Source organism: Euryhalocaulis sp. (genome assembly GCF_013911995.1).
GTDB classification, from domain to species: Bacteria; Pseudomonadota; Alphaproteobacteria; order Caulobacterales; family Maricaulaceae; genus Euryhalocaulis; species Euryhalocaulis caribicus.
Genome location: NZ_JACESD010000021.1, coordinates 1 through 47187, shown reverse-complemented (window position 1 = coordinate 47187; position 47187 = coordinate 1). Strand labels below are relative to the sequence as shown.

Annotated in this window: 45 protein-coding genes and 1 pseudogene; 24 read left to right on the top strand and 22 right to left on the bottom strand. The window is 62.4% G+C overall.

The genetic code is table 11. The features are described from left to right. Both H2040_RS07545 and H2040_RS07540 read left to right on the top strand, forming a co-directional pair. Positions 1–709, top strand: a 709-nt coding sequence (locus tag H2040_RS07545) for an acyltransferase (RefSeq protein WP_287156469.1), incomplete at its 5' end; no start/stop codon positions are given. An 18-nt stretch (positions 710–727) separates the two neighbouring features. After that, positions 728–1150 carry a PaaI family thioesterase gene (locus tag H2040_RS07540; RefSeq protein WP_287156468.1) on the top strand — a complete coding sequence of 141 codons (423 nt, stop codon included), beginning with the start codon at positions 728–730 and terminating at the stop codon, positions 1148–1150. On the opposite strand, the gene H2040_RS07535 is transcribed toward H2040_RS07540, so the two are convergent. From H2040_RS07535 to H2040_RS07525, 3 genes are all read right to left on the bottom strand, one after another. Beyond that, entirely contained in the window at positions 1147–1758 is a 612-nt protein-coding gene (locus tag H2040_RS07535; RefSeq protein WP_287156467.1) for a glutathione S-transferase family protein, read from the bottom strand. The genes H2040_RS07540 and H2040_RS07535 overlap by 4 nt on opposite strands. Then, complete coding sequence (locus H2040_RS07530; protein ID WP_022696579.1) at positions 1755–2213, bottom strand: helix-hairpin-helix domain-containing protein; 459 nt, start codon at positions 2211–2213, stop codon at positions 1755–1757. The genes H2040_RS07535 and H2040_RS07530 overlap by 4 nt, the downstream gene beginning before the upstream one ends. Positions 2214–2285: 72 nt before the next feature. After that, positions 2286–3722, bottom strand: coding sequence for a helix-turn-helix domain-containing protein (locus H2040_RS07525; RefSeq protein ID WP_022696578.1), 1437 nt, complete (start codon positions 3720–3722; stop codon positions 2286–2288). Between the two features lie 161 nt (positions 3723–3883). On the opposite strand from H2040_RS07525, the gene aceA reads away from it, so the two are divergent. Together aceA and aceB are read left to right on the top strand one after the other, a co-directional pair. Beyond that, complete coding sequence (gene aceA / locus H2040_RS07520) at positions 3884–5185, top strand: isocitrate lyase (RefSeq protein ID WP_287156466.1); 1302 nt, start codon at positions 3884–3886, stop codon at positions 5183–5185. An 84-nt stretch (positions 5186–5269) separates the two neighbouring features. Next, positions 5270–6883, top strand: coding sequence for a malate synthase A (gene aceB / locus H2040_RS07515; RefSeq protein WP_287156465.1), 1614 nt, complete (start codon positions 5270–5272; stop codon positions 6881–6883). Between the two features lie 69 nt (positions 6884–6952). Here aceB and H2040_RS07510 read toward each other — a convergent pair whose 3' ends face one another. Both H2040_RS07510 and H2040_RS07505 read right to left on the bottom strand, forming a co-directional pair. Beyond that, on the bottom strand, positions 6953–7243 hold the full coding sequence (locus H2040_RS07510; RefSeq protein ID WP_022696575.1) for a YMGG-like glycine zipper-containing protein: 291 nt from the start codon (positions 7241–7243) through the stop codon (positions 6953–6955). 174 nt (positions 7244–7417) lie between these two features. Then, the gene (locus H2040_RS07505; protein WP_287156462.1) at positions 7418–9985 is read right to left on the bottom strand and encodes a TonB-dependent receptor; all 2568 of its coding nucleotides are present in this window, start codon (positions 9983–9985) and stop codon (positions 7418–7420) included. Between the two features lie 281 nt (positions 9986–10266). On the opposite strand from H2040_RS07505, the gene H2040_RS07500 reads away from it, so the two are divergent. The 3 genes from H2040_RS07500 to H2040_RS07490 all read left to right on the top strand — a co-directional run bounded on the left by H2040_RS07500 (position 10267) and on the right by H2040_RS07490 (position 14118). Beyond that, positions 10267–11484, top strand: a complete 1218-nt coding sequence (locus H2040_RS07500; protein ID WP_287156461.1) for a hypothetical protein — start codon at positions 10267–10269, stop codon at positions 11482–11484. 57 nt (positions 11485–11541) lie between these two features. Then, complete coding sequence (locus H2040_RS07495) at positions 11542–13482, top strand: PAS domain-containing hybrid sensor histidine kinase/response regulator (RefSeq protein ID WP_287156460.1); 1941 nt, start codon at positions 11542–11544, stop codon at positions 13480–13482. A 99-nt stretch (positions 13483–13581) separates the two neighbouring features. Next, complete coding sequence (locus tag H2040_RS07490) at positions 13582–14118, top strand: DJ-1/PfpI family protein (RefSeq protein WP_022696571.1); 537 nt, start codon at positions 13582–13584, stop codon at positions 14116–14118. Positions 14119–14408: 290 nt separating this feature from the next. Here the strand turns inward: H2040_RS07490 and H2040_RS07485 are convergent, their stop codons facing one another. Beyond that, positions 14409–15830 (bottom strand): M20/M25/M40 family metallo-hydrolase, encoded by a 1422-nt coding sequence (locus H2040_RS07485; protein WP_287156457.1) that lies wholly within the window; start codon positions 15828–15830, stop codon positions 14409–14411. Between the two features lie 127 nt (positions 15831–15957). Here H2040_RS07485 and H2040_RS07480 point away from each other — a divergent pair, with 127 nt between their 5' ends. After that, a complete protein-coding gene (locus H2040_RS07480; RefSeq protein WP_022696569.1) occupies positions 15958–17100 on the top strand; it encodes a sensor histidine kinase in 1143 nt (380 codons plus the stop codon). A gap of 8 nt (positions 17101–17108) precedes the next feature. Then, positions 17109–18287: a vWA domain-containing protein gene (locus H2040_RS07475; protein ID WP_353844817.1), complete on the top strand. Its 1179-nt coding sequence runs from the start codon at positions 17109–17111 to the stop codon at positions 18285–18287. Here H2040_RS07475 and H2040_RS07470 read toward each other — a convergent pair. Both H2040_RS07470 and H2040_RS07465 read right to left on the bottom strand, forming a co-directional pair. Beyond that, complete coding sequence (locus tag H2040_RS07470; protein ID WP_287156451.1) at positions 18284–18748, bottom strand: NUDIX domain-containing protein; 465 nt, start codon at positions 18746–18748, stop codon at positions 18284–18286. The two genes, H2040_RS07475 and H2040_RS07470, sit on opposite strands and share 4 nt — an antisense overlap. Beyond that, positions 18745–19677, bottom strand: a complete 933-nt coding sequence (locus tag H2040_RS07465) for a sulfotransferase domain-containing protein (RefSeq protein WP_287156449.1) — start codon at positions 19675–19677, stop codon at positions 18745–18747. Before H2040_RS07465 ends, H2040_RS07470 begins: the two co-directional genes overlap by 4 nt. Positions 19678–19873: 196 nt before the next feature. Here H2040_RS07465 and H2040_RS07460 point away from each other — a divergent pair, with 196 nt between their 5' ends. Further along, positions 19874–20218 carry a chorismate mutase gene (locus tag H2040_RS07460; protein ID WP_287156448.1) on the top strand — a complete coding sequence of 115 codons (345 nt, stop codon included), beginning with the start codon at positions 19874–19876 and terminating at the stop codon, positions 20216–20218. On the opposite strand, the gene H2040_RS07455 is transcribed toward H2040_RS07460, so the two are convergent. Continuing rightward, entirely contained in the window at positions 20179–20544 is a 366-nt protein-coding gene (locus H2040_RS07455) for an Hpt domain-containing protein (RefSeq protein ID WP_287156447.1), read from the bottom strand. The genes H2040_RS07460 and H2040_RS07455 overlap by 40 nt on opposite strands. 141 nt (positions 20545–20685) lie before the next feature. On the opposite strand from H2040_RS07455, the gene H2040_RS07450 reads away from it, so the two are divergent. Then, positions 20686–21153 carry a hypothetical protein gene (locus tag H2040_RS07450; RefSeq protein WP_287156444.1) on the top strand — a complete coding sequence of 156 codons (468 nt, stop codon included), beginning with the start codon at positions 20686–20688 and terminating at the stop codon, positions 21151–21153. Positions 21154–21319: 166 nt separating this feature from the next. Further along, positions 21320–22384 (top strand): hypothetical protein, encoded by a 1065-nt coding sequence (locus H2040_RS07445; RefSeq protein ID WP_287156443.1) that lies wholly within the window; start codon positions 21320–21322, stop codon positions 22382–22384. Between the two features lie 105 nt (positions 22385–22489). On the opposite strand, the gene H2040_RS07440 is transcribed toward H2040_RS07445, so the two are convergent. The 4 genes from H2040_RS07440 to H2040_RS07425 all read right to left on the bottom strand — a co-directional run bounded on the left by H2040_RS07440 (position 22490) and on the right by H2040_RS07425 (position 27552). Further along, on the bottom strand, positions 22490–24505 hold the full coding sequence (locus H2040_RS07440) for a TonB-dependent receptor (RefSeq protein WP_287156442.1): 2016 nt from the start codon (positions 24503–24505) through the stop codon (positions 22490–22492). Between the two features lie 23 nt (positions 24506–24528). Next, positions 24529–25686 (bottom strand): cystathionine gamma-synthase, encoded by a 1158-nt coding sequence (locus H2040_RS07435; RefSeq protein WP_287156441.1) that lies wholly within the window; start codon positions 25684–25686, stop codon positions 24529–24531. A 38-nt stretch (positions 25687–25724) separates the two neighbouring features. After that, a complete protein-coding gene (locus tag H2040_RS07430; protein ID WP_287156439.1) occupies positions 25725–27098 on the bottom strand; it encodes a pyridoxal-phosphate dependent enzyme in 1374 nt (457 codons plus the stop codon). A gap of 133 nt (positions 27099–27231) precedes the next feature. Continuing rightward, entirely contained in the window at positions 27232–27552 is a 321-nt protein-coding gene (locus tag H2040_RS07425) for a hypothetical protein (protein ID WP_287156437.1), read from the bottom strand. A 160-nt stretch (positions 27553–27712) separates the two neighbouring features. Here H2040_RS07425 and rfbB point away from each other — a divergent pair, with 160 nt between their 5' ends. The 6 genes and pseudogenes from rfbB (at position 27713) to H2040_RS07395 (ending at position 33874) form a co-directional block, all read left to right on the top strand. Beyond that, positions 27713–28768, top strand: coding sequence for a dTDP-glucose 4,6-dehydratase (gene rfbB / locus H2040_RS07420; protein ID WP_287156435.1), 1056 nt, complete (start codon positions 27713–27715; stop codon positions 28766–28768). Positions 28769–28871: 103 nt separating this feature from the next. Further along, positions 28872–30062 carry an acyl-CoA dehydrogenase family protein gene (locus H2040_RS07415; RefSeq protein ID WP_287156434.1) on the top strand — a complete coding sequence of 397 codons (1191 nt, stop codon included), beginning with the start codon at positions 28872–28874 and terminating at the stop codon, positions 30060–30062. A gap of 3 nt (positions 30063–30065) precedes the next feature. After that, positions 30066–31205: an acyl-CoA dehydrogenase family protein gene (locus H2040_RS07410; protein ID WP_287156432.1), complete on the top strand. Its 1140-nt coding sequence runs from the start codon at positions 30066–30068 to the stop codon at positions 31203–31205. Between the two features lie 11 nt (positions 31206–31216). After that, positions 31217–31675: pseudogene (locus tag H2040_RS14300) on the top strand (MaoC family dehydratase). A 3-nt stretch (positions 31676–31678) separates the two neighbouring features. Next, the gene (locus H2040_RS07400; RefSeq protein WP_287156430.1) at positions 31679–32608 is read left to right on the top strand and encodes an SDR family NAD(P)-dependent oxidoreductase; all 930 of its coding nucleotides are present in this window, start codon (positions 31679–31681) and stop codon (positions 32606–32608) included. 69 nt (positions 32609–32677) lie between these two features. Continuing rightward, a complete protein-coding gene (locus H2040_RS07395) occupies positions 32678–33874 on the top strand; it encodes an acetyl-CoA C-acyltransferase (RefSeq protein WP_287156424.1) in 1197 nt (398 codons plus the stop codon). Here the strand turns inward: H2040_RS07395 and H2040_RS07390 are convergent. The 3 genes from H2040_RS07390 to hppD all read right to left on the bottom strand — a co-directional run bounded on the left by H2040_RS07390 (position 33871) and on the right by hppD (position 35824). Then, entirely contained in the window at positions 33871–34059 is a 189-nt protein-coding gene (locus tag H2040_RS07390; protein WP_022696551.1) for a hypothetical protein, read from the bottom strand. The genes H2040_RS07395 and H2040_RS07390 overlap by 4 nt on opposite strands. A 122-nt stretch (positions 34060–34181) precedes the next feature. Continuing rightward, positions 34182–34613 (bottom strand): OsmC family protein, encoded by a 432-nt coding sequence (locus tag H2040_RS07385; protein ID WP_287156417.1) that lies wholly within the window; start codon positions 34611–34613, stop codon positions 34182–34184. A gap of 143 nt (positions 34614–34756) precedes the next feature. Continuing rightward, positions 34757–35824, bottom strand: coding sequence for a 4-hydroxyphenylpyruvate dioxygenase (gene hppD / locus H2040_RS07380; protein WP_022696549.1), 1068 nt, complete (start codon positions 35822–35824; stop codon positions 34757–34759). A 90-nt stretch (positions 35825–35914) separates the two neighbouring features. On the opposite strand from hppD, the gene H2040_RS07375 reads away from it, so the two are divergent. Then, positions 35915–36379: a MarR family winged helix-turn-helix transcriptional regulator gene (locus H2040_RS07375; protein ID WP_022696548.1), complete on the top strand. Its 465-nt coding sequence runs from the start codon at positions 35915–35917 to the stop codon at positions 36377–36379. On the opposite strand, the gene H2040_RS07370 is transcribed toward H2040_RS07375, so the two are convergent. After that, positions 36376–36963, bottom strand: a complete 588-nt coding sequence (locus tag H2040_RS07370) for a carboxymuconolactone decarboxylase family protein (RefSeq protein WP_287156411.1) — start codon at positions 36961–36963, stop codon at positions 36376–36378. The genes H2040_RS07375 and H2040_RS07370 overlap by 4 nt on opposite strands. 97 nt (positions 36964–37060) lie before the next feature. Here H2040_RS07370 and maiA point away from each other — a divergent pair, with 97 nt between their 5' ends. Further along, positions 37061–37702, top strand: coding sequence for a maleylacetoacetate isomerase (maiA, locus tag H2040_RS07365; protein WP_353844815.1), 642 nt, complete (start codon positions 37061–37063; stop codon positions 37700–37702). Here the strand turns inward: maiA and H2040_RS07360 are convergent. Further along, positions 37699–38910: a DUF418 domain-containing protein gene (locus H2040_RS07360; RefSeq protein WP_287156409.1), complete on the bottom strand. Its 1212-nt coding sequence runs from the start codon at positions 38908–38910 to the stop codon at positions 37699–37701. The genes maiA and H2040_RS07360 overlap by 4 nt on opposite strands. Before the next feature lie 136 nt (positions 38911–39046). On the opposite strand from H2040_RS07360, the gene H2040_RS07355 reads away from it, so the two are divergent. Both H2040_RS07355 and H2040_RS07350 read left to right on the top strand, forming a co-directional pair. Then, complete coding sequence (locus H2040_RS07355; protein WP_287156407.1) at positions 39047–39316, top strand: hypothetical protein; 270 nt, start codon at positions 39047–39049, stop codon at positions 39314–39316. Positions 39317–39411: 95 nt separating this feature from the next. After that, the gene (locus tag H2040_RS07350; RefSeq protein WP_287156405.1) at positions 39412–41550 is read left to right on the top strand and encodes a coiled-coil domain-containing protein; all 2139 of its coding nucleotides are present in this window, start codon (positions 39412–39414) and stop codon (positions 41548–41550) included. On the opposite strand, the gene H2040_RS07345 is transcribed toward H2040_RS07350, so the two are convergent. From H2040_RS07345 to H2040_RS07330, 4 genes are read right to left on the bottom strand one after another with little or no spacing between them, the layout of a single operon-like run. Beyond that, the gene (locus H2040_RS07345; RefSeq protein WP_287156404.1) at positions 41514–42161 is read right to left on the bottom strand and encodes an ABC-type transport auxiliary lipoprotein family protein; all 648 of its coding nucleotides are present in this window, start codon (positions 42159–42161) and stop codon (positions 41514–41516) included. The two genes, H2040_RS07350 and H2040_RS07345, sit on opposite strands and share 37 nt — an antisense overlap. Beyond that, on the bottom strand, positions 42158–43096 hold the full coding sequence (locus H2040_RS07340) for an MlaD family protein (RefSeq protein WP_022696541.1): 939 nt from the start codon (positions 43094–43096) through the stop codon (positions 42158–42160). The genes H2040_RS07345 and H2040_RS07340 overlap by 4 nt, the downstream gene beginning before the upstream one ends. A 57-nt stretch (positions 43097–43153) precedes the next feature. Next, on the bottom strand, positions 43154–43915 hold the full coding sequence (locus H2040_RS07335; protein ID WP_287156401.1) for an ABC transporter ATP-binding protein: 762 nt from the start codon (positions 43913–43915) through the stop codon (positions 43154–43156). Beyond that, positions 43912–45033: an MlaE family ABC transporter permease gene (locus tag H2040_RS07330; RefSeq protein WP_287156400.1), complete on the bottom strand. Its 1122-nt coding sequence runs from the start codon at positions 45031–45033 to the stop codon at positions 43912–43914. Before H2040_RS07330 ends, H2040_RS07335 begins: the two co-directional genes overlap by 4 nt. A gap of 72 nt (positions 45034–45105) precedes the next feature. Between H2040_RS07330 and dgcA the strand changes: the two genes are divergently transcribed. Continuing rightward, positions 45106–46110, top strand: a complete 1005-nt coding sequence (gene dgcA, locus H2040_RS07325; protein WP_287156399.1) for an N-acetyl-D-Glu racemase DgcA — start codon at positions 45106–45108, stop codon at positions 46108–46110. A gap of 97 nt (positions 46111–46207) precedes the next feature. Beyond that, on the top strand, positions 46208–47187 hold a 980-nt coding region (locus H2040_RS07320; protein WP_287156398.1), incomplete at its 3' end, for a glycosyltransferase family 4 protein.

Genomic DNA, 47187 nt, shown 5'->3' with positions numbered 1-47187 from the left:
CCCCCGCCCTTACTGGATGTTCCGCCTCCGCAAGGCTTATGACCGCTGGTGGACCCGCCGCTTCCTGGCCCCGCATTTCGATGCGCTGGGCGATTTCGCGCGTATCGAGAATCCGTGGCGCGTGGAAGTCACGGGCCGCAATATTCGCGCGGGCCGGGCCCTGCATGTTCTGGCGGACCGCGCCGCGCCGGTGCGGCTGACCACATGGCCAGCGCCGGACAGTGAAGCGGCGATCACGCTGGGCGACGCCGTGCTTCTGATCGCCGGCACGCGCCTGATGGCGGCGGAGCGGATCACGATAGGCGCGGGCGTCATGCTGGCCGCCAATACGACGATCACCGATTCCGACTGGCATGGCCTGTATGACCGCGTCGGCCCGCCCAGCGCCGCGCCGGTCGCCATCGGCGATAATGTCTGGATTGGCGACGGCGCGTTTGTCGGAAAGGGCGTGACCATTGGCGAGAATGCGGTGATCGGCGCGCGCGCCGTGGTGGTGAACGATATTCCGGAAGGCGCGGTTGCGGTCGGCAATCCGGCGCGCGTCGTGAAAACGCTGGATCCGGACGCGCCGCGCCGCACGCGGGTAGATTTGCTCGCCGACCCTCTGGCGCTGGACCGCTATTTCACTAGTCTTCAGAAAGACCGCCTCTCCGGCAATACGCTTCTTTCCTGGCTTCGCGTCAGGCTCGCCCCCAATCAGAACGACTGACCACAGACAAGGACGATTATGACGCCCGACAAGGAAGCCGAAGGCGAATTCGCCGGCTGGAAAACGTGGAAGAACATGGACCCGTATGAAGGCGCCGCCGGCCCCTTCTATTACAAGCGCGGCGATGACGGAGAGCCGATCGCGGCCTTCCGCGCCGAGAAACGCCATATGAATGGGTTCGGCGCGCTGCACGGCGGATGTCTGGCCAGCTTTGCCGATTTCGCGGCTTTCTGCATCGCCGGGCCGACGGTTGAAACCGGCGCGGTCACCGCCTCATTGAACATCGATTTTCTGGACGCCGCCCGCGAGGGCGACCTGGTGACCTGTACAGGCGACACCCCGCGGGCCGGAAAGTCGCTGGTCTTCACGCGCGGCATTATCCGCGCCGGCGACAAGACGGTAGGCAGCTTTTCAGCCGTACTGAAACGGGTCGGCGGCTAGGCCGCGCAGGGCCGTTCCATCACCCGGTCCCGCCAGGCGCGCAGATTCGGCAGGTCCTCGCCCGGTTTCCATTTCATCACGCGCGCAAAGCCCAGTGTCGCGAACGCTGTGATGTCGGCGATGGTGAATCGTTCGCCCGCGATCCAGTCGCGCCCGGCCAGTTCGCCATCCAGCCATTTGGCCGTCTTGAGAAAACCCTTCTCGCCACGCGCGGAGAGGTCTGGAATCTGGCTCTCGATGGCGGTGAAGGCCGGATGGCCGTGCCGCGCCCACCAGGCCATGGGCAACAACCACATCATCTCCACCCGGCGGTCCCACATCTCGATAAAGGCCGCCTCTTCGTCATCCGCGCCCATCAAGTTCGGATCAGGATACAGGCCTTCAAGATAGCGGCAGATGGCGCGGCTTTCAGTGAGGCAACGGCCGTCATCCAGCTTCAACGCGGGAAGTTGCGAGAGCGGGCTGACTTCACGGAAAGCGTCCGTCTTGTGTTCGTTCTCGATGATATTCAGCTCTTCCATTTCGAGCTGGTCGGCCTTGCCCTTCTCTTTCAGGAACATCAGCACGCGTTCCGGATTGGGCGCAAAGCGGGCGTGATAGAGTTTCATGACGGGTCCCTTTCCAGAGCGCGCGCCTGACCGACCCAGTCATCGCGCCGGATGCGGCCGCGGCCCTTGATTTGCGCGTCGGCCCAGTCGGCTTCGCTGTCAGACCAGCCGGCGATTTGATCGAAATAATAAACGCCCAGCGCGTGGAGTTGAGCCTCCAGCTTCGGCCCCACGCCTTTAAGCTTCTTGAGGTCGTCAGGCGGCCCTTCCATTGGAGACTCGTACAGCATGGGCCGGTCGCCTTCATTTTCGGCGACCTCTTCGTTTCCGGCGCCAGCTTCGTCCGGTTCAACGGCATCGCCCAGCGTCGGCGAGGTTTTGAGCGGATAGTCGCCGCGATTAGGCTTGTATTCGAACGTATCGCCCTGGCGCGCGAACAGCCACCAGCCCACCAGAACCGTCACGATGGCGAGCAGAAAGACCACCCCGCCAAAATACGCTCCGAACTCACCCATTGATCACCTGTCCTGAAACGGTCTCACCGGAATTTGAAAGACGCGTCTTGGTGAGGGCTCGAAGCGCGCCCGTCAATCCTCGCGGAAGCTGAAGGGCGATGCGCCGCGATAGTGCTCGTCCACGAATAGCTGGCGCTGAACCGGCGGGAAGGCGCGCTGGTTGCAATCAGCCCGTTCGCAAAGCCGGCAATTGACCCCGATGGGGGTGAACGCCTCCGCCTGCTCCAGATCCAGCCCGTCGCCATAGACCAGCCGCTGCGCCTGGGACGCTTCGCAGCCCAGACCGATCGCCAGCATCTGGCCCGGATTGCGCCAGCCGCCGCCCGGGCGCTCCACTGTTCGCGACATGGTGAAATAACGCGCGCCGTCCGGCAGTTCGACCGGCTGGGCCAGAACGCGCCCCGGTTGCCGGAACGCCTCATAAAGCCGCCAGCGCGGGCAAGCGCCGCCGCTTCGCGCAAAATGGAAGACCCGCCCGCCAAAGCGTTTCGAGACATTCCCGGCGTGGTCCACGCGGATCATGAAAAACGGCACGCCGCGATGGCCGGGCCGGTTCAGCGTGGTCAGGCGATGACAAACCTGCTCGAACCCCGCCCCGAAGCGCCGGCCGAGAATTTCCAGGTCATAGCGGTTTTCCTCCGCCGCTTTCAGGAACGGCGCGTAGGGCATCATCACCGCGCCAGCGATATAGTTCGCCAGACTGATGCGGTACAGCTTGCGCGCCTCCTTCGACGAGAGCTGCGCCTCTTCCTCCACAGTGTCGAGCACGCCGGAAAGCTCCAGCAGGGCCAGTTGATAGGCAAGCTGGAAAACACGTGTGGAAGGCGTCAGCGCCTCGTTGAGGAACAGGCGCCGCGAGTGACGGTCGAACCGCGCCAGCGCGCCGCGCATGACCTCCAGCGGCAATATCTTGGTCGCGACCTTGTGCTGTCTGGACAGGCGTTCCCGCAGCGGCCCCTCAAGCTCCCGCGAGTCGGCTTTAAGGGATTTCACCAACGCATCGGCTGCGTCTTCCAGGGCCGGAAAATGATTATTCCGCTTGTGGAGCGTCTCGCGCACTTCCTCCATGGGGGATGCGGCGATCGCGGTCTCGATTGCGCCGCCGCGTTCAGTGATCTGTTCGGCCAGGTCCGCGGCGTGCCGGACCGAATCCCGGTAGGCCCCGTGCATCCGGATCAATGCCTCGGCGGCGCGCGGATGTCCTTCCAGCAATTCGTTCAGATCCTGCCGGTCCAGCGCCAGCGTATCCAGCAGGGGATCGCCCGCCGCCTCCCGCAGATTGACGACCAGGCGCCCGTCCGGCTCCTGCCCCAGCTCCTTGAGGTCCACGTCATAGGTTTCGGCAAGCTTGAGGAGAACCTGTGCCGTGATCGGCCGCTGGTTGCGTTCCATAAGGTTCAGATAGCTGGCCGAAATGCCCAGCTCCTCCGCCATGCGCGCCTGCGGCAGCGACATGGATTTCCGGAGACGTCTCAGCTTGGGGCCGGCGAACAGTTTTCGGTCACTCATGATTTACAATCATTACAAACTGACAAATATTTCACAACACACACATACGTCAAAACCCTTTTTAATGTCTAGGTTTCGTGACTTTTACGCTGAGCCTGTCAACTCTGTCTGCAATAACAGCCGGTGGTTATCGGCGCACATTGCCTTGAAGGGGAATTTTTATGGCTCAGGATATCAACAGCCTCGTGGATGGCGGCGGAAACGGCCGCTTTGACGGCATCGAGCGGCCCTATGGCGTCGAGGACGTGAAGCGGCTTCGCGGTTCGCTTCAAGTTCGCCATACGCTGGCCGAGGAAGGCGCCAAGAAGCTCTGGAAGCTTCTCAAGGAAGAACCCTACATCAATGCGCTCGGCGCGATGAGCGGCAACCAGGCCATGCAACAGGTGCGCGCCGGCCTGAAAGCCATCTACCTGTCCGGCTGGCAGGTGGCGGCGGACGCCAATATCGCCGGGGCCATGTACCCGGATCAGTCGCTCTATCCGGCCAATTCCGGGCCGGAGCTGTGTAAGAAGATCAATCGCGCCCTGCAGCGCGCCGATCAGGTCGAGGCCGCAGAAGGCAATGTCCAGCATGACTGGATCGCCCCCATCGTGGCCGACGCCGAAGCCGGCTTTGGCGGCCCGCTGAACTGCTTCGAGATCATGAAGGCCTATATCGAGGCCGGCGCCTCCGGCGTGCATTTCGAGGACCAGCTGGCCTCTGAAAAGAAATGCGGCCATCTGGGCGGCAAGGTGCTGATCCCGACCTCCGCGCATGAGCGTAACCTGAACTCGGCGCGTCTGGCGGCCGATGTTTGCGGAACCTCCACGGTACTGGTGGCGCGCACGGACGCGGAGAGCGCAAGGCTCATCACTTCGGACGCTGACCCGCGCGACCATGAATTCATTGACTATGATGCCGGCCGTACGCCGGAAGGCTTCTATCGCCTGAAAGACGGCGTCGGCGTTGACCACTGCATCGCGCGCGGTCTCGCCTATGCCAAGCACGCCGATCTGCTGTGGTGGGAGACCTCCAAGCCGAATCTGGACGAGGCGCGCCGCTTCGCCGAGGCGATCCAGAAAGCCTATCCGGGCAAGATGATGGCCTATAATTGCTCGCCCAGCTTCAACTGGGAGGCCAATCTGGATCAGGAAACCATCGCGAAGTACCAGAAAGAGCTGGGCGCGATGGGCTACAAGTTCCAGTTCGTCACGCTGGCCGGCTTCCATGCCCTGAATTACGGCATGTTCGAGCTCGCGCGCGGCTACCGCGACCGCGGCATGGCGGCCTATTCGGAGCTTCAGCAAGCCGAATTCGGCGCCGAGAAGAACGGCTACACCGCCACGCGTCACCAGCGTGAAGTCGGCACGGGCTATTTCGACATGGTCAGCCAGGCCGTGACGGGGGGCCTGTCCTCCACCACGGCGATGTCGGAATCCACCGAGACCGCGCAATTCCAGGCTGCCGCGAACGCGGCTGAATAGGCGCACCCTCGCGCTCGACTGGGGCCGCGTCGCTGAAACACGCGCGCGGCCCATTTTTCTTTTTCGCAATTCAACAGGCCCGACATGAACCAGCACGCCCCGATAACTGATGATCTGAAATCAAAGGGAATTGAGGTCCACGGTGACTTCGCGCCCGGCTATGAGACCATCCTGACCGGCGAGGCGCTGGAATTTGTCGCGGATCTGCATCGCCGTTTTGACGGCGCGCGTCAGCGCCTCCTGGCCGCCCGCCAGACCCGCCAGGCGTCCCTGGACGGCGGAGAGGACCTGGATTTCCGCACAGATACCGCAGAAATCCGCAAGGCTGACTGGAAGGTGCGCCCGGCGCCGCAGGACCTTCAGGACAGGCGGGTGGAGATTACCGGTCCCGTGGACCGCAAGATGGTCATCAACGCGCTGAACAGCGGCGCGCGCTGCTTCATGGCCGATTTCGAGGACGCCTCCTCCCCGACATGGGCGAACATGGTGGAGGGGCAGATCAATCTGCGCGACGCCAATGCCCGCCAGATTGATTTTACGGATGAGACGAACGGCAAGTCCTATTCGCTCAACGACAGGATCGCGACGCTGATCGTGCGGCCGCGCGGCTGGCACCTACCCGAAGCGCACCTGAAAGTGAATGGCGCGCCGGTGTCCGGCGGCCTGTTCGATTTCGGTCTTTATCTGTTCCACAACCATCAGACCCTCAAGGCGAATGACACGGGCCCTTACTACTATCTGCCCAAGCTGGAGAGCATGGAGGAGGCGCGGCTCTGGGCGCTGGTCATCGGGCACGCGGAGAAGGCGCTGGGCCTTGAAACCGGCACGGTGCGCGTCACGGTCCTGATCGAAACCATCACCGCCGCGTTTGAACTGGACGAAATCCTGTATGTTCTGCGGGACTGGATTGTCGGCCTGAACTGCGGCCGCTGGGACTACATCTTCAGCTATATCAAGCGGTTCAAGGCGCGCGCCGACAAAGTGCTGCCCGACCGCGCCATGGTCACGATGACCGCGCCCTTCATGCGCGCCTACTCCTTGCGCGTGATCGAGGTCTGTCACCGCCGCGGCGCGCACGCCATGGGCGGTATGAGCGCCTTCATCCCGGTCAAGAATGACGAAGCCGCCAATGCCCGCGCATTCGAGCAGGTGAAAGCGGACAAGGAGCGCGAGGCCGAGGACGGACATGACGGCACCTGGGTCGCACACCCGGCGCTGGTCGCCGCCGCGGAAGAGGCATTCGACGCCCGGATGCCCGGCCCCAACCAGCTGGACAGGCTCAACGGATACGAGACGAGCGCCGCAGAGCTGACGCGGCCCGCCCCCGGCGCGGTTACAGAGGACGGCGCACGCGGAAATATCGACGTCGCGATCCGCTATCTCAGCGCTTGGCTGTCTGGCCGCGGCGCCGCGCCGATCCACAACTTGATGGAGGACGCCGCAACGGCCGAGATCTCCCGCGCGCAGCTATGGCAATGGCGCGTTCACAAGGTGCGGCTCGAGGACGGCCGGGTCATCGACACGCCGCTTCTGGAGGACTGGTTCGCCAGCGTCCTTTCAGAGCTGCGCGAAGAACTGGGCGAAGAGACATACGCCTCCGCGCGCATTGAGGAAGCGGCCGCGATTTTCAAGGATCTGGTCTTCAGCGATACGTTCGAGGAATTCCTCACCCTGCCCGCCTATCCACGCCTGAATTGAGCCGTCCGGACATGAAAAGGGCCGGAGCATCCGCTCCGGCCCTTCACTTTCAGGCGTTGTGATCAGGGATCAATCGTCCTTCTCGCCCCGGTCATCGGGGTCATAGCGATCATCATTGTCGCCCACGTCGTAATATTCGCCTTCGGCCGCGCCAGCCGCCGCGCCAACGCCGGCGCCGACAGCCGCGCCTGTGGCGGCGTCTTCGCCCGCGGCCGCAGCCCCAGCCGCGCCGACCGCGGCGCCAACGCCCGCGCCAACGGCGGTGTCTTCAACGTCTTCCTGGCTCAAACGCCCGTTCTGACAGGCGGCGAGTGCGAACGCCGCGACGCCTGCCGCAGTTATAAAGGCCAGTTTCTTCATGGCTCTTGCCTCCAGATTGCTCAACGCGAGCCAACGGGAGCGCCTTGCGGGAAGTTCCACGGCGAAATTTGACAATAAAGCGGCGCCGGAATCGGCTTGGAGACACCCCAAAAGACGTGAGGCCGGGCGTTGCCGCCCGGCCTCTCTGTCCGCCCCCTGCGCCCCCCGGCGTTTCTAGAAGCGGCTACGCAGCGTCACGCCATAGGTGCGCGGCGCGCCAAGGAAGGCGTTGTGCGAGCCCGGCTGAAGCGGAGCGTCAAAGCCGACCTGGTAATATTCCTCGTCCGCCAGGTTCTGCACCCAGCCTTCGAGAGACCAGCGCTCGTCCGCCGTCTGCACGCCGACGCGCGCGTTGAACAGGAAGAAGCCCTCCTGCTGCTTCGGCCGATCGAGGTCAGAGCCGGTATTGTACTCGGACACCCAGCGGCCATCGAGATGGAACAGCGCCATCAGGTTCGCGCTGACCGGCGTCTCGTAGTCGATGGACGAGTTGACGTACCAGTTCGGCGCCAGCGAAAGCTGCTTGCCGCTCAGCGCGTCCACGTCGGCCGTTCCGGTCGGCGCAAAGTCGCCATAGCGGGCGTCGTTATAGGCAACGGAGCCTTGCAGCGTCAGGCCTTCGATATCCGGCGGCAGGAACAGGGCCTCAAGTTCGAAACCCTTGGACGTCACTTCGTCGACCGAGGTCACGAAGAAGGCCAGACCGTTGAAGGTGTTCAGCTGGAAGTCGCTGAAATCCTGATAGAAGAGCGACAGGTTCAGGCGAAGGGCGTTGTCGAACCATTCGGACTTCACGCCCGCCTCATAGGCGTCGACCACCTCTTCCTCGAACTGCGCGGGATATTCAGCATTGCCGTCCAGGATCGCCTGGAAATCGACCGCGTTCGCGCCGGCCTGGTTAAAGCGGTCAAGATTGAAGCCGCCCGCCTTGTAACCGCGAGAGTAGCTGGCATAGCCCATCAGGTCGTCGCTGAAGCGATAGTTCGCGGCGACAACGCCGGTCACTTCATCTTCCTCACGATCCTGATCAAAGCCGATCTCGTTGAACACCGAGCGTTGCGCGCCCAGGCACATCACACTGAACGCGGTGATTGCGTCTGTCGGCGTCACGCCAAGCGCGCCGGCCAGCGGCACGATGCGGCTAATATTCTGTGGCGCGGTATAGGCCAGCGCCGATCCGAACTGCTGCTCCAGCACGCTACAGGCCGGCGAAACCGGCGTGACGAAATCGGCTTCCGCGGACTTGTCTTCCATGGTGAAGCGCAGGCCGCCCGTAAGGTCCAGGCGATCGGTCACGCTCCACACATTATGCGTGAAAACCGCGAAGCTTTCCGAGTTCTGCTCGTAAACATCGCCCGCGGCATTGGCGCCGCCGGCCGGCAGGGCCTGCCCCGGAGCGACCGGCGTGAAGCCGGGGAGCGCCGGGAAACCGAACGGCGCGAAAGCCCCCGTTCCGAACCCGTTGGTCAGATTGGCGACGAACAGCGGATCCGTTCCGCCCGAAAGCAGCAGGCTGATATAGGTCTCATACGCGGCGCCATTGATCAGCTGGTCGCGGCGCTGCAAATCCTCGTTGGCGTAGAAACCGCCGATCAGCCAGTCCACAGCGCCGGCTTGGCCAGCCAGCCTGAATTCCTGGGTGAACGTTTCGAACGTGTAGCCGGCATCCGTGGTCCGATAGAAAATATCGGCTCCGGTGAAATCGGTATCCTGAGCCGTTTGCGCGTCCCAGTCCCGCCATGACGTGATCGAGGTCAGGGTCCCGAAACCGAGATCCCAGTTCGCTTCCGCAGAAACGCCCCACTCTTCGACCAGCTGTTCGGTGCCGCGGTTGGCGTTGTCGTCAAAGGAGAACGGATCCTCATTTCCGTTGGTCGGGATGCTGGCGCCAAGCGCGTTGACGATTCCCGCCGTGCTCTGGCTGTTGATGGTCACGCCAAGGCAGCAATTCTCATCCCGGTCGGTGTAATCGCCGACAAGGCGCACGCTGAACGTTTCGCTCGGCTCGAACAGGAGCTGTCCGCGGACCGTGGTGTAGTCGCGGTCATAGTCGGAGCCCGCCGTGCGCGGCCCCGCGCCGGTATCGACATCATAGAAGCCGTCGCGTTCGCGGTGCGCCACATAGAGACGTCCAGCAACGTTTTCACCCAGCGGGCCGGTTACGCTGCCCGCCACGCCGATATTGTCGTAATTGCCGTATTCGACCTCGCCATAGCCGGAGAACTCAAATTCCGGCTTCTTGGTCACGACATTGATAAGGCCGGCGGAGGTATTCTTGCCGAACAGCGTGCCTTGCGGGCCGCGCAGCACTTCAATCCGCTCGATTTCGCCCAGATCGCCAAAGCCGACGCCGTTACGGTTACGGATGACGCCGTCGATCACGATGCCGACCGAGGATTCCAGACCCGGATTGTCCCCCACCGTGCCGACGCCGCGGATACGGGCTGTCGTAACGGTCTCGTTGGACGTGGAGGTCACGTTCAGGCTCGGCGACAGGATGATCAGGTCCTTGATGTCGCGAACGCTGGCTTTCTCAAGCAGGTCCTCGTCATAGGCGGCGACGGCCAGCGGCACGTCCTGAAGGCTCTGTTCGCGCTTTTGTGCGGTAACGGTAATCTCATCAACGCCGCGCCGCGTCTGGACCGGGGCGTCGTCGGCCTGTCCCTGCGCGTATGCGGCTGAAGAGATAACAATAGTCGAAGCGGCGGCGAGCAGGCTCGCGCGATAGAAGCGATTGGTCATTAATTCCTCCCAAAGATCGGCCAAGGCCGGGACCATGCGCGCGCCGACTCTTTTCACGGTCGAATCTCGCGCATAGCAGCTATGCTCAAAATGCAGCATGCCGCGCTGCAACCAAAGAACTCCCGGCCGATTTCCGCGTTTTGATGACGTATTTGTTGCGGTGTGTGGCGCACAGGCCACGATTGGCGTCACATACGGCGGTAACCGATCCTTAGCGCCGCGCATGGGAATTGGGAGCAAGAGGCACGGCCACAATGGCCGCGTCGCAGGAAAGACACGTCATGTGGGCTGATGACAATGGCGAGACCATCCCGGAGCTTCAGGAGCTGTTCAACCGGACAGGCGGTCTGGATATCGGCCAGCTTCAATTCATCAATCTGGGTGCGGTCAAACGCCGGACAGGCGAGCGATGGGAGAGCTTTCAGGAGAAGATTTTCCAGACCGGGCAGTTCTTTATAGAAAAACGGACCAATCCTGAGGACCTGATTATCCGTTGCCGGGACGGATTTATAATCGTGTTCGCGGAACTGACCGCCAGCGCCGCGAAGAAAAAATGCGCCAGCATCAGCAAGGAAATGAACACGTTCTTTCTGGGACGCGAAGAGCTGCGCGAAGTCCAGATCACAATTTCCCACGACACGATCGACGCCAGTCAGTTGCGCAAGCTGGCCGAGGCCAGCGGCGTTCAGTCCATTGCGGAACGAAGCAACGACGATGAACACGCAGCCCCGTCCGGGGATGCGTCCCCGACGCCGTGGGAGCGTATTGTCTATCGCCCGGTGTGGGATGCACGGTCCGAAGCGCTTGTCAGCAACAAGTGCTGCGCGCAATCCGCGCCCGGGAATGATGGCGAGCGGCAGGAAGGCGTCCTGCTGCTTCCGGAGGACAGCCGCAAATCGCTAAGCGTACGGCTTAATAACGATCTCACCGGAGACGGCCTCGCGCCCTTTCGCACCTACGCGTTCAAATCAGGACCCTTTTCACTGACGCTTCCGTTGCAATTCCTCAGCCTTGAGGATCCCTGGCATCGCTCCCAGATCGTCTCGCGCATCAGCGAAATTCCTTCCGAGCTCCGACAGTATCTTCTGATCATGTTTGAGGGGCTGAAGGCGGGCGTTCCGGTTTCTCACCTTTACGAGACCGTCCACGTCTTTCGTCCCTACGTGAAAATGATCACGCTCAGCGCCAGCGGACCGGGTTTTCCGTGGGAGCGATATGGCGAATGCGAAGCTGATGGTTTTTGCGTCGATGTCAGAACCCTGCCCGCCTCCGGCTCGGCGCGTAAACGCGACTTTGAGCACCTCCTCACGGCGGCGCGCCGGGGCAAGGCGCATGCACTCGCTACCGGGGTAGAGCGGGCGGACGATTTTTTTCTGCTGGCTCAATCCGGCTATCGCTATCTCTCGGGCGAGGCCATTGCCCCTGTCAGCGATCTTCCCGCGGCGCCGTCCCATCTGACGGCAGAGTCCATCCACGCCCGGCTGCGAGGTTCCGGGTAGCCGCGAAACCTTTTGTAAGCGAAGGGCGAATAGGGTGTGGGCGAGAAAGCTTGAGCCATGTCATCTGAACGCCAAACCCTGGAACGCATTTTTGAACAATCCGACGTCGGACTTTTTGAAACGTCCGACGCGGGCGAAGTGCGCCGCGCGAATCCGGCTCTGGCCCGCATACTGGGTTATGAGAGCGTAGAGGACCTGCAGGATGGTTTGACCGATGCCCGTGACGTCTATTTCGACCCGGGCGATCGCGAACGCCTGAGCCAGATTCTGGAGCGGGACGGCGAAATAAAACAGTTCGTCCACATGCTGCGGCGCAGAAACGGCGAAGCCGTCTGGGTCTCGGAAACCTGCCGCCGCATCAGTGAGTCTGACGGGACAATTCTTTACGTCGGCTCGATGGCCGATGTGACTGAACTGGTCGAGGCCAAAGAAAAAGCGCGGCTGGCCGAAACGCATTATCGGGACATCTACGAAAATGCGACGATCGGCATTTACCGGACCCGCCCTGACGGCGAGCCGGTCAGCGCAAACACGGCTTTGCTCAAGCTGCTCGGCTATCAGGATGAAGCGGACCTGAAGCGGTCATTCCACGCCACCCGGCTCTATGTTGATCCGCGCCAACGGGACGCCTTCGTCCGCAAACTTCTGGATACGGGTGAGGTCACCGGTTTCGAATCCAGAATTTTTTGCAATAGCGAGGATGGGCTGGGCACGCGGTGGATATCCGAAAGCGGCCGCGTGATCAGGGATGAAACAGGCGAGGTCGCCTATTTCGAAGGCACGATAGAGGACATTACGGCGCGGCGCGAAGCCGACTCGCTCCGCCGCAAGGCTCACGAGGCCGACGAAGCCAACCGCCTGAAATCCGATTTTCTGGCCGCGATGAGTCATGAGCTGCGCACTCCGTTGAACGGCGTCATCGGGGCCGCGCACGCCCTGAACCGCGCCGCCCAGCGCGACAAGGAGCGCGAACTCTCCAGCTTGATCGTGAAATCGGGAGAAGGCTTGCTGGCCATTCTCAACGACATTCTCGACCTAGCCAAAGTCGAGGCCGGACGGCTGGAGCTGGAAATCGAACCTTTCGAGCCGCAGCGCCTTGTCGAAGAGGCCCTGGTTCATTGGCGGCCGATGGTCAGCGATAGCGCGGTCGATCTGAACATAGAGCTGGGCGAGAATTTGCCCCCTCTCCTGCGCGGCGACGGACGGCGGATTCGTCAGATTTTGTGGAACTATCTGTCCAACGCCCTGAAGTTCACCGATCAGGGCTCGATCACGCTCCGTTTAAAGGCGCGCCCGGACGGCGGCTGCGAGCGTCTCCGGTTCGAGGTCGCCGATACCGGCGCGGGAATGCCCGAAACACAATGCCATCAGGTATTCGACAAGTTTCATCAGGTTCGCGATTCCAGCCGTCAGGCCAGCGGAACCGGGCTCGGATTGGCGATCTGTCAGGAATTTGCCCAGCTTATGGGCGGTTCGGTCGGCTGCAGCTCGGAACCCGGCAAGGGATCGGTCTTCTGGTTCGAGGCGCCGTTCCAGTATTGCCGGGACCGCCGTCAGGACGACCGCGAGGAACGCGAGCCCCAGTCCGCCGACCTGAGCGGCCTGCGGATTCTGGCCGCGGAGGATAACCCCATCAATCAGCGCGTGCTGGGGGCGATCCTGGAAAATTATGGCTGCGCCCCGGATTTTGCGTCCAATGGCGCAGAGGCCCTGCAGATGATCAAGAACACGCCCTATGACGTGGTTCTGATGGACATCCAGATGCCCGAAATGGACGGCGTCGAGGCGGTCAAACATTTACGGCGTCAGACGGGCCGCGCCAGCCGCCTTCCCGTCATTGCCCTGACCGCCAACGCGATGCGCGGCGACCGGGAAGCCTATCTGGATGCCGGCATGGATGATTTCGTCGCCAAGCCCATCGAACCGGACAGCTTGCTGGCCGCAATCGCCCGCGCGAAAGCACGCAATACCGACGGCGAAAACATACGCGTGGCCTGAAACGCCGGAACCTTTGGCGGTTAACACGTATTGAAACAGTGTTGATCGCCCCCTAGGTCAGGGGCGAACCCGAACATTTTAAATTCATAAGGAGGCCACGTGACGCCCAGACAATCGCGAGTTGACGTAAATCAGGTCGGAGACGCCGGCAGCATACTGGCAATCGTTGCGCCGGGTTTTAAAGCCGGCGACCTGCATTCCGCCACCGGGCGGGTGCAGAAGAACGGATTTGCCGTGAAAATAGCCAGCACGGTCGAAAGCCTGGTCGAAGGCGAAGGCGATAAGGGCGACACCCTCTCTTTCGTGGTCGATAGCGGCCTAGCGGACATTGATCCTGCGAATTATTTCGGCTTGGTCATTCCCGGCGGACAACGCCATCTGAGCACGCTGGACGACAATGAAAACGTGGAAAAAGCCGTCCGCAGCTTCATCGACGCCAAGAAGCCTGTACTGGCCTGGGCCGATGCGGCGCGTTTTCTGGCCGCCTTTTCCCGCACGCCGGACGCCATCCGCGATGCGCGCGCAGCCGTCGCCGTGAATGGCGAAGTCTATCCGGCGGAAACCGACGAGGCGCGCGACGACGCCGCCGAGGTCTTCATGAAGGCGCTTTCGCTCACTGACGGCAAAGCCGCCTGAGACCCTCAGCCTGATTAAACCGCAAAAAACGCCGCAGGGTATTGGACCTGCGGCGTTTTTTTGGCCTGCGCATGAGCGGCGCGGCATTGATGGATGTTAACGACAGGCCGACAGCTTCCTCCTAGCAAGCTGAACAGACGCGCCGACGGAGACGAGTTTCCGCCCGGCGCGCCACAGCTTGCCGGCATTGCGTCCGGTAAGAGCGGCGGCGGACCTGTTCCTGGCGGCGCGGTTCGTCGCCGCATCCTTATCCGATTTAGCTGAAACCGAACCGCGCCTGGCCTGTTTCCTTATGGCGTGGCGGGGCTTTCTTCCGCGGGTTCCGCACGGAACGTCTCGCCGATATTCGCTGCAATCCACGCAAACGATGCATAAACCGCCACGTTTTGCGCCATGGCGTCCGGATCGATCTTGTCGAACGTATCATCGGGCGTGTGATGCAGATCGAAATAGTCGCTGCCGTCCTGATTCAGAGACACGACCGGCACGCCATCGCGCCGGATATAGCTGAGATCCGGTCCGCCGCTGCCGTTATTGGGGCCCGGCCCGACGCCAAAGACGACCAGTTCCTTCGCGATTGCGTCCGTTATGGGCAGTTTTTCTTCCGCGATTCCGGGCGAAATGCGCCAGATCCGGCCTGCGCCGAAATCAGATTCGGCGGCAATGACGTGGTTTTCCAGCGTATTCTGATGCTGTTCGGAATAAGCTTTCGCGCCAAACAGGCCCACTTCCTCAGACCCGAACAGCACGACGCGGATCGTTCTTTCCGGCGCGCCGTAAAGATCCATGAGATGTTTGGCCGCAGCGGTGACGATGCCGACGCCCGCGCCGTCATCCACCGCGCCGGTTCCAAGGTCCCAGGAATCCAGATGAGCGCCAAGAAGCACGATCTCTTCAGGGCGTTCAGAGCCGACAATCTCCCCGATCACATTGCCGGATTCCGATTTTCCGCGATCTTCCGGCGTCATTTTCAGCCGCACCGTGATCGCTTCGCCCCCCTCCATCAGCCGCCTTAACTGGTCGGCATCGGGCGAAGACAGGGCCGCGCCGGGGATTTTCGGGATGTTTTCCTCATAGGCCATGCCGCCCGCGTGCGGGAAACGGTGCGAATCTGTCCCGACCGAACGGATAAGCACCGCGCTGGCGCCGCGTTTCCCGGCCTCGATCGCGCCGGCATAGCGCATTTGCACGGCCGCGCCGTAGCCCGATCCGTCCTGTGTCCGCGTCATTTCCTGGTCGATAAAGACGATCTTGCCGTCCAGTCCGCCTTCGGGGGCGCGGCGAAGCGCGGTCACGCTTTCAAAATAAGCGATCTCTCCGGTCACGCCTTCGCCTTCCGTGGCGACAGAACCGCCCAGCGCCGTTGCGATCAACGGCTGGGGATAGGGCGAGACCACATCGACTTCGATATCACCGCGGGTCCAGTAATCGATTTCAAAAGGCTCAATGCGGACATTCTCGAAGCCCAGAGCCTGCATTTTTTCCACCGCCCATTCGCGCGCCCGCGCTTCCGCGGGCGATCCGCCAAGCCGCGGCCCGACTTCCGTTGTCAGGGAGCGGGTGATCTCATAGGCAAGATCACTGTCCAGCGCGGAATCCGCCGCGGCGCGCGCCTGATCGCGAATCGGAGCATCAATGTCGTAAGTATCGCCCTCCTGAGCGACCGCCGGCGCGGCCAGTCCCAGAACGACTGCAATTAAAACCCGGTGCATGGAGAACCCTTTGAGACCTTTTGTGTTTCATCAAGGCTAGCTCGCCAAGATTTTCGGCGAAAGACGGTTGTCGCCGCAGGGGACGCAGAAATACGCTATGGTTGTCATTGTTTAGAAGAATTATTCCATGAGGCTTCCTGTTACCCGCCTGACGCTGGAGTCCGGCGCAGACATCATGCGTCTGCGCCACAGCGCACGCGTGATCGCGGAAACCGTCAATCTCAGCGCGCCCGACCAGACGCGTCTGGTAACCGCGGTCAGCGAGGTGGCTCGTAACTACGTCCAGGCGGGCGGCGGCGCGCTGACCGACTTCCACATTCGGGAAAACGGCGACGGCTATTCTCTGCTGGCCACCCTTCGCACAGATGGGCAGGGCGAAATCCACGGCGACGAAATCCTCGGCAATCTGGAACGCTCCACCGCTCGGCGGCTGGTGCATGACTTCGAGATGGAGGGCGACCCGAACGAACTGGTCATCCGCCTGAGCATGAACCTGCCGGCGCTGGAAGACGGCGAGACCATGGAAACGCTCGCCAGCCGGGCGATGGACGCCGTCACCCAGACCGTGGCGGACGATCCGCACGAGGAAATGGTGAACCAGAACCTCGCCCTGATGGAGAGCCTCAGCGAACAGGATTTTCTGATCCGCGAGATCCACCATCGGGTGAAGAATAATTTCCAGCTGATCTCCAGCCTCGCCCGGCTGCAGGCCGGGCGCGCGCACGGGCAGGAAGCGAAAGTTCTGCTGGAATCGCTGGCCATGCGTATTCGCGCGCTGGGCCTTGCGCATGAGCAGCTCTACCGGTTCGAGGATATTACCCGGGTGAGCTTCCGGGAATTCCTGTCGTCGCTTTGCGGATCGCTGGAGGCGGCTTTCGTCTCCCCCGGCCAATCGATCAAGATCGATTGTGCGGTCACGGGCGACACCACGCTGGGGCAGGACATGGCATTGAATATCGGCCTTGTCGTGAACGAGCTGGTGACCAACGCGATCAAGCACGCCTTCCCCGGCGGCGAGAGCGGCAAGATCACGCTCGGCGGCACGGTGGATGGCGAACGCGCCTGTATCAGCGTCTCGGATGACGGGGTCGGTAATCAGGAATTTGCCGACAACATGTCCAGCCACGATTCACTGGGCATGCGGTTGCTGCAAAGCTCCGTGCGGCGCATACATGGGGAAATGACCGCGAAGGAAGCCGAAGGTGGCGGCCTGACGGTCATGGTCGACTTTCCCATACGAGGCTACGAGCAGGCAGAACCGCAAGCGTGACCGCGCCGATCTTCCACCGCTTCTTCACCGAATTGAGACAGGCCCGCATTCCGGCCTCTATCCGCGAATATCTGACCCTTCTGGAAGGGCTGGAGAAAGGCGCGGCGGAGCGGAATATCGAGGATTTCTATTACCTGTCCCGCGCCACTCTGGTGAAGGACGAGCGCAATCTCGACAAATTCGACCGGGTCTTCTCACACGTTTTCAAGGGCGTTGAAGACGCTTTTGGCGATCTGGACCTGACCGACATCCCGGAGGACTGGCTGAAAGCCTTTGCCGAAAAGAATCTTTCGCCAGAAGAGATGGCGGAGATCGAGTCTCTCGGCGGCTGGGACAAGCTGATGGAAACCCTCGCCGAGCGCCTGAAGGAACAGGAAAAACGCCACGAGGGCGGCAACAAGATGATCGGCACAGGCGGCACCAGCCCGTTCGGAAATTCCGGCTACAACCCCGAAGGCGTCCGGATTGGCGGCCAGTCGCGGCACAAAAGGGCTGTGAAGGTCTGGGAAAAGCGCCAGTACAAAAATCTCGACGGCGAGCGCGAACTGGGCACGCGCAACATGAAGGTTGCGCTGCGCCGCCTGCGGAAATTCGCCCGCGAAGGCGCGCGGGACGAACTAGATCTTGACGGCACGATCCGCGGCACCGCCAAACAGGGCTATCTGGATCTGCAAATGCGCCCCGAACGGCGCAACGCGGTGAAGGTTCTGACCTTGTTCGATGTCGGCGGATCGATGGATCCGCATATTTCACAGGTCGAGGCGCTGTTTTCCGCTGCGCGGGCCGAGTTCAAGCACCTGGAATATTATTACTTCCACAACTGCCCCTATGAGGGTCTGTGGCAGAACAATCTGAGGCGGCGAACCGAAAGCGTCGACACATGGGACGTGCTGCGCCGGTTCCCGTCCGACTACAAGCTGGTGCTGGTCGGCGACGCCTCCATGAGCCCTTACGAGATCGCGATGCCGGGCGGGTCGGTCGAGCATTATAATGAAGAGGCCGGCGCCATCTGGCTCAAACGGATGGCCGAAACCTGGCCTTCGCTGGTCTGGCTCAATCCCGTGCCGGAGCGATACTGGGACTACACGGCATCCATCGGCATGGTGCAGGAAATTATCGGTGAAGACCGCATGTTCCCGCTGACCCTGCCCGGTCTCGACGAGGCCATGAAGACGCTGACCCGCTAGACGTCTTTCCGGGCCATTGCCCAGTTGTGGATCGCCCAGACGTGCGCCCCGTGGCGCATTTTCTTTTCCGCTTCCCCGGGCGTCATCCAGACCAGTTCATGATCGGGCTCCTCCGGGCGCCCCGCCTCCCCGGTCCATTCAGCACGGTAGAAGTGGCAGATATTATTCGTCGGCCCCAGCGAGCGCTTGCGCCAGTACTGCCCGGCAACGCCCAGCTTCATTCCGGCGCGCACTTCAAGACCCGTCTCTTCCCTCACCTCTCGCACCATGGCTTCGGCTTCGCTTTCATCGCCGTCCAACGCGCCGCCGGGCAGGTCGTAGTCATGGCCGAGCGGTCCCTTTTTTATGCGGGCAACGGCAATCTTTCCGTCAGAACAAACAAGGCCATAGGCGCACTGGCGCGGCTTGTAGCGCAACCCTTCGCGGGGCGTCCCGAACTGGCGTTCCGGAGCGTCGCTCAACTTGCCGTCCCATAACCAAACTCGGCCAGGACGGGCGCGAAGCGGCGATTGAGCAGATCTATCGTCTCTGGCTTGAGCTTCCGGACATGGTCCCCCGGCGCCACCTGCCGGACATGGTTTGAGGCGTCTTCCGCCTCCGGCTGCCGGTCATGCGCGTCGGCAATCGCATCCAGCCGGTCCTCTGGGCACCTGATATCCAGATCGGCGGCAAGATCCCGAATCCATTGCCGCTTTTCGAAAATCACGTCCTCATAGCGATAGCTCCGGAAATCCGGCATCCGGGTGAGCGCCAGAAGGTGGCAGTAATTGCGGAAGACGCGCAGCGAGACAGGCCCGGCGACATAGTCGTCAATCGACTGCGCGCGCGCCTGGGTCCGCTGTTCGTCAAACGTGTCGGCAAGCCGCCCGGTCTCCGGCGCAACGTGGCTATAGGCGTGGGAGAAATACAGCGAGGTGAGGATATCGCGCGGATCGCGGACCATCACGATCTTGCGGCGCTCATGCAGGGCGAGATTATCCATCCAGGGATGCAGCCAGCGAAACCCGCCGAACACCGATCCGTCCCGGCTGCGCAGCCAGTCCGGGTCCAGAACGGCCCGCGCAGGCTCCACCCCCTGATCGAACAGCGCGGCCGGCACGTCGATATAGGTCCGCCCGGCCGCCTCGCAGAGCGACCGGACCAGCTCATGCATCAGCGTGCTGCCGCCCTTGGCCAGACCAATCACATAATAGGACGGGTCGCCGATGCGCGCGGCGTCCCAGTTAAGCGAATAGGGCCGCAGATCGACCGGAACGCGCGTATTATTATCCAGAATGAAGCGCACTTCAGGCGAGGCGTGGCGCTTTTCACGCCTGCGCGCCTGACGCTTTTCGCGCTGTTCCGGCGTTAGATCGCGTTTTCTTGCTTTCCGGTCTCTGGAATCGGGCAAGTAACCGCCTCCTGAAGATCAAGGCCTGGTCCGGGCGAATCCTGCCCGGGGTGGACTCTGACCAGCTTATGAAAAGCGCGTATTCCGCGCCATTGCGCAAACTGCGGCGCGGCTGCGCGCCACGGGTCTTGTTTCGATGCGCGGGGCATATAAGGGTGCGCCCGAAACGCATCTTCCATCAAAGCTCCGCCATATCGTGACCGAATACAAATCCGACCCGCGCCAGAACACCGCCAATGAATGCCAGTCCATGCCGGAGGTCCGCCACGAGGTCGACCGTCTGGACCGCCTGCTGGTCCGGCTGATCGCCGAACGGCAGACCTATATGGAGGCCGCGGCGCGCATCAAGCCTGACCGCAACGTGGTGCGGGACGAGGCGCGTATCCGGGATGTTCTGGAGAAAGTTCTGGCCGAAGCCGCAAAACACGGTCTGTCGGCGGACATCGCCGAGCCTGTCTGGCGCGCCATGATGGAAGCGTGCATCGCGCACGAGTTCGAGGCTTATGACGCGCTGCGCAAGTCCGACACGGTGCGCCGGTAATCCTGCCGCGCAATCTCGTCATTGACGGTATTGACCGCGTCCAGAATGCGGTTGCGGGCAACCTCGCGGGCCGCCGGGTCGCCGGCCTCTCCCACCAGTTTTTCGGCGCGCGCGCAGACCTCGGCGAGCTGATTGGCGCCTACGCCCTTCGCCGATCCCTTCAGTGAATGCGATGCAGCGGCCCAGTCCTCGTCCGCCGAGTCAGGTTCCAGAACGCGAAGCCAGCTTTCGATTTGATTCTGGAAAAGTGAGAAAATCTCGGCCTCCAGCGCGGCGTCTCCGCCGGTATATTGCGCCAGATGTTCATAATCGATGGCCGTTTCCATGCGTAAATCCTAGAAGCGCGGCGCTTTCCAGCCGGTTAATCACTGAACACACGGTTCATTCTGGCTTCAGCCAACGCTCCCTAATGTCCGTCATGCGAGGGCGGACAGAAAATTACGGGAGAGCTAACAATGCGCTCGATCATGAAAACGGCCGCCGTCGTGACAGGTATCGCCCTGGCTACCGCCATTGCCGTGCCTGCACAGGCCGCCGCACTGGATCACCGGTACGACAATTCCGGCGTTTCCTTCAGCATTTCGTTTGGCGCCAGCGATTATGACAGCCGGTATCACAACCGGTATCGCCATAACGGGCATTACTATAACAGCCCGCGCCAGGATTATTGGGGACGCTATCCGTCATACGGATACGGCTACAAGACATTCCCGGGCTATGAGCACGTCCGGCGCAACTACAACTATCACGGCAACGCCTGTTACTGGCGCGTCAGCCAGGAAAACTACCACCGCCGCAACGCGCTGGTGAAATCCCTGGTGTGTTATGACCGCTATGGCCGCAGCTACACCGTGCGCGGATCGCAGCAGGTCGTGCGCTACACCGGATATGACCGCGGCCGCCAATATGGCTATGATGCCGGCTATCGCCACTAAGTCAGGCGGTTGAAACAACGGTTACAGGCGGGCCTTCCGGGAACCATCCGGGGGTCCGCCGGTTCCGTTTGTGAACGCCCGGTTCATCCTGCCTTCAGGAAGGATAAACCACGTTCATTGCAACGCCAGCGAGGGCAAACACGATCAACTCCGTCAGGAGGAACACATGAAAACCGCCCGTCCGTTCATTCTCGCGGCCGCGGCGAGCGTCCTGTTCGCCGGAAGCAGCCTGCCCGCCCTTGCCGCCGTAATGGACGACCAGCCGCGCCGCGGCGACCGTCAGATTCAAGACCGCCCCAATGTACGCGGCGGCATGAACCGCGAATCCCGCGCCGGCGCGCGTACGCGCTCCAATCCCGCCATTCAGCGCTCCGCGCCCAGCCCGCGCTCTAACCCGGCTCCGCGCTCGCGCCCCTCCCCGCCGCAGCGCGATTTCAGCAGCCGTCCCTCCACGCCGCAGCGCGATTTCAATCCGCGTCCGCCGCAAAACAACAACCGTGTTTCCGCGCCGCGCAATACGCCGGAGCGCCGTCTGGTCGGGGATAACCGGCCGGGAACGTCCAGCCGTCCCGCCGTGCTGAACCGCTATCAGGCGGGTGATCGCGACATGCGAGAGCGGGCGAATGACTTCCGGAACCGGACCGGGTCCGACAACCGGCTGGCCGGGCGGCCCGATCCGCGGGACCGCGCCTGGGACGGCGATCGCCGCTGGGACAATAATCGCGGTAATGACGGTCGATATGATCGCGACCGGGATGATCGCCGCGATCGCGACTGGGATGACCGGCGCGATCACGACCGCGACTGGAACGGCCGCCACGACCATGACCGTGACTGGGACGACCGCAACCGCCGGCATCGCTACAGCTACAACAACAGCCACAAGCGCTACGCATACGGCTATCCCTATTACGGACACCGCAACACCTATAGCAGCTTCTCGCTGAACATCGCGTGGCCGCGGGCGAACTATTATAATTCCAGCTACGGCTATTTCTGGCCGGTGCGCTACTGGTGCCCGCTGCACGGCTTCTATCACGAGGGCTATTATTCCTCGTACAGCTACCAGCCGAACTACGGCTACACGCACTACAGCTATAACGATTATTATGGCGACGGTTACTGGAACTACGCCAATAATTGCCGCTATCGCTATGTGCGAACCCAGTACCGGTGGGAACGCGAGCAGGTCTGTTTCGACCGCTACGGACGCCTCTATGTGAGGTACTGACACTCCGCCGCGCGGGCAGGCTCGCGCGGCCGGGGCTTGGGGGGCGCTATGGCCGGCGGCATAACCGCCGGCCATATTTGTTTGCGCGTTCGCGAATTCAGCCCGCTAGGATCTGATCCGCACGCCGGCGAAGACGCTGCGCGGCTCGCCCGGGAAATAGCGGTAGGAGCCGAAGGCGAAGTCCGCGCGCTCGGCGTAGCGTTCGTCCGTGAGATTGCGCAGGCCGCCGAAGACCTGCCACCCTGATCCCAGCTCATAGCTGGCGCGCAGGTTCAGGAGGTCATGGCCGTCATAGGCGGCGGTATTGGCCGCGTCCGCGAAATATTTCCCGACATGGAGCCATTCCGTTTCAATCACGGCTTTGTCGACCGGGCGCCAGACCAGCCGGGCATTCCACAGCCATTCCGGGGCGGTATCGACCTGCGCGCCGTCGCGGATGGTCTCCGATGACGACTGAACCGCGCGGTCGAACGCATATTCATGATCGGCCCATGTTCCCGACACCGCCAGAGACAGGCGGTTCGTCACGTCAAATGCGCCGTCCAGCTCAATGCCCGCGTGGCGGGTCTCGCCATCGGTGACATTGAAGCTGTCGGCATCGCGAAAGAACACGTTCTGCTTGCGCATCGCAAAGGCGGTGATTTCGGCCTGACCGCGCCCCCACAAATCCAGCCGCGCTCCGCCTTCCAGGCTGTCGAGTTCCTCGGGCGAGATGCCAGCAATCTGTTGCCCCGGCTGGAGGCGATATAGCTCCGCCGTCTGCGGGGCGCGCACGCCCCGGGCGGCGCGGGTGAACAACTGCACGCCCGGCGAAACGCGCCAGGTCAAGCCGGCGCTGGGGGCGAATGTCGTAAACTCGTCCGTGCGGTCGTCCGGCCGCAGGAAGCGCCCCTCCTGCCCCGCCGGAATATTGGTGGCGTAGTCGTAGCGCGTGTTTTCGACGCGCGCGCCCGCCTCCAGGCTCAGCGCATCCGTCAGGAAATAGCGCCCTTGCGCGAAAACCGCGCCGACCAGCGCGTCGACCTCGTAGTCGTAATGCAGACCTTGCGGGAAATCGCCAAACCCCGGAAGGGTCTGGTTCTCGGTGAGATAGCCATGGCTCCATTCCGCGTCGGCGCCCAGCATCAGGCGATTTCCTTCGCCCCATTCGCGCACCAACGCGCTCTGTCCGCCGATGCTGTCATGCCCGGTTCGCTCAAGCGCCTCCGAGGGAAGGAAGTGGAGGCGGAAGGTCATGTCGTTGGAGCGGCCATAGACCGCGCCCTGCACGCGCCACAGATCGTTCAGGCGGCGGTCCAGGTGCAGCGCCGCGCGCAGGGCCGTGGCGTCGCGGAACGCTTCCGGATCCGGGTTGGAGCGCGCGACAGCCTTGTCCTCAAAAGCCCGGAATCCGCGGATATAGGTCGCCGTCTCCTGATTGAGGTCCACCGCCGCGCCGCGCAGGCTCCAGTTCATCGCGCCAAGACTGCCGTCCAGCCGCGCCTGAAGCGCAACACGGTCAAGACCCGCGTCGTCGCGCCAGCCATCCTCATGCCGCGTGCTCAGCCCGATGAATCCTGCGCCGGTGTCCAACGGTCCCTGTGCAAACGCCCGCGCCCGCGCACGGCCAAAGGAGCCGTATTCCAGCTCGGCCAGCGCTTCAGGCGTCTCAGGATCGCGGCTTATGAAATTGATCAGGCCATGCAGCGCATTGGAGCCATAGGCCGCGCCGCCCGGCCCGCGCACCACTTCCACCCGTGCCGCAAGGTCATCGATCGCCTCGAACAATCCGTTGACATTGGCAAAGCCCGGCGCGCGCAGCGGGATGCCGTCTTCCAGATAAAGGAATGACCCGGCCCCCGCCCCGCCGGTCAGAACCGGCGAACGGATGGCGGTCAGATGCTCCGCCCCGTTTCCGCGATTGATGAATACGCCAGGGGCGCGGTTGAGCGTCTCCGCCACGTGATGCGCGCCGATCCGCGCCAGCTCGCCCGCGTCCAGCACGGCGACGGGGGTCGCGCCCAGCGCCTGCGGCTCTGCAATGCGGGAGGCGGTAATGACCACCTCGTCCTGCGCCAGTGCGGCGGGGGCGAGACCGGTCAGGCAGGCCGCAAGCATCCAGACGATATTTCGCGGACGCATGTGGCCTCCCCTTCTGTCTGAGATCAGATCCGGCCCAGCGCCTGATCCAGATCGCCGATCAGATCGTCGACGTCCTCGATCCCGACGGACAGGCGGATCAGCCCGTCGGTAATGCCCAGCGCCTCGCGCGCATCCTTGTCGACCGAGGAATGGGTCATGATCGCTGGGTGCTCGATCAGCGACTCCACGCCGCCGAGCGACTCGGCCAGCGAGATCACTTCCAGCGACTCCAGGAATTTGCGGGACTGCTCGATGCCGCCTTTCAGGTGGGCGGTGATCATGCCGCCGAAATCGCTCATCTGTTTGGCGGCCACCGCGTGTTGCGGATGATCCTCACTTCCCGGATAGAAGACCCGCTCGACCTTGCCGTTATCGGCCAGCCAGTCGGCGATTTTCCGGGCGTTCTGGCAATGGCGCTCGACCCGCACATGCAGCGTCTTGGTGGAGCGCAGCAGCAGGAAGCAATCCATCGGCGCCGGCACCGCGCCAACCGAGTTCTGGATATAGCGCAGGCGCTGGCCCAGCTCATCATCGCTGACAATCAGCGCGCCGCCGACGACGTCCGAATGGCCGCCGATATATTTGGTGCAGGAATGGCTGACGATATCAGCACCCAGCTTGAGCGGCGATTGCAGCAGCGGCGTGGCGAAGGTGTTATCGACCGCGACCAGCGCGCCCTTTTCCTTGCCCAGAGCGGCCACGGCCTCGATGTCGATAACCTTCAACATCGGGTTGGTCGGCGTTTCCATCCAGACCAGCTTTGTCTTGTTCGTGAAAGCGTCGCGCGTGGCGTCCAGATCCGTCATGTCGACGCGCGTGAAGTCGATGCCGAACTGGCGGAAAATCGTGTTCAACTGACGATAGGTGCCGCCATAAACGTCATCGCACAGCACCACATGGTCGCCGGAGGACAGCAGATGCATCACCGCGTCCAGCGCCGCCAGACCGGAAGAGAAAGTGATCCCGTGCTTGCCGCCTTCCAGCGAGGCCAGGTTGGCCTCCAGCGCCGTCCGCGTCGGGTTTGCCGAGCGCGAATAATCATACTCGCCCTTGAACACGCCGGGGCTCGGCTGCGCATAGGTGGAGGTCTGATAGATCGGCGTCATGATCGCGCCCGTCGTCGGGTCCGGCGACTGGCCGGCGTGGATGCAACGGGTCGCGATGCGCTTGTTGTCATGCATGAAAATATCTCCGGTAAAATCTATGCGGTTCGCGCGGATCAGGCCGCTTTCTTCTTGGCCAGATAGTCAATCAGATCGATCTGCGAAACGATGCCGACCACTTTGGCTGCATCCACGACCACAGCAACGTGATCCGACTCGAAGATATGGAACAGCTCTTCCAGCCGCGCCTTGGGATAGATCAGGCCTGCAATTGGGCTGGCCGCATCGGTGGCCGGTGCGTCGACGGTAATCTCACCGGACCTCAAACCGCGCAGGATGTCCGCTTCGTGCGTGATGTAAGAGCACTTGCCGCTATCCATCAGCGGAATTTGCGAGACGCCCTTTTCCTTCATTAAGCGTACAATTTCCGAAATGGGCGTATCGGCGTCGGCCGTGACCGGCGTCGCGAAGCCCTCGGTCAGCAAGTCCTCGACCAGGCCCAGCTCCTCGCCTTCCTCAAGGAAGCCGTGATCGGCCATCCACTCATCGTCCAGATACTTGGAAATATAGCGCGAGCCATGGTCGCAGAGGGTCACGATGATGGATTGATCCGGGCTCATCGTTTTGGCCAGTTCAACGGCCGCATGAACGATGGAGCCGGAAGAACCGCCACAGAACAGCCCCTCTTCCCGCACCAACCGGCGCGCCATCTGGAAGGATTGCCGGTCATTGACCTGCACCATGTCGTCGACGACCGTGAAGTCCATCGCCTGGCACTCGATATCCTCGCCAATCCCCTCCACGGCATAGACATACGCCGTCGGCAGGGAGCCAGACTTGAACAGGCCATAATGGACCGAGCCAAGCGGATCGACGCCGACAATCTTCACGTTCGGCGCGTGCTCTTTCATGTAGCGCCCGACGCCGGAGACCGTGCCGCCCGTACCGGTGCCGCCCATGAAAACATCGAATTTGCCGCCGTCGGTGTCCTCGAATAGCTCCTTGCCCAGGTTACGGCAATGGCCCTCGATATTCCACGGCGAATGATACTGATTGACGTAAAACGCGCCCGGCGTTTCCTCGGCGATCTTCTTGGCGCGGTTCACATAGTGATCCGGCGAATCGCCCGGCACGTCGGTCGGCGTGATGATCACTTCAGCGCCGTAGGCTTTCATGGAGTTGATCTTCTCGCGGCTCATCTTGTCCGGCATCGTGAAGACGCAGCGATAGCCCTTTACCGCGGCGGCCATGGCCAGCGACTGGCCCGTATTGCCGGACGTGTTTTCGACAATCACCCCGCCGGGCTTCAGCAGGCCTTCCTGTTCCGCGCGTTCAATTATGTAGGGGGCCATCCGGTCTTTGATGGAGCCCGACGGATTCATGTATTCGCACTTGGCGTAGATCGTGGCCCCGCCCTCGGGCGCGACCTTGTTCAGCTTCACCAGCGGGGTCCGGCCGATGGCGTGCAGGATATCTTCGTATGTCTTCATGGGATTGTCCGCGTTCACATTGGCCGCCCGGCGCGCGCGAAGAATATCCGGCGAGCCGCAAGGACCGTGGGAGAAATTTGGGCGGACTATGCCAGCGGTCTTGCGGGAATGAAATGCCGCTGACCGGCCAGTATCAGAAACCTGATTCTTCCTGCGCGCTCTCGATGCGCTGTATCACCGCGCGATCCCGTTCCGCGGAGGTTAGGTAGGCATCCAGCAAGTAGCGCTTGTATCGCTCCGCCCGGTCCTGTTCGGACAATCCGGTTTGCCGCGGCGGGTTCGCCTCCAGACGCAGCGCAAGGGATGTCTTCTGGCTTTGCCGCATCGCGCAGAATCGCGCGTCCAGCATTTCCACGACCTCCATATAGAAAGACGTGTCTTCGTGACTCTCGCTTCCGCAAGCCGATCCGCCCTGCATCATTACCAAGGCGGACGCTGCAACCAGCCCCATCATCAGTTCGATCCCCATCGACTATGATGGAAACGTTACAAAGCGTTAAGGTTTGTGGCAAGCGCCTACGCGATGTTCAGCCGCCCGGCAGGGTGGCGGCCCATGGGGCGATCCCCTAAGAACGTTGCAAACAATCACTCTCCGAATGAAGACACAGAGGGCAATGACAAAACTTGACCGCGTTATCGTGACCGGCGGCGCCGGATTTATTGGCTCCGCGCTGGTCCGCAAGCTGGTCTCTGACGGCCATGACGTCCTGACCCTCGACAAGCTGACCTATGCCGGCGACAAGCGCGCGCTGGGCGACGCGCTGGATGCGGGCAATCACCGCTTCGTGCAGGCCGATATCGCTGACGCGGACGCGGTAAAGCGCGTCTTCGCCGAGTTCGAACCCGACGCGGTCTTTCACCTGGCGGCTGAAAGCCATGTCGACCGGTCCATCGACGGACCGGCGGAGTTCATTCACACCAATCTGGTCGGCTCTTTCGTGATGCTGGAAGCGGCGCTGGAGCAGTGGAGCCGCGCAGGCAAGCCGGAAGATTTCCGCTTCGTCCATGTCTCGACGGACGAAGTCTATGGCGAACTCGGAGATGAAGGCGCATTCAGCGAGGAAACGCCCTATGCGCCGAACTCCCCCTATTCCGCCACCAAGGCCGGGGCTGATCATCTCGCGCGCGCCTGGCGGCAGACCTATGGACTGCCCGTGGTCATTACCAACTGTTCCAATAATTACGGCCCCTATCAGAACGCCGAGAAACTCTTGCCGACCCTGATCCGCAAGGCCGTGACGGACCAGCCTCTGCCCATTTACGGCAAAGGCGAGAATGTCCGCGACTGGCTCTATGTCGACGACCATGTGACCGGGCTGATCGCGGCGGCGAAATCGGGCCGTCTGGGCGAAAAATATAACATTGGCGGCAACGCCGAGGCGCAAAATATCCAGATCGCCCGCACAGTCTGCGCGCTGCTTGATAAATTGGCCCCGCGCGACGACGGCAAAGCCTATGCCGACCAGATCACCTTCGTCGAAGACCGGCCGGGTCATGATTTCCGTTACGCTATCGATGCATCCAAGATCTCGTCCGAGCTGGGCTGGGGGCCGCAGGAAACGATCGATACCGGGCTGGAGAAGACCATTGCGTGGTATCTCGATAATCAGTGGTGGTGGTCGGACCATATCAAGGATGGCGACCGCATCGGCCTGACCCGCGCCGGATAGGGCGGGAACCGCGTCATCCTGCCCTTCCCGTTAGCGTCAAGTTGCTCTTCGCGCTGCACAATGATGTAGTCTCGGGCAAAACACGAACGAAGGGATGGGAGACGTGCCGGATCTCGAAAAATTCCGCGAGGAAGCCCGCGAATGGCTGGAGGCGAACTGCCCGGAAAGCATTCGCAAACCCGTCAGCGGCGAAGACGATATCGTCTGGGGCGGCCGCAACTGGGTCTTTAAATCCGACGACCAGAAAATCTGGCTGGACCGCATGGCCGAACGCGGCTGGACCGTGCCCGAATGGCCGAAAGAATATGGCGGCGGCGGTCTTTCCAAGGAAGAAGCCAAAGTCCTGAAACAGGAAATGGCGCGCATCAAGGCGCCGCCCCCGGTCAACTCCTTCGGCATCTGGATGCTGGGCCCGGCGCTTCTGAAATTCGGCTCCGAGGAACAGAAGCGGGAACATCTGCCCCCGATCTGTCGCGGCGAAATCCGCTGGGCGCAGGGTTATTCCGAACCGGGCGCCGGCTCCGACCTTGCCGCGCTGCAGACCCGCGCAGACGACAAGGGCGATCACTATATCATCAATGGCCAGAAGGTCTGGACCTCCTACGCCGATGAGTGCGACAAGATTTTCTGTTTGGTGCGGACCGATCCATCGGCCCCCAAGCATGAGGGGATCAGCTTCCTGCTGATCGACATGGATCAGCCGGGCGTCACCACCAAGCCGATCCGCCTGATCTCCGGCAAATCACCGTTCTGCGAGACTTTCTTCGACGACGCGACCGCGCCGAAGGAAAACCTTGTCGGCGAGCTCAACAAGGGCTGGACCATCGCCAAATATCTGCTGACCCATGAGCGCGCGATGATCGGCGGCATGGATTCCTCGCAGGTTCTGGGCCGCTCCCCCGGCGAAATCGCCGCCGACACGGTTGGCCGCAACAGCGAGGGCGAGCTGGCCGATTCCTTCCTGCGCTCTGATATTGCGCGCTCGGATGTCGATGGCTGGGCCTTCATGCTGACCATGGAGCGCTACCGGGACAAATCGAAAGCCGGGGAAGGCGTCGGCGCGGCGTCTTCGGGACTGAAATATTACGGCACGGAGCTGAACAAGCGCCGTTACGAACTGTCCATGTCCGCCTCCGGCTTTAACGCCTTGAAGATCGGCGACGGCATCGACTCGGAAGAGGGCGAAATGGCGCGCCGGTGGCTGCGCACCAAGGCCAACTCCATTGAAGGCGGCACGTCCGAAGTGCAGCTCAACATCATTTCCAAACGTATTCTCGAACTTCCGGACGCTTAAGACATGGCTCTTGTACTGAATGAAGATCAGGAAATGCTGCGCGACGCCGCGCGGGGTTTCCTTCGCAGACGCTCGCCCGTTTCCGAGCTGCGCCGCGTGCGCGACGAGCAGGTCGAGGGCGGCTTTTCCCGCGATATCTGGCGTGAAATGGCCGAGCAGGGTTTCGCCGGAGTGCTGGTCTCGGAGGAATATGGCGGCTCCGGCTTCGGCCATGTCGCCGCGGGTCTGATCGCCAATGAAATGGGCCGCACGCTCGCCCCCTCCCCGTTCCTGTCCTCCGCCGTTCTGGGGGCCGCGACGCTGGGCCGGGCCGGAACGGACGGCCAGAAGGGCGAATATCTGCCCGGCATCGCGGGGGGAGAACTGATCACCGCGATGGCGGTCGATGAGGGGGACAAGCACAAGCCCGAACATGTGACCCTGAAAGCCGAAAAATCCGGGAATGGCTTCAAGCTCACCGGCGCCAAGACTTTCGTCGCCGATGGCGGGGCCGCGGATTTGCTGATTGTCTCGGCCCGCACAGCAGGCGCGGACGAGGACCAGCAGGGCGTCACCCTGTTCCTGGTCCCTGCGGACGCCAAAGGCGTGACGATCAACACAACCCCCACGGTCGATAACCGCAACTATGCCGACATCACGCTGGATGGCGTGGAAGTCGATGGCGACGCCGTGCTGGGCGAGGTCGATAACGGCTTTGTCCTGCTGGAATCGGTCCTGAATGCGGGCCGAAGCGTGCTGGCCGCCGAAATGGAGGGGCTGGCCAAAGAGTCCTTCGACATGACGGTGGACTATCTGAAAACTCGCAAGCAGTTCGGCAAGATCATTGGCACGTTCCAGGGGCTGCAGCACCGCGCCGCGCATCTGTGGACAGAGCTGGAGCTGGTTGAATCCGCCGTGCTGAAGGCGCTTCAGACGCTGGACGAAAATTTCGACGGCGCCGGCGCAATCGCCGCGCTGGCCAAGGCCAAGGCGGGTTCCGTAGCGCGTCTGGCCACGCAGGAAGCGATCCAGATGCATGGCGGCATCGGCATGACCGACGAGCACGATATCGGCTTTTACATGAAGCGCGCGCGCGCAGCGGACGAGTTGTTCGGCGACGCCGATTTCCACGCCGGGCGCATCGCCATGCTCCGCGGATACTAGGGAGAATTCAAATGCCCACGATTGACGAAGTTGAAGCCAAGGTCGGCGAGGAAGTCGGCGTTTCGGACTGGATCACGGTCGACCAAGCGCGCATCAACGCCTTTGCCGAGAATACCGGCGACCACCAGTTCATTCATCTCGATCCCGAACGCGCGAAAGCGGAAACGCCCTTCGGCGGGACCATCGCGCACGGCTTCCTGACCCTGTCCCTGCTCAGCCAGATGGGCGGTCAGGCGCTACCCGCGGTCGAGGGCGTGACCTTCGGCGTCAATTACGGGTTCGATTACCTGCGCTTCCTGTAGCCGGTTCCGGCGGGCGGAAAAATACGCGGACGCTTCACCCTGAAATCCCTTGACCGGTCGAAGCCCGGCCAGGCGCGCCTTGTCTATTCCGTCTCTGTCGAGATCGAGGGATCGGACAAGCCGGCGCTGGTCGCCGACTGGGTCACCATGATGGTTCTTGGAGAATAGATTATGAGTATTCGTTTTGATGACCGCGTCGCCATCGTCACCGGCGCGGGCGCCGGGCTTGGCCGCGCGCACGCCCTGGCGCTGGCCGAACGGGGCGCGAAGGTGGTGGTCAATGATTTCGGCGGCGCGCGCGACGGCACCGGCGGCTCCTCCGGACCGGCCGAGGACGTGGCCGAAGAAATCCGCAAAGCCGGCGGCGAGGCCATCTCCAACGGCGCCGACGTCACCGACTATGCCGCCGTCGAAAAGATGGTCGCCGCGGCGATGGATAAATGGGGCCGCGTCGACATTCTGGTGAACAATGCCGGCATCCTGCGCGACAAGACGTTCGTGAAGATGGAGCTGGACGATTTCCGCAAGGTGATCGAGGTGCATCTCATGGGCTCGGTCAACTGCACCAAGGCGGTGTGGGAGATCATGCGCGAGCAGGCCTTCGGCCGCATCGTCATGACGACCTCGTCCTCCGGTCTCTACGGCAATTTCGGACAGTCCAATTACGGCGCGGCGAAGCTGGGCCTGGTCGGCCTGATGAACACGCTGAAACTGGAAGGCCAGAAATACGATATCCGCGTCAATTCCCTGTCCCCGGTCGCCGGCACGCGGATGACCGAAGACCTGATGCCGGAGAACATTCTGGACCTGCTTCAGCCCGAGTCCGTCTCCCCGGCCGTGGTGTTCCTCGCCTCCGACGATGCGCCGAATGGCGCCATCATCGCCGCCGGCGCGGGCGGTTTCTCGCGCGCCTACATCCACGAGACGGAAGGCGTCTACCTGCCTGAAGACAAGCTGGACGGTGATGGCGTGGCCGAGGCGTGGAAGAAAATTTCCGACGAGTCCGGCCAGAAAGCCTATGAGCAAGGCGGCGAACAGTCCGTGAAATTCCTGCAGGCCGCCGCCAAGGACAAAGGGGTGGATCTGGGCGGCGGCTCCTGACGCCGCGCCCGCGCCTTCCTATCTGTTAGACAAGCATTATCCGCTCGACCCGAGCCAAGGAGACTTCCCATGCGTGAAGCCGTCATCGTTTCCACCGCCCGCACGCCGATTGGCAAGGCCTATCGCGGCGCTTTCAACAACACGACCGCCCAGACCCTGGGCGGTCACGCCATCCAGCACGCGGTCGAACGCGCCGGCATTGACCCGGCCGAGGTCGAGGACGTGGTCATCGGCGCGGCCCTGCAGCAAGGCAGCGCCTTCCAGAATGTCGCGCGTCAGGCGCTGGTCCGCGCCGGCCTGCCCACCTCCGTCCCCGGCATGTCGGTGGACCGCCAGTGCGCCAGCGGCATGATGGCCATCGCCACCGCCGCGAAACAGGTTGTTGAGGACAATATGGCCATCGCAATCGGCGGCGGTCTGGAGTCCATCTCCATGAACCAGACCAAGGACATGTTCTTCATTCCCGATCCGTGGCTGCTGGAGAACATGCCGTCCATCTACATGGCGATGATCGAAACCGCCGAGATCGTGGCCGACCGCTATAACATCAGCCGCGAAGCGCAGGATGCGTATTCCCTGCGCAGTCAGCAGCGCACCGCCGCGGCGCAGGAAGCGGGCAAGTTTGACGACGAGATTGTCCCCCTGCCCTCCACGATGAAGGTCAAGGACAAGGAAACCGGCGAAACCAGCGACAAGGACGTTGTTCTGAAAAAGGACGAGGGCAATCGCCCGGAGACGACGCTGGAAGGCCTGGAGGGCCTCAAGCCGGTCTTCGCCGGCGGCCAGAGCGTCAAGGAAGGCCAGTACATCACCGCCGGCAACGCCTCTCAGCTCTCCGACGGCGCCTCCGCCTCGGTTATCATGGAGGCGAAGGAGGCCGAACGCCGCGGACTGGAGCCTCTGGGCGCCTATCGCGGCATGGCGGTCGCCGGGCTGGACCCCGATGAAATGGGCATCGGCCCGGTCTACGCCATCCCGAAGCTGTTGGAGAAGAACGGCCTGAAGATGGACGATATCGGCCTGTGGGAGCTGAACGAGGCGTTTGCCGTCCAGGTCATTTATTGCCGCGACAAGCTGGGCATCCCGGACGAACTTCTGAACGTGAACGGCGGCGCCATCTCGGTCGGCCACCCTTACGGCATGTCGGGCGCGCGCATGGTTGCGCACGCCCTGATCGAAGGGAAACGCCGCGGCGCCAAATATGTCGTCTCCACGATGTGCGTGGGCGGCGGCATGGGCGCTGCGGGCCTGTTCGAAGTCCTCTAGGCTTCGTTTTCTCCGCCTTCATCGCGGCCGCGGGTTTTCCCGACCCCGGTCGCGATGCCAAGCCCCACCAGGATCAGAACGGCGACGCCGATCCAGACCGGGGGCACGCCCAGAAGGTGGGCGCCGATCGCGACGCCCGCGACGAAGATGATGTAACCGATGAGGTAAAGTCCGAAAGTCGACATTGGGCGATCCTTGTTTGGCTGTTTGGCGACAGAAACTGTCCCGCTAGCCGATTGTTCCGAAACAGCTAAAGAAAAGCCCCGGCGCATTGCCGAGGCTTTTCCTGTCTGGGGCCAGTGCCCGATCAGGACGGATTGATATGCAGGTCCATCGTGATTTCAGCATTCAGCAGCTTCGAAACCGGGCAATTTTCCTTGGCCGTGTTCGCCGCCTTCTCGACGGCGTCATCTTCCGCGCCGGAGGCGAAAACCGATACATTCAGATCAACCGCGGTAATGGTGAATCCGCCATCATCGCTGATCAGCTTCACCGACGCCGCGGCGGAGATATTGCTGGCGGCAATGCCCGCCTGCTCCAGCTCGTTAGCCAGCGCCATGGAGAAGCAGCCCGCATGGGCCGCGCCGATCAGTTCTTCCGGGTTCGTGCCCGGCTCGTCCTCGAACCGCGTATTGAATCCGTAGGGCGAGGCGTCCAGGACGCCGCTTTCGGTTGAAATACGGCCCGAGCCATCTTTGAGCGTGCCGGACCAGACAGCAGAACCTGTGCGAGTAGCCATGAGAGTATCCTTTCTGGGTGGCGTTATTCTCGCCCTGAACAACGCACGAAGCGGCAAACCGGTCCCGACAGCCTGACACACCCAAAGAAAAAGCCCCGGCGAAACGCCGGGGCTTTCCTTTGAACAGACCGTGTTCGCGGTAACTACGCGTCCACGTGTTTCGCGTCGGCCTCGTCCAGAACGCCGCGGCGAATCTGGTCCAGCTCGATGGATTCAAACAGCGCCTTGAAGTTGCCCTCGCCGAAGCCTTCATTGCCCTTGCGCTGGATGATCTCGAAGAAAATCGGACCAATCGCGTTCTGGGTGAAGATCTGCAGCAGCAGGCCCTGGTCGTCGGTCGGCGCGCCGTCCACCAGGATATGGTTCTTCATCAGGCGCTCGGTATCCTCGCCATGGTTCGGAATACGCGTCGGAAGCTGCTCGTAATAGGTGTCCGGGGTGGACTGGAACGGCGTATCGGCGCCGCGCAGGTCCTCCACGGTCTGATAGATGTCGTCCGTGCCCAGCGCGATGTGCTGGATGCCTTCGCCGTTATATTCCTTCAGGAATTCCTCGATCTGGGATTTGTCGTCCCGGCTCTCGTTCAGCGGAATGCGGATATTCCCGTCCGGAGACGTCATGGCGCGGGACAGCAGGCCGGTCAGCTTGCCCTCAATGTCGAAATAGCGGATTTCGCGGAAATTGAAGATGTCCTCATAGAAGGATGCCCACTTATCCATATTGCCGCGCAGAACATTGTGCGTCAGATGGTCGATATAGGTGAGGCCCGCGCCGCCCTTGTCCTCTTCCCCCGTGCCTTCGAATGCCTGGGCGAAGAATTCGTCTTCCTTGCCATTCTCGATGAAATAGATCAGCGAACCGCCAATGCCCTTGATGGCCGGCGCGGCGCTGGTCCACAGACCGCCTTCGGCCGCTTCCGCGCCGCGCTCCAGCGCGCCGTCAAAAGCCGCCTGAACATCGTCGACCAGAAAGCCCATGGCGTTCGCGCCCGCCTTGTGGACGTCGCGGAAATCGGCCGCCTGGCCGTCGCCGGAATTGATCAGGAAGCTGATCCGGTTTTGTTTGAAGCGCGTCACCGCGCCGTCCGACGTGCGGCCGACCGGGGTAAACCCGAGGCGCTTGAACAGCTGGCTGAGTTCTTCGGCGTTACCGGTATATTCAACAAACGCGAAGCCGCGCGTGCCGAGATAATTTTCGTGCAGATCGGCCATGGGGGATACCTCCTGTCTTGGCGGAAGCCTCGATTTAGTTTCAAATGAAACTAGTTTCAAGCCGTCCAACCGCTATATGACTGGATCGTCATGCCGGCCTTCAATCTTTCAGCCTTCCTGCCCTACAGGCTTTCCATCCTGTCGAACCGGATCAGCAATGCGATCTCTCGCACCTACAAGGCGCGGTTCGGCCTGACGGTTCCCGAATGGCGCATACTGGCCGTGCTGGGCGACATTCACGCCATGACGGCGCGCGACATCGCCGAGGCGACGGAGATGGACAAGGTCACCGTTTCCCGCGCCACCGCCAAACTGGTCGAACGTGAATTGATCCGGTCAGAAGTCTCGCCCGAAGACGGCCGAAGCCGCCTCCTGCGCCTGTCGGAAACCGGCCAGTCCATCTTCGACGAGGTGACGCCGCTAGCCAAGACCTACGAGGCCAATTTGATGGAAGGCCTGACCGCCGAGGAGCGGGAAACCCTCACCCGGCTGATAGACAAGCTCTATGACCGTATGGACGCGATCCCCGAACCGGACAAATCGGGCAAAGCCTAGCTGCCGCCGTGCTTGCCCACTTCCCAGACCGCGCCCAGCATTTCACTGGCAATATCTTTGGCCGGGCCTTCCAGTGAGGTCGCCATCGTATCGTTCCAGCGATTGAGGAAACCGAACAGAGCGATAACGCCCAGCAATTCCACGATTTCGTCGTCGGTCCAGTGCGCCTTCAGTTCCTGCGCAATCTCGCTATCGACCGCGTTGGGAACAGAGGATGCGGCCAGCGCAAAATCCAGCGCCGCCTTTTCCCTGTCGGTGAATTTGTCGCTGGTCTTGTAGGTCCAGATTTCCCGCAGGCGTTCGTCGTCGGCGCCAAAATTCTTCGCCCCCAGAACCGTATGCGCCTGGCAATAGCGGCAACCGGCGGCCTGACTGGAAATGACCGCCAGCAACCGCTTGAAGTCAGACGGGATCGGCCCGGCCATCGCCGCCTTGTTCATATTGACGAAGGCTTCGGCCAGTCCCGGCTTGCGCTGCATCGTCATGACGCTGTTGGGCGCGAAACCCAGCGTTTTGTTGAAGAATTTATAGAGCTCGTCGAGCTCCGGCGTCGCGGCTTCCGGCTTGGGATCGACCAACGGCATCTTGCATCTCCTGTCCTGGGCGAGTCGACAAGCCGGACCCTAACGCGTTTCCTAGGTTCAACCACTCTGCAATCGGCCCGGCGGGAAATTCCCTATGTTGAAGCTCTATTCCTATTATCGCTCCGGCACGTCCTACCGGGTCCGCATGGCCCTGAATTACAAGGGCGCGGAATACGAGAACGCGCCTGTAAACCTGAAAGACGGCGAACAGCATGGCGAGGCCTATCGCAGGCTGAACCCGCAAGGCCTCCTGCCCGCGCTGGAAATGCCCGGCGGCGTTCTGACCCAGTCACCGGCGATACTGGAATGGATCGAGGAAACCTGGCCCGAGCCCGCGCTGCTGCCGGAAGATCCGTTCCTGCGCGCCAAGGTCCGGGCAATCGCTGCGATTATCGGCTGCGACACCCATCCCATCCAGAATCTGCGCATCCTGCTCTACCTCAAGAATGAACTGGGTCAGCCACAGGAGACCGTGCAGGAATGGGCGCGGCACTGGATTGCGAAGGGTTTTGACGCGGTTGAACCAATGATTGCCGGCACGGTCGGGCCATTCGCGTTCGGCGACACGCCCGGCATGGCGGATATCTATCTGCTGCCGCAGATCTACAACGCCCATCGCTTTGGCGTGGACATGGCGGCCTATCCCCGGATCGCAGGCATCGAGTCAGCCGCGGCGGACGTGGAGGCTTTCGCCGCCGCGCACCCTTCGCGCCAGCCGGACGCGCCGGACGAAGACTAGGCCGCGGCCGGCTCAGGCGCCTTGCGCATAGGCTGGAGTTTTCCATAGGTCAGGGTCCGCCAAAGCCACTCGAACGGGCCGAAACGGAAAGCCGAGAGCCAAAGAACCGAGAACGCCAACTGGAAAATCCAGATCGCCAAGACCAGCTGGAACTGCTGCACACGTTCCCACTCGCCGAAGAATCCAAGCCCCGGCGGGCCTGCAAAGACAAAAAAACCGACGAGCGAATGGGTCAGATAATTCGTCAGGGCCATCTTTCCGACAGCGGCGAACGGCGCGCGCACCCATTTAAGGAACGCAGGGCGGCAGGCCAGCATCACCAGGCAGGCATATCCGAACGAGGTCAGCGGGCTGACCAGGAAATTGACCAGGGCGCCGGGGGCATACTCCGCCGCCGCGAAACCGCTCTCGATATGGTGCATGCCGCCCCACCAGTCCGCCCCGATGCCGACCGGCAGCGTCACTAACGCGCCCGCCATATAGGCCGGAGCGCTCCAGCGGTTGGAGAAAAATCCCCATTTATAGAGGGCCATGCCCCAGACCATGACGCCCAGAAGGCGCGGTCCGAGGAACAGGATCGAGCCGATCTGCGCCTGCAATGCGACCAGAGCGTTTTCGCCCAGACGCTCCAGCCCGCCAGCTTGATGGGCGGCGACCATGTCCGCCACCATCTCTGGCGTGGGCGCGTAGCTGGACTGCAACGCGTCTTCCGGCATGTAGCCCAGCGAGAACAGGAAACCCCACCACAACAGCGCGCCCAGGGCGAAAAGCCCCGCGCCGATCACGAACAGACGCCGCGCGCTGAGGCCGCGCATCATCACGGCGATCATGCCCCAGATGGCATAGGGCGCGAGAATGTCGCCAAACCAGATGATGTAGGCGTGGAGCATGCCGAAAAGCAGCAGCCACAGCATCCGCCGGTAATGTACGCGGACCGCCTGCGGATCCTTGTCCTCCCCCACCATCAGGACGATTCCGGCCCCGAAAAGGGCGGAGAAGATGGTGATGAACTTCATTTCGAAGAAGACGTGCGCGAAAAACCAGACACTCTGGTTCGCGCCGGTGAAATCCAGCTGGATCGTGGGGTTCATGTAGGCCTGCGACACCATCGCAAAGGCCTGCATATTCATCATCAGAATACCGAGAACCGCGACGCCCCGCAGGGCGTCAATCGACTCGATCCGGCTGGCGCGCGGCGCTGAAAGCATGACGGTCACTCCCCTGACCGGCCCGGAATTCAGGCCATTGCTTACGCATTTGTAATCGGCCAATGACCGCAAGTCACTTGAAAGATGGCCGAATTGGAGCAATAAACGGGACAGTTCAGAGAGGGACACAGGTCAGATGGCCGAGCTCTTTACCCAGATATTGCACATGGTCGTGATGATCGCGCTGAGCATTATCGGCGTGGAATACGAGCCTTCGCGCGATGAAAACGAACCCCGCCGCGTCGAAGCGTCGGTGATGCTTTCCCCTGCGCTCTATGCCATCCCGCAAGGCCGCAGCGCGGAATTCGAGTTCGTCGTCAATGGCTGCGACAGCCGTGCAGCCGCCGTTAAATCCTATGACGCCGAAAAGCCTCTTTTCATCGGCGTGACTGGATATCAGTCCTAGAATCCACAGTCATTTTCGGACCTTGCTGCAACGCCCTCGCCCCGCGGGGGCGTTTTCGGTTACAAAGCTCCCCTTGAATTTCTCGGAGGGTCCGCATGGCTGCGAAAGACGCGCCCCGGGACGTCATCGACGTCGAACCGCTTGAATCGCCGGCGAAAGACCGCTCTCTGACGCGCGTCGACGCCGAACCGGCCAAGGATAGCGCCCCGGATACGCCCAAACCTTCGGGCGGCGGATGGATCCTCGTGCTGGGTTTCTGCCTGTCCATCCTGTGGATCGGCGGCGCTTCCGCCTACATTATCGGCTTTTCGGGGATCACCGGCGTCGCGGATCTGTCCCCTGTTCAGATGGCGGGGCTGGGGTTTGTACTGGCCGCGCCGGCGCTTTTCATCATCCTGGCGGCGCTGGCGGCGCGGCAAATGGCCCGGTTCGGCGCGCAGGCCCGCGCGGTGGAGCTGGCCTCAGCCCGGCTTTTGAGCCCGGCGGACGCGGCGGAGGGCCAGGCGCGCACACTGGCTGACGCTGTCAGCGGCGAAATTGGACGCATCAACAAGGCAATGGAGTCCGCCCTGGCCCGGTTGGGGGCGATCGAGGAAGTGCTTCGCCACCATAGCGATGCGATTCAGGACGCCGCCACCAATGCTTCTGAACGCTCTCAAGTGCTGATTGGCGATCTGAAAGCGGAACGGACCGCCCTGTCCGAGCTCGCCGATACGCTGGATGCGAAGGCGAAGGCGGTCGCGGACGCCATATCAGAACAATCAAACATGGTCGCACGCGCCGCGGAACTGGCGGAAAGCGCCGCGGCGGAAGGCGAAACCACGCTCAGCGAGGCGGCAAAATCCCTGCTGGACGCCGCCGAAACCACGCTGAAACGCACGACAGAGGCCGGAAATTCGCTCGAAAGCGGCCGTTCGCGGCTGCTGGATCTGTCGGAATCGCTCCAGAAACAGCGCGAAACGCTCGATAAAACCTATTCCGATCACCGCTCACACCTCGATTCCGCTTCGGAATCGCTGCGCAAGGAGCAGGACAAGATCGCCGCATCGCTGGATTTCCACCGCGCGGAACTGGATTCCCTTACGCGGATCGCCCGCAAAGGCGCCCAGGAATTGCGCGACGCCACAGAATCTGGCGGCGGAGCCATGCAGGGCGCGGTCGAAACCGCCATCGAACAGGCCCAGCGATTTACCGATATCGTACGCAGCCGCACGCGGGAGGCCGCGGATTATTCCAAGGAAGAGCTGGAAAGGCTGAATTCCGCTGCGGATCGCGCCCGCCAGGCCAGCGAGGAAGCCCGCGACGCCCTGCGTCAGCAGGCCGATGATCTGCGCGCCCAGATCGAAAAACTCAATGAATCGACCTTTGAGGCGGCCACGCGCACCGACGCGGCGCTGCAGCGTCAGCTCGATGACGCCGCCAAGGCGGTAGAGCGCGTCTCATCCATGTCGGATGAGGCGGACCATGCGCTCGCCAAACGGTTCGACGCGTCCATGGAAGCCTGGCACGGGCGCGTGGAGGAGCTGGAAAACCGCTTTGCCGCGATGCAGGTCTCGCTGGACGCCTTCCCCAATTCGGCCCGCCAGCGCGTCACCGAACTGGAAGAGACGGTCAAAGCCGGTATTGAATCGCTCAACAAGGCGGCCCGGGCGTCAGCCGAAGACGCTAAGGATATCGACTTCGCTCTGCAGGCCCGTATGCGCCAGAACTACGAGCTTCTCAGCGAATTCGTGTTGCGCATGGGTTCTGTCGCCGGCGGTTCGCGGCCGCCGGAGGCGCGCGACGACAATCTGCCCGATCCGCTTTCCCGTGCGCCAAGCGGCGCGCCCGGCCCGGACCCCGCCGCCGGCGACCGCGCCTGGCGCTGGCGGGACCTGGTGTCCGACCTGCGGGAGCGTGAAGCCCCTGCGGCCCCGTCGGAACAGCGGCCGCTGGACGCCTCCGACGTGCACGATGAGGTGGTCCGCAAAGCCGTATCCGCCCGCCGCACCAGCGGCATCGGAGCGATGCGGGAAGCCGTCAGCAACGCCATGGAAGGCCGGATTGAAGAGTTGCAGGCGCGCATGGAGCGTCAGTCCGAGCTAAAGACCGAGGCGCGGCGGCTGGTGGATGAACTGGAGCCCGAAATTTCCCGCGCAGCGCGTCAGGATGAGGCCGCGGCGCTGGAATCCTTGCTGAGTGACGAGCGTGGCCGCGCCTACTTGCTGGCCTCTGCGGCGTTGGGCGACGCCTGAGAAATCTCTTCCGCCGTCCAGGCGATCAACTCTCCGTTCACCTGCCCCATCGCCGCGTTAAACGCCTGCACGATTTCCCCGACACGATTGGTCGAGGCGCGGCTTTCCGCCTCAAAGCGGCGCGAAGCCAGAAGGTCGCGACCCTTGGTCTTCACAAGGCGCGCGGTGATGGAAACATCCGCCACGGGGGCAGACTCCATTCCGTTGCGGTAGTCCGCTTCGAAACGGTGAATTTCCAGGGCAAGTTCATAATCGGCAGAGATGCCGTCCCTGGGACGCGCAGCCAGGAAAGCGCCGTCCGTATCCTGTAATTCCTCGATCACGGCGTTCTGGATCAGCCCCGGCGTCGCCTCTACCCAACGCACGCCCGAGGCATAGGCCAGCGTGGCGTCGCTTTGCTGGATCGCAATCGTGTCCCCGCCCAGTGCGCGCGGAGCGTCCGGCCGCGAAACCAGCACCGCGACCGGCGTCTCGTGATTTTGCACCATGACCGCCGGCGCCGACCCGGCCGGCTCCAGCCGATAGAAAGCTGAAGGCTCCGCCTCAGGGAAAATCAGCGACGAGCAACCGCCAAGAAGCGCGGCGCAAGCGAAAGGCAGAAGTACTCTCATCGGGGGATTTCCACCTCTTTCTTGGGCGAGCCGGCGATGAAGCTGGACGGATTTTCCTCAAATTCCCCGACCATCCGGTCAAGGGATTCCGTCAAGCGCCGAAGGTCGGACATAAGACGGCTGACCTGGGCCGTGCTTGTGCCCGTGAATTCATTCAGGGTCGCGTCCGCGCTATTGGCGAAATCGCCGACTTCCTTGGCCGTGTTCTGAATTTCAGCAGCAGCGGCTTCAATATCGGCAATGGCGTCACGCACGTCGCTATTGAGCACGTCATCGCCGGACTCGGCGATTTTCGTGATGCTGTCAGCGGCCTGTTCCAGCTTGGTGATGGCCGAGGCCGTGCGCTCGAACAGATCCTTGTTCGCCCTGATCTCGTCGGTCACTTCGCGAATATTGGTCATGGTGCGGGAGAATTCATCGACATTCTCCTCGCTCAGAATGTCCTGAACGCGCTGCAGGGTTTTCTCCGCCTCGTTCATCACGCCTTCGGCATTGGCGACAAAGCCTTCCAGCGGACTTTCCTTGGCGAAAATGACCGGCGGCGGCCCGCGTCCCGCCTTGCGATGGAGCGTCGGTTCGTCCGGAGTGCCGCCCGTGATCTGGATATACGCCACGCCGGTCAGGCCCTGCGGCTCGATCTGGGCGACGGAATCTTCCTTCACAGGGGTCAGGGCGTCGACACGGATGCGGGCAATGACCCGGTTGGGGTTGCTGGGATCCAGCCCCAGACGCGTCACCTCGCCCACCTTGATGCCGTTGAAGCGCACCTCGCTGGAATCGCTCAGGCCGCGAACCGGGCCGGTGAACACGACATCGTATTCAACGGTTTCCTGATCGAACGAATATTTCCCCAGCCACACGACAAACAGCGCCACCGCGAGTGACATTACAATCACTACGGCGCCGACAAGGGCGTAATGCGCTCTCGTTTCCACTGGTTAGTTCGCTCCTGATCGTCCCGTCTACAAGACTAGCCGCGCGATTTCGTTCCGTCACGCACGCGAAGCGCGTCCGCGGGGACCGTTGAAATATTCATTGATCCAAGGATGGTCGTTATGAACCAGCTCGCCGGGCGGCGCTACGGCGACGATTTTCTTGTCGGCCAGAACCGCAACGCGGTCACAAACCGCGAAAAGGCTGTCCAGATCATGGGTCACCATCAGAACCGTAAGATCCAGCGTATCGCTGAGGTCATTGATCAATTCGTCAAACGCCGTCGCCCCGATCGGGTCCAGTCCGGCTGTCGGTTCATCCAGAAAGATCAGATCGGGATCCAGCGCCAGCGCCCGGGCAAGCCCGGCGCGTTTGCGCATGCCGCCGGAAAGGTCGGAGGGCTGCTTGTTGCAGGCCTCGCTGCTGAGTCCGACCATGGAAATCTTCATCATCGCCAGGTCGTCCATGACATCTTCGGGCAGATCCGCGTGCTCGCGCAGGGGCACTTTCACGTTTTCGAGAACCGTGAGTTGGGAAAATAGAGCGCCGGCCTGGAAGAGCACGCCGCGCTTGCGTTCGATGCGCGTGCGGTCGGCGCTTTTCAGATCATGAATGTCCTTTCCGAATACGGAAATTTTGCCCGAAGTCGGCCGGTCCAGATCCAGAATTTCATTCAGCAGCACAGACTTGCCGGAGCCCGAGCCCCCGACGAGTCCCATGATCTCCCCCCGCTCGACCGACAGGTCGACGCCGTCATGCACCACATGATCGCCAAACACGGTCCGCACGCCGCGGACTTCAATGACCGGTTCGTCGCTCACACGCCCATCTCCAGGTACAGAAGCGCGAAAATTGCGTCGATCACCACGACCGCGAAAATGGATTGCACGACGGAAGCCGTGGTGCGTTTCCCGAGCGATTCAACGCTGCCCCCCACATTCAGCCCCTGACGGCAGCCGATCACGGCGATGACGATTGCAAAAACCGGCGCCTTGGCGATGCCCGCCCAGAAATGGCCAATGGCCGTGGTGTCGTACATCCGGCTGATGAAGTAGCCGGGCGAAAATCCCAGATCCCACCAGACCACCATCATGCCGCCGAAAATGCCCATCAGCATCGCCACAAAGGTCAGCAGCGGCATCATGATCAGGATGGCGATCAGGCGCGGGATGACCAGAACGATGTAGGGGTCCAGCCCCATGACGCGCATGGCGTCGATTTCCTGTTGCATACGCATGGCGCCGATTTGCGCCGTGAAGGCCGAATCCGATCGCCCGGCCAGCAGGATGGCGGTGATGATGACGCCGAATTCGCGGAGAATGGAAATCGAAACAAGCTCGACCGTGAAGACCGACGCCCCGAAGAGCGCCAACTGGTTGGCGCCGATAAACGCCACCACCGCGCCGATAAAAAAGGCCAGGGTCGCGACGATGGGCAGGGCGTTCAGCCCCGCCTGCTCCATGACGTGAACGGTCGAGGTCCAGCGTATCTTTTCCGGATGGGCCAGCAGCTTGCCGAACGTGACCACGGTGCGGCCAAAGAAAACCAGCGTGTCGTAGGTTTCGCGAAACGCGGTGACCAGCGCCTGCCCCGTGCGCTCGAACAGTTCCACCAGCCCCGGGCCGGAATGCGGTTTTTCGCATCCCTCGCCATGATGCTCCAGCGCCTCGTTGATCAGGCGTTCGGCGTAAGGGTGGTCCCCTTCGACCCTGTAAGTTTCAGCATGTTCGGAAGGGCGCCCGAGCATCAGCGCGCCGGACGTATCCATCCGGCCCAGTTCGGAAACATTGATAACATATTCCCGAACCTCGCCATGCTCGGCGGCATGGTCGATATCGCCGATGACCTCGCGGATTGTGCGCACGGTCCAGTCGCCCGTGGGACGCACCCTCAGGACCCCGTCTTCCGACTCGATGCTTACGCCGGTATCGTCACCCAAGGTCAGGCGCCTCCTCGCGCTCCTCTCACAACGAACCGGCGGCGGCCCGAATCGTCAAGTAAAAGACTTCGCATGGATATTAGCATTCATCATGAGAGCTGGCCGATCCGCGGCGCATTCCGGATTTCGCGCGGATCGAAAACCACCGCCGAGGTGATTGTCGCCGAAATTTCGGACAGCGCCGCCACGGGCCGCGGCGAGGCCGTGCCCTATGCGCGTTACGGTGAAACAATCGAAGAAAGCCTGTCGTTGGCGCGGGAGGCCGCAAGGGCGTTGCGCGCGGGCGCGACCGCCCGCGACCTGCCGGACTCCCTGCCCGCCGGGGCGGCGCGCTCTGTGCTGGACTGCGCGCTGTGGGATCTGGCCGCGAAGCGGGACGGGCTGGACATAGGCGCGGCGTTCGCTGCGCGGCTTGCGGTAGAAACGCCGCCGCGCGGATCGCTGGAGACGGCTTTCACGATCAGCCTGGATACGCCGGAAGCCATGGCGCGCGCGGCCGCAGAGGCGGCGGAACGGCCCTTGCTGAAGGTGAAGCTGGGCGATCCCGCCCTTGATGTGGCCCGCATGGAAGCCATCCGGGCGTCGCGCCCGGAGGCGCGCCTGATCGCCGACGCCAATGAGGGCTGGAGCCTGGACTTTCTGAAAGGGTCGGCGGCCGCGCTGGCGGCGCTGGACGTTGCCTTGATCGAGCAGCCTTTGCCGGCCGGTGAGGATGAGGGCCTGGCCTGCTGGGACAGCCCCATCGTGATCTGCGCCGACGAATCCCTGCATGTCGCCGCCGATCTGGACGGCATTGCGGGGCGCTATGGCGCGATCAATGTGAAGCTGGACAAGACGGGCGGGGTCAGCGCCGCGCTGGAGCTGATCGGGGCGGCGCGGAAACGCAATCTGCAGGTCATGCTGGGCTGCATGGTCGGCACGTCCCTGGCTATGGCGCCGGCCTGCCGTCTGGCGGAGGCCTGTGGCGCGGAGTTCGTGGATCTCGACGGGCCGCTCTTGCTGGCGCGGGACCGGGAGCCCGGACTGATCTATCAGGGCGGCGTCATCGCGCCCTGCCCGTCAGAACTCTGGGGCTAAAAACGCAGCCCGGAGGACAAAATCCGGACCCTGCCGCTTGGAACCGCGCCGCCGGGCCGCTAGCTTTGACGTTCACGTTCCCGTTAGTCCCCGGATCATGCTCAAACGCGCCGAAACAGCCGAACAGTCCACGAAACTCGACGGCGACGCGCCGCTGCGTATCCTGATCGCCGGGTATCGGTCGCACCCCTATGTCGGCGGCCAGGGCGTTTATGTGCGTGAGCTGTCGCAGGCGCTGGCCGACGCCGGGCACGAGGTTCACGTCGCCTCCGGCCCGCCCTACCCGCATCTGGATCCGCGCGTGCGTTTGATCCGCCTGCCCTCGCTTGACCTGTTCTCGGAAAAAAACGCGCTGTTTGCGTTGCGGCCGCGCCATTTGAGACGGCTGGCCGATATTTCTGAATATGTTTCGCACAACACGGGCGGTTTCGGAGAGATGCATGCGTTTGGCCTGCGTCTGCAGCATTATCTGGACGCCAATCCCGGCCGCTATGACGTGATCCACGACAATCAGAGCTTTTCTCAGCCCCTGCTGGCCATTGCGCGGCGGCATGCGCCGGTCGTGGCGACCTTGCACCACCCCATTACCCGCGACCTGCAACTGGCGCTGGACCGCGCGCCCGGCATGTTCTCCCGCCTGTTGCTGAAGCGCTGGCACGCCTTTGTGAAAACGCAGACGCGCGTGGCGCGCGCCCTGCCGCATATATTGACCGTCTCGGAGACCTCGAAGCGCGCGTCCATAGAGGATTTCGGGTTACGCGCCGATCAGCTTCACGTCAGCCATAACGGCGTGGATCATGACGTGTTTTGCCCGGCGCGTGATGCGGCGTTCGAGCCCGGCCTGATCGTGACGGCGGCCAGCGCCGACACGCCTTTGAAAGGCCTGGAGCACCTGATCCGCGCCTTGCCTGACGTTCTGGAACGCCGGCCGGACGCCCGCCTGACGGTGATCGGCCGGCTGCGGGAAGGGCCCGCAAAAAAAGCCATGGAAGCTCTGGGACTGGAGCAAAGGATCGATTTCGTCTCCGGACTGGAGACAGCGGAGGTCGCCGATCTGTACAGGAGGGCGCATGTGGT

Excerpts from the sequence above, each read along its gene's own strand:
- H2040_RS07540 (WP_287156468.1), top strand. The coding sequence starts at position 728 with ATGACGCCCGACAAGGAAGCCGAAGGCGAATTCGCCGGCTGGAAAACG.
- H2040_RS07535 (WP_287156467.1), bottom strand. The coding sequence starts at position 1,758 with ATGAAACTCTATCACGCCCGCTTTGCGCCCAATCCGGAACGCGTGCTG.
- H2040_RS07530 (WP_022696579.1), bottom strand. The coding sequence starts at position 2,213 with ATGGGTGAGTTCGGAGCGTATTTTGGCGGGGTGGTCTTTCTGCTCGCC.
- H2040_RS07525 (WP_022696578.1), bottom strand. The coding sequence starts at position 3,722 with ATGAGTGACCGAAAACTGTTCGCCGGCCCCAAGCTGAGACGTCTCCGG.
- aceA (WP_287156466.1), top strand. The coding sequence starts at position 3,884 with ATGGCTCAGGATATCAACAGCCTCGTGGATGGCGGCGGAAACGGCCGC.
- aceB (WP_287156465.1), top strand. The coding sequence starts at position 5,270 with ATGAACCAGCACGCCCCGATAACTGATGATCTGAAATCAAAGGGAATT.
- H2040_RS07510 (WP_022696575.1), bottom strand. The coding sequence starts at position 7,243 with ATGAAGAAACTGGCCTTTATAACTGCGGCAGGCGTCGCGGCGTTCGCA.
- H2040_RS07505 (WP_287156462.1), bottom strand. The coding sequence starts at position 9,985 with ATGACCAATCGCTTCTATCGCGCGAGCCTGCTCGCCGCCGCTTCGACT.
- H2040_RS07500 (WP_287156461.1), top strand. The coding sequence starts at position 10,267 with ATGTGGGCTGATGACAATGGCGAGACCATCCCGGAGCTTCAGGAGCTG.
- H2040_RS07495 (WP_287156460.1), top strand. The coding sequence starts at position 11,542 with ATGTCATCTGAACGCCAAACCCTGGAACGCATTTTTGAACAATCCGAC.
- H2040_RS07485 (WP_287156457.1), bottom strand. The coding sequence starts at position 15,830 with ATGCACCGGGTTTTAATTGCAGTCGTTCTGGGACTGGCCGCGCCGGCG.
- H2040_RS07480 (WP_022696569.1), top strand. The coding sequence starts at position 15,958 with ATGAGGCTTCCTGTTACCCGCCTGACGCTGGAGTCCGGCGCAGACATC.
- H2040_RS07455 (WP_287156447.1), bottom strand. The coding sequence starts at position 20,544 with ATGGAAACGGCCATCGATTATGAACATCTGGCGCAATATACCGGCGGA.
- H2040_RS07450 (WP_287156444.1), top strand. The coding sequence starts at position 20,686 with ATGAAAACGGCCGCCGTCGTGACAGGTATCGCCCTGGCTACCGCCATT.
- H2040_RS07445 (WP_287156443.1), top strand. The coding sequence starts at position 21,320 with ATGAAAACCGCCCGTCCGTTCATTCTCGCGGCCGCGGCGAGCGTCCTG.
- H2040_RS07440 (WP_287156442.1), bottom strand. The coding sequence starts at position 24,505 with ATGCGTCCGCGAAATATCGTCTGGATGCTTGCGGCCTGCCTGACCGGT.
- H2040_RS07435 (WP_287156441.1), bottom strand. The coding sequence starts at position 25,686 with ATGCATGACAACAAGCGCATCGCGACCCGTTGCATCCACGCCGGCCAG.
- H2040_RS07430 (WP_287156439.1), bottom strand. The coding sequence starts at position 27,098 with ATGAAGACATACGAAGATATCCTGCACGCCATCGGCCGGACCCCGCTG.
- H2040_RS07425 (WP_287156437.1), bottom strand. The coding sequence starts at position 27,552 with ATGATGGGGCTGGTTGCAGCGTCCGCCTTGGTAATGATGCAGGGCGGA.
- rfbB (WP_287156435.1), top strand. The coding sequence starts at position 27,713 with ATGACAAAACTTGACCGCGTTATCGTGACCGGCGGCGCCGGATTTATT.
- H2040_RS07410 (WP_287156432.1), top strand. The coding sequence starts at position 30,066 with ATGGCTCTTGTACTGAATGAAGATCAGGAAATGCTGCGCGACGCCGCG.
- H2040_RS07400 (WP_287156430.1), top strand. The coding sequence starts at position 31,679 with ATGAGTATTCGTTTTGATGACCGCGTCGCCATCGTCACCGGCGCGGGC.
- H2040_RS07395 (WP_287156424.1), top strand. The coding sequence starts at position 32,678 with ATGCGTGAAGCCGTCATCGTTTCCACCGCCCGCACGCCGATTGGCAAG.
- H2040_RS07390 (WP_022696551.1), bottom strand. The coding sequence starts at position 34,059 with ATGTCGACTTTCGGACTTTACCTCATCGGTTACATCATCTTCGTCGCG.
- H2040_RS07385 (WP_287156417.1), bottom strand. The coding sequence starts at position 34,613 with ATGGCTACTCGCACAGGTTCTGCTGTCTGGTCCGGCACGCTCAAAGAT.
- hppD (WP_022696549.1), bottom strand. The coding sequence starts at position 35,824 with ATGGCCGATCTGCACGAAAATTATCTCGGCACGCGCGGCTTCGCGTTT.
- H2040_RS07375 (WP_022696548.1), top strand. The coding sequence starts at position 35,915 with ATGCCGGCCTTCAATCTTTCAGCCTTCCTGCCCTACAGGCTTTCCATC.
- H2040_RS07370 (WP_287156411.1), bottom strand. The coding sequence starts at position 36,963 with ATGCCGTTGGTCGATCCCAAGCCGGAAGCCGCGACGCCGGAGCTCGAC.
- H2040_RS07360 (WP_287156409.1), bottom strand. The coding sequence starts at position 38,910 with ATGCTTTCAGCGCCGCGCGCCAGCCGGATCGAGTCGATTGACGCCCTG.
- H2040_RS07355 (WP_287156407.1), top strand. The coding sequence starts at position 39,047 with ATGGCCGAGCTCTTTACCCAGATATTGCACATGGTCGTGATGATCGCG.
- H2040_RS07350 (WP_287156405.1), top strand. The coding sequence starts at position 39,412 with ATGGCTGCGAAAGACGCGCCCCGGGACGTCATCGACGTCGAACCGCTT.
- H2040_RS07345 (WP_287156404.1), bottom strand. The coding sequence starts at position 42,161 with ATGAGAGTACTTCTGCCTTTCGCTTGCGCCGCGCTTCTTGGCGGTTGC.
- dgcA (WP_287156399.1), top strand. The coding sequence starts at position 45,106 with ATGGATATTAGCATTCATCATGAGAGCTGGCCGATCCGCGGCGCATTC.